Origin of the sequence: Streptomyces caelestis (assembly GCF_001279005.1) — a bacterium.
Classification (GTDB): domain Bacteria; phylum Actinomycetota; class Actinomycetes; order Streptomycetales; family Streptomycetaceae; genus Streptomyces; species Streptomyces heliomycini.
This window is the reverse complement of sequence record NZ_LGCN01000029.1, coordinates 112,723-167,680: the sequence shown is the minus strand read 5'-3', so window position 1 is coordinate 167,680 and position 54,958 is coordinate 112,723. Positions and strand designations below refer to the sequence as shown.

Genomic DNA, 54,958 nt, shown 5'->3' with positions numbered 1-54,958 from the left:
TGCGGCCGGCCGGGGAGCACGCGCCGGAGTGGCCGGACGCCGACTTCGGTCCCGAGCACGCGTCGGGGCGGTCCGGGTCGGACTCCGTGCCCGGTCAGGAGGCGTACGGCGGGACGCCGGCGCACGGCACGCCCGTGCGGCCGGCCGGGGAGCACGCGCCGGAGTGGCCGGACGCCGACTTCGCGCCCGAGCAGCCGTCCGACGCGGCCGGGCACGCCGGGACCCCGTCGGCCGGCGTGCCCCAGCCGTTCGCCGCCGAGGGGCACGCGGAGCCGCGGTGGCAGCCCGAGGCGGAGACCGCCGAGGACGCCCCGACCGAACCCCCCGAGCACCCGCACCCCGACGGCCAGGACGCCCCGGAGCCCGTTTCCGAGGCCGCCGAGGCCGCCGACGCCCCGGCGGACGCCCACGGGGCTCCCGAGGCCGCCGAGGGCCCGCTGGAGCCCTCCGAGGCCCCCGTCGAGCCGGCCCCGGACGCGGAACCGGCGACGGGACCCGCCGACGCCGGCCCCCCGGACACCGACCCGGCGCCCGACGCTCCGGACAGCCCGGACGCCCCGGACAGCCCGGACGCCCCGGACGGCCGGGGCGAACCGGGCGCGGCGCACGGGGCGGACGACGCGCCGCCCCCGCACGACGACCACCCCCTCGCCTCCTACGCGCTCCGCGTCAACGGCACCGACCGGCCCGTCACCGACGCCTGGATCGGCGAGTCGCTGCTCTACGTGCTGCGCGAGCGGCTCGGTCTCGCCGGCGCCAAGGACGGCTGCTCCCAGGGCGAGTGCGGGGCCTGCAACGTGCAGGTCGACGGCCGGCTGGTGGCGTCCTGCCTGGTCCCGGCCGTCACCGCGGCCGGCAGCGAGGTCCGTACCGTCGAAGGACTGGCGCAGGACGGCCGGCCCTCCGACGTACAGCGGGCGCTCGCGCGGTGCGGCGCCGTGCAGTGCGGCTTCTGCGTGCCGGGCATGGCGATGACCGTGCACGACCTCCTGGAGGGCAACCCCGCGCCCACCGAGCTGGAGACCCGCCAGGCCCTGTGCGGCAACCTCTGCCGCTGCTCCGGCTACCGGGGCGTGGTGAACGCCGTCAAGGAGGTCGTCGCCGAACGCGAGGCGCACGCCGCGTCCGACGGGGACGACTCCGACGGCGAGGCGGACCCGCCCCGCATCCCGCACCAGGCGGGCCCCGGCGCCGGCGGCGTCAACCCCGCGGCGTTCGGCGCCCCCGGCTCCGACGAACAGCCCCATGACCAGCCCCACGGCCCGGACGGAGGCCAGGCGTGACCAACGAAGCAGCCACCGCGCAGGCCGTGGAGGTCGCCCCCGAGCCGGAACCGCTCCCGCACGGCCTCGGCGTCTCCCTCCCGGCCGCCGACGCCCGCGCCAAGACCGAGGGCACCTTCCCGTACGCCGCCGACCTGTGGGCCGAGGGCCTGCTGTGGGCGGCCGTGCTGCGCTCGCCGCACCCGCACGCGCGCATCGTGTCCATCGACACCACGCACGCGCGGGAGATGCCCGGCGTCCGCGCGGTGGTCACGCACGAGGACGTCCCCGGCGACCCGGTGCACGGCCGCGGCACGGCCGACCGCCCGGTCTTCGCCTCCGAGGTCGTGCGCCACCACGGCGAGCCCATCGCGGCCGTCGCCGCCGACCACCCGGACACCGCGCGGATGGCCGCCGCCGCCGTCATCGTCGAGTACGAGGTGCTCGACCCGGTGACCGACCCCGAGCAGGCGTTCGAGGCCGAACCGCTGCACCCCGACGGCAACCTGATCCGGCACATCCCGCTGCGTCACGGCGACCCCGACGCGGTCGGCGACGTCGTCGTCGACGGCCTGTACCGCATCGGCCGCCAGGACCCCGCCCCCATCGGCGCCGAGGCCGGCCTCGCCGTGCCCCGCCCGGACGGCGGGGTCGAGCTGTACCTGGCCTCCACCGACCCGCACGGCGACCGGGACACCGCCGCCGCCGTCCTCGGCCTGACACCCGAACGGGTGAAGGTCGTCGTCACCGGCGTGCCCGGCGCCACCGCCGACCGCGAGGACCGCGGCTTCCAGCTCCCGCTCGGCCTGTTGGCGCTGCGGACCGGCTGCCCGGTGAAGCTCGCCGCCACGCGCGAGGAGTCCTTCCTCGGCCACGCCCACCGCCACCCCACCCTGCTGCGCTACCGCCACCACGCCGACGCCGAGGGCAGACTGGTGAAGGTCGAGGCGCAGATCCTGCTCGACGCGGGCGCCTACGCCGACACCTCCTCCGAGGCCCTGGCCGCCGCCGTCGCCTTCGCCTGCGGCCCGTACGTCGTCCCCCACGCCTTCATCGAGGGCTGGGCCGTGCGCACCAACAACCCGCCCTCCGGCCACGTGCGCGGCGAGGGCGCGATGCAGGTCTGCGCCGCCTACGAGGCGCAGATGGACAAACTGGCCAAGAAGCTCGGCGCCGACCCGGCGGAGCTGCGCCTGCGCAACGTGCTGGCCACCGGCGACGTGCTGCCCACCGGTCAGACGGTGACCTGCCCGGCCCCGGTCGCGGAACTCCTGGAGGCGGTGCGGGACTTCCCGCTGCCGCCGCTGCCCAAGGACACCCCCGAGGACGAGTGGCTGCTGCCCGGCGGCCCCGAGGGCGCGGGCGAGCCGGGCGCGGTGCGCCGCGGCGTGGGCTACGGCCTCGGCATGGTGCACATGCTCGGCGCGGAGGGCGCGGACGAGGTGTCCACGGCCACCGTGCGGGTCCAGGACGGCGTGGCGACCGTGCTGTGCGCGGCGGTGGAGAGCGGCCAGGGCTTCTCCACCCTGGCCCGGCAGATCGTCCAGGAGGTCCTCGGCGTCGACGAGGTGCACGTGGCGCCCGTCGACACCGACCAGCCCACGGCCGGCGCGGGCTGCCGGGGCCGGCACACATGGGTGTCGGGCGGTGCGGTGGAGCGCGCGGCGAAGATGGTCCGCACCCAGCTCCTCCAGCCCCTCGCGCACAAGTTCGGCATGTCCACCGAGCTGCTCCAGATCACCGACGGGAAGATCACCTCGTACGACGGCGTGCTGTCCACGACCGTCGCCGAGGAACTGGACGGCAAGGAGCTGTGGGCCACCGCCCAGTGCCGTCCGCATCCGACGGAGCCGCTGGACGGGTCCGGCCAGGGCGACGCCTTCGTCGGCATGGCCTTCTGCGCGATCCGCGCGGTGGTCGACGTCGACATCGAGATCGGCTCGGTGCGGGTCGTGGAGCTGGCGGTCGCCCAGGACGTGGGCCGGGTGCTGAACCCGGTGCAGCTGGCCGCCCGGATCGAGGCGGGCGTGACCCAGGGCCTGGGCGCCGCGCTCACCGAGAACCTGCGCACGCCGCGCGGGCTGGTCCGCCACCCCGACCTGACCGGGTACGCCCTCCCGACGGCGCTGGACGCCCCGGACATCCACATCGTGAAGCTGGTCGAGGAGCGGGACGTGGTCGCGCCGTTCGGCGCGAAGGCGGTCAGCGCGGTGCCGGTGGTGACCTCGCCGGCGGCGATCGCCTCCGCCGTACGGGCCGCCACGGGCCGCCCGGTGAACCGCCTGCCGATCCGTCCGCAGGCCGCGGTGGTGACCGGGGGCTGAGACCCGCGGCGGGCCGGTCCCCGCGGGAAGGCAACGAACGGGGGCGCCGGAGCGTCTTGAGTGGTGGGCGCTTCGGTTCGCCGCCCCGGTCCGGGGGCGTTGTCAGTGGTGCCGCGTAGTGTTCCGAGCAGTGGGGGACGGCTGCCGGATCCGGGAGGGCCCGGTCCGTCCTGCCCGGGCGGGGCGTTCGCGAACCCGGGGCCGAGCACACGTATCGCGGGGGAATCATGAGCACGACCGACACCGTCGCCACAGCGGCGATCACGCTGACCGACGCCGACCTCTGTCCCCGCCTCACGCACGTGTCCACGCGCGGCTGGCCGACCGGCCCCGGACTGCCCGCCGACAGCGGCCTGTTCGGCTTCGCGGAGCCGGCGCGGCAGGGCGGCTCGCGCACGATGGGCGACGCGACGGGCGGCCCCGGCGGCCGGCTCCCCGCGGAGCCGCGGGAGCAGTCGGTCATCGGCGGACTGCTGGACCCGGCCGGTCCGCGGACGGAGTCGGTGCTGCTCGACGGGGCGACCGGTGAGGTGTCCACGACGTTCTTCTTCCACGACCGCCCCGACCCGATGGACCGCCGCCCGCTCGCCCCGTCCCTGCCGACGCTGGTGCGGTTCGCGGCGGCGACGGACGAACTGGCGGGACTGCGCGGCCAGTTCGCCGCGTACGCGGGCCGGTACGGCGCCAAGGCGGTCGCGGAGGCCTCCCGGCAGTTGCTGGCGGCCCTCGAGGAGGGCGGGGACGGCGAGCCGGCGCCGTTCCGGAGGATGGCCGCGCTGATCAGGCCGCTGGCCCTGGCGGCGGGCCCCGGCACGGCCTCGGGCCTCGCCCTGGACCTCCCCGTCCGCCTGCTGGACGACGAGTTCGGCCGGGGCGGCGTGGTCCGCTTCGAGGAGGTCGACTTCCCCGCCACGCTGACGCACGGGCCGACCCGCCGCTTCCTGCGCGAGACGGGCCTGCCGGAGGACGGCTTCCTCTTCCAGCTGGACACCGACCTGCCGCTGCACACCCTCGCGGAGTACTACGCCGACGCACGCGAGCTCCCCGACGCCCTCCTCCCCGCCCGCGCTGGCCACCTGATACGCCTGGGGTACCTGATCGAGGGCAACAGCCTGGTCGTCGACGGAGCCACCGGCGCGGTGCTCAACTGGAGCGAACCGGACGGCGTCCTCCACCCGCTGAACACGGACGTCTCCACCCTCGCCTTCACCCTCTGGCTGCTCCACCGCGAACACGCCGTCGACGAGGCGTCGGGCCACGCGCTGACCAGCGACGCCTACGACCAGCTGGCGCTGACGATGATCCAGGCCCTGTCCTCCCTCGACCCGACGGGCACCACCACCGACGCCGACTGGCACTACTGGACGGAGCTCTTCCAGGACGAGGCGGGCGGAGTGCTTTAGCGCTCCGCCGGGGGTGCGGCGGTCGGGTTCGGCGGCCGGCTGCGGCGCCGCTGTGGCTGGTCGCGCCCACGCGGCGGAGCCGCACATCGATACAGCCCCGCGCCCCTTCGGAGCGCTGACGAGGCGGGCGGGGCGCTCCGGAGAGCACCCCGCCCTGTGCGGAGGCCGTGGCGGGAATCGAACCCGCGTCATTCGATGTGCGATCGAACCCCTGGGCCACTCGGGCACACGGCCGTGTCGGGGGCGGAGCGCCGTGTGGCGTCCCGCTGTTCCGAACCGGTGTGACGACCGTACGGCGGGCCTCGAGCGGTGCTCAAGGAGACGGCCGGGGACGCAACACGACCGCCACACGCCGTTCATGAACGGCGGCCCCGGTCCTACGACCAAGGTCCCGGTGCCGGTCCCGACCCCCGACAGGGGTCAAACCGTGCCGTGGCCCTTACTCTGACGGTCATGACCGCCCCGAACCCGCGTGACACCGATGTCGCCGAGCCCGCCGACGCCCCTCCGCCGCCCACCGCCCCCGACGAGACCGTGCTCAGCGGCTCCTACCGTGCGCTGAGCATCGGCGTCGTCTCCGTGGTGCTGCTGATCGCCTTCGAGGCGACGGCGGTCGGTACGGCGATGCCGGTGGCGGCGCGGGAGCTGGACGGGGTGCCGCTGTACGCGTTCGCGTTCTCGGGGTACTTCACGACCAGCCTGTTCGGCATGGTGCTGTCCGGCCAGTGGTCCGACCGGCGGGGCCCGCTCGCGCCGCTGACCTGGGGCATCGCCTCCTTCGCGGCCGGGCTGCTGCTCGCCGGGACGGCCGGGGCGATGTGGCTGTTCATCCTGGGGCGGGCCGTGCAGGGACTCGGCGGCGGCCTGGTGATCGTCGCGCTGTACGTCATCGTCGGGCGGGCCTACCCCGAGCGGCTGCGGCCGGCGATCATGGCGGCGTTCGCGGCGAGCTGGGTGGTGCCGTCGATCGTCGGCCCGCTGGCCTCCGGCGCGGTGACGGAGCACCTCGGCTGGCGCTGGGTGTTCCTCGGCATACCGGTGCTCGTGGTGTTCCCGCTGGCGCTCGCGCTGCCCCGGATACGGCGCCTGGCGTCCGGCCCGGTGAACGGGGACGCGCCCGCCTCCTTCGACGGCCGCCGCATCCGTCTGGCCCTGGCGATCTCCTTCGGCGCCGGCCTGCTCCAGTACGCCGCCCAGGACCTGCGCTGGGTCTCCCTGCTGCCGGGCGCGCTGGGCGTCGCCCTGCTGATCCCGGCCGTGCTCGGCCTGCTCCCGCGCGGCACGTACCGCGCGGCGCGCGGACTGCCCTCGGTCGTCCTGCTGCGCGGAGTCGCGGCCGGCTCCTTCATCGCGGCGGAGTCCTTCGTCCCGCTGATGCTGGTCACCCAGCGCGGCCTCAGCCCGACCCTCGCCGGCTTCTCCCTCGCGGCGGGCGGCGGCACCTGGGCGCTGGGCTCCTGGTTCCAGTCCCGGCCCCGCCTGGAGCCGTACCGGGAGCGCCTGATGATCCTCGGCATGGTCCTGGTCGCGGCGGCGATCGCGGCGGCCCCGTCCGTGCTGATCGACGCCGTGCCCGCCTGGACGGTGGCGGTCGCCTGGGCCTTCGGCTGCTTCGGCATGGGCCTGGTGATCTCCTCCACCAGCGTGCTGCTGCTCCAGCTCTCCGCCCCCGAGGAGGCCGGCACCAACTCCGCCGCCCTCCAGATCTCCGACGGCCTCTCCAACGTCCTCCTCCTCGCCGCGGGCGGCGCCGCCTTCGCGGCCCTCGGCGGCGGCACGGTCAGTCACGCGGCGACGGAGGCCACCGGCTCGCACCCGGCCGCCTTCGCCGCGGTGTTCCTGCCGATGGCGGCGGTGGCGCTGGCGGGGGCGTGGGTGGCGGCGCGGGTGCGGGCGGAACCGGCATGACACCGAGTGGTACCACGTAGTACCGTCGAGGCATGGCTGGACTGAACCTGCGGTTTACCGACGAAGAGCTCGACGCCCTGCGTGAGCGCGCCGCTGCGGAAGGACGCAGTATGCAGGCCTTCGCGCACGATGCAGTGGTCGCAGCCATAAACGAACATTCACGGTTGTTCAACGAGGCGGCCGACCATGTGCTGAAGGCCAGTGCGGAGCTGAACCGGAGGCTCGCCTGATGCACTACCTCACCTTGCCCGAGCTGCTGAACCTCGCGAAGCGGCTCGGGGAGGACGCGGTGCGCGACTACGGGTTGCTGGACTCGGCCCTGGCGCGTCCGCAGTCGAGCGTGTTCGGCCAGGATGCGTATCCGGACGTGTGGCAGAAAGCCGCAGCCCTGATGGAGTCCCTCGCCCGCAATCATGCCCTTGTCGACGGCAACAAGCGCCTCGCCTGGTACGCGACCTGGGTCTTCCTCCACATGAACGGGCATTCGCTCGATCCGGAATTCGACGTGGACGAGGCCGAGCGGTTCGTGCTGGACGTCTGCCAGGGCGCACTGGACGTTCCCAAGATCGCGTCCGGGCTGCCCCGCTTCGCGCGCTGACTGTGACCTCGGTCCCACCCTCGGGCGGGACGGCCGCGTAGCGGCGTTCGCGTCGCCGGCGCATCGGTAGGGTGGCCCGGTCGTCATCCGCACCGCGCCGCTCGACCACCCCACGGAGATCGTGACTACCACCGCCGGCACCGCCTCGCACCACCTGTCCCCGGCCTTTCCCGGACGTGCCCCCTGGGGCACCGCCGGCAAGCTGCGCGCCTGGCAGCAGGGGGCGATGGAGAAGTACATCCAGACGCAGCCCCGGGACTTCCTGGCGGTGGCCACGCCCGGCGCCGGCAAGACGACGTTCGCGCTGACGCTGGCGTCCTGGCTGCTGCACCACCACGTCGTGCAGCAGGTGACCGTCGTCGCGCCCACCGAGCACCTGAAGAAGCAGTGGGCGGAGGCCGCCGCACGGATAGGCATCAAGCTCGACCCGGAGTACAGCGCGGGACCGCTCGGCAAGGAGTACGACGGCGTCGCCGTGACGTACGCCGGTGTCGGGGTGCGCCCCATGCTGCACCGCAACCGCGTCGAGCAGCGCAAGACCCTCGTCATCCTCGACGAGATCCACCACGCCGGCGACTCCAAGTCCTGGGGCGAGGCCTGCCTGGAGGCGTTCGAGCCGGCCACGCGGCGGCTCGCGCTCACCGGCACGCCGTTCCGCTCCGACACCAACCCCATCCCCTTCGTGGTGTACGAGGAGGGCGACGACGGGATCCGGCGGTCGTCCGCCGACTACACGTACGGGTACGGCTCCGCCCTCGCCGACGGTGTCGTGCGGCCCGTCATCTTCATGTCGTACAGCGGCAACATGCGCTGGCGCACCAAGGCCGGCGACGAGATCGAGGCCCGCCTCGGCGAGCCGATGACCAAGGACGCCGTCAGCCAGGCCTGGCGCACCGCGCTGGACCCGCGCGGCGAGTGGATGCCGGCCGTGCTGCGCGCCGCCGACCAGCGCCTCACCGAGGTCCGCAAGGCCATCCCGGACGCCGGCGCCCTCGTCATCGCCGCCGACCAGGAGTCCGCGCGGGCGTACGCCAAGCTGATTCGCGAGATCACCGGCCACAAGGCCACCCTCGTGCTGTCCGACGACACCGGCGCGTCGAAGAACATCGACGAGTTCAGCGGGAACACCGACCGCTGGATGGTCGCCGTCCGCATGGTGTCCGAAGGCGTCGACGTCCCGCGCCTCGCGGTCGGCGTGTACGCCACCACCATCTCCACCCCGCTGTTCTTCGCCCAGGCCGTGGGCCGTTTCGTACGGTCCCGGCGGCGCGGCGAGACCGCGTCCGTCTTCCTGCCGACCATCCCGGACCTGCTCGGCTTCGCCAACGAGATGGAGCGCGAACGCGACCACGTCCTCGACAAGCCCAAGAAGGAGGGCGAGGAGGACCCGTACGCCGAGTCCGAGAAGGAGATGGAGGAGGCGAACCGGGAGCAGGACGAGGACACCGGCGAGCAGGACATGCTGCCCTTCGAGGCGCTGGAGTCCGACGCCGTCTTCGACCGGGTGATGTACAACGGCGCCGAGTTCGGCATGCAGGCCCACCCCGGCAGCGAGGAGGAGCAGGACTACCTCGGCATCCCCGGCCTCCTCGAACCCGACCAGGTGCAGCTGCTGCTGCAGAAGCGGCAGGCCCGGCAGATCGCGCACAGCCGCAAGAAGCCGGACACCGAGGCCGACCTGCTGGAACTGCCCGCCGAGCGGCGTCCCGTGGTCTCCCACAAGGAGATGATGGAGCTGCGCAAGCGGCTCAACAACCTCGTCGGCGCGTACGTCCACCAGAGCGGCAAACCGCACGGCGTCATCCACACCGAGCTGCGCCGGGTCTGCGGCGGCCCGCCCTCGGCCGAGGCCACCGCGGGACAGCTGCGCCAGCGGATCGAGAAGGTGCAGGAGTGGGCCACGCGCATGCGGTGACGCCGTGTGCGCGTATGGGGGCAAACGGAGCGACTTCCCCGGGAGAGTGCCCGGATTCTGGACGGAGCCTTCCGCTGACCGAACCGGCTCGCTACTGTCCCCGCAACGCACACGCCCCGTGGCAGCGCCGCCGCGGAGCGCAGCCGTGAAGCGACTGTGCCCGGGTCAGGACCGGGCCGCCGGCCGATCGGCGGCCTCTCGAGCGCGTGACCGACGGGACTCGGTGACGCACCTGCCGCGAGGGGGCCGCCGACCTCACCACTAAGGAGTGGGCGTCGTGACCGCGGAGACCTCTCAGACGCTCGACAGGGGACTGCGTGTCCTCAAGCTGCTGGCCGATACGGACCACGGGCTGACCGTCACCGAGCTTTCCCACAAGTTGGGCGTGAACCGGACTGTTGTCTACCGGTTGCTCGCCACGCTGGAGCAGCACGCTCTCGTACGCCGTGATCTGGGCGGACGGGCCCGGGTCGGGCTGGGCGTGCTGAGGCTGGGCCGGCAGGTGCACCCGCTGGTGCGGGAGGCGGCGATGCCGGCGCTGCGGTCGCTGGCGGAGGACATCGGCGCGACCGCGCACCTGACGCTGGTGGACGGGGCGGAGGCGCTGGCGGTGGCCGTGGTGGAGCCGTCGTGGACGGACTACCACGTGGCGTACCGGGCGGGGTTCCGGCACCCGCTGGAGCGGGGGGCCGCGGGGAAGGCGATCCTGTCGGCCCGGCAGCCGCGGGCGGAGGATCCCGGATACACGCTGACGCACGGGGAGCTGGAGGCGGGCGCGTGCGGGGCGGCCGCGCCGCTGCTCGGGGTGACCGGGGTCGAGGGCAGCGTGGGTGTGGTCATGCTGGCGGAGGTCGTGCCCGAGCGAGTGGGGACGAGGGTGATGGACGCGGCCCGCGAGGTCGCGGAGGCACTCCGCTGAGCCACCCGTCCCGCGGGCGGCGGTACGTCGGACGGCGCGACTGCCCGCGGCGGCGGCAGGTTAGATTGGCTCCGTGCTCTCCCGCCTCACGCGTCCCCAAGCCCTCGCCGTCCTGGCGGCGCCCATAGCGGCCCTGCTGGCCACCGCGGGCTTCGCCCCGCTCCCCTTCTCCGTGGCGCAGCCCGGGCTGACCGCGAACGTGCTCGGCGAGAACAAGGGCGCCCAGGTCATCACGATCACCGGCGCACCGGTCCGCGAGACCAGTGGGCAGCTGCGGATGACCACCATCGAGGCGACCTCCCCGGACACCCGCGTCAACCTCCCGGACGTCGTCGGCAGCTGGTTCGACACGGACCGGGCGGTCATGCCCCGTGACTCCGTCTACCCCAGCGGGGACAGCGTCAAGGAGATCGAGCAGTACAACCGCGAGCAGATGCGGGAGTCCCAGGACGAGGCCACCCGGGCCGCCCTGGGATACCTCGACCGCGAGGACGACGGCATCGAGGTCACCCTCGAGCTCGCCGACGTCGGCGGCCCCAGCGCCGGCCTGCTCTTCTCCCTCGGCATCGTCGACAAGCTGAACGGCGACGGCAGCGGCGGCGACCTGACCGGCGGCCGGGTCGTCGCCGGCACGGGCACGATCGACGCGGCCGGCGCCGTCGGCGCGGTCGGCGGCGTGCCCCTGAAGACGCAGGCGGCCAAGCGGGACGGCGCCACCGTCTTCCTGGTGCCGAAGGACGAGTGCTCCGACGCCCGGGCCGAACTCCCCGAGGGCCTGCGCCTGATCCCGGTCACCACCCTCGGGGGCGCCGTCGACGCGCTGGTCGCCCTGGAGAAGGGCACCGGGAAAGTCCCCAGCTGCTAGCCCTCCTTGACGAACCCTTCCGCCACCATCCAGTCCAGCGCCACCTGGTGCGGGTCCTCCCCGTCGACGTCCACCTTCGCGTTGAGGTCCCGCGCCACGGTGTTGTCCAGCCTCGCCGTCACCGGGGCGAGCACCTCCGCGATGGCCGGCCACTCCTCGAAGGTGTCGGAGTTGACGGTCGGCGCCGCGTTGTAGTTCGGGAAGAACTTCTTGTCGTCCTCCATCACCACCAGGTTCATGGACTTGATGCGCCCGTCGGTGGTGAAGACCTCGCCGTACGTGCAGGCGCCCTTGGCCGTCTGGGTGTAGATGATCCCGGTGTCCATCTGCGTGACGTCGCGCGCCGGGATGTCCATGCCGTACGCCTTCTCCATGCCCGGCAGCCCGTCCGCGCGGTTGGCGAACTCGCCCTCCACGCACAGCGTCACCGCCCCCGGGTCGGACTTCGCCAGCTCCGCCACCTCGGAGAGGGTCCGGGTGCGGTACTTCTCGTGGTTCGCCCGGTTCATGGCGAGGGCGTAGGTGTTGTTCAGCTCCGACGGCTCCAGCCAGACCACCCCGTTGCGCACATCGGCGTCCCGCACCGCCTTCCACTGCTCGCGCGCGTCGGGGATCGGCGTGCTGTTGCCCTGGTACGTGATCCACGCCGTGCCCGTGTACTCGAACCCGGCGTCCGCGTCGCCGTTGACGACCGCCTCCCGGGAGCCGACCGAGCCCTGGATGCCGGTCCGGTCGACGACCTGCGCGCCGGCCGCCTGGAAGGCGATGCCCATGATCGCGCCGAGGATGAGCTGCTCGGTGAACTGCTTCGAGGTGACGGTGAGCTCCGCGCCCTCCAGCGGCTTCCCCTTGCCGATCGAGCCCGGTTCCACGTCGTCGACCATGGGGGAGCCGCTGGTCAGCCCGCAGCCCGAGGCCGCCGCCAGCAGCACCCCGGCCAGGAGCAGGCGGACACGTCTCACGGGCCCGCCTCCAGACCCCGCGGCCGCAGCAGCAGCTCCGCCAGGGAGGCCAGCCAGTCCACCAGCAGCGCGAGGGCGACGGTGAGGACCGAGCCCACCACCAGCACCGGCATCCGCTGGCTGGTGATCCCGGTGGTGATCAGCACGCCCAGCCCTCCGCCGCCGCCGAAGGTCGCCAGCGTCGCCGTGCCGACGTTCAGGACGAGCGCCGTCCGCACGCCCGCCAGGATGAGAGGGACGGCCAGCGGCAGCTCCACCCGGCCGAGCACGCCCAGCGGGGACATGCCGATGCCGCGCGCCGCCTCCAGCAGCGTCGGGTCGTTGGCCCTCAGGCCCGCGATGGTGTTGGCCAGCACCGGCAGCACGGCGTAGGCGATGATGCCGATCAGGGCCGCCCTGCGGCCGATGCCCAGCCAGATCACCAGCAGCGCCAGCAGACCGATCGCCGGGGTGGCCTGGCCCATGTTGGCCAGCGCCATCGCCACCGGGGTGGCCCTGCGGAACATGCGGCGGGTCAGCAGGATGCCCAGCGGGATCGCGATGATCAGCACGAAGAACGTCGAGATGACGGTGAGCTCGATGTGCTGCCACAGCGCCTTGGACACCTGTCCGTTCGACAGCGCGTTCCGGGTGAGCGCGTCGAGGTCCGCCTGCTCGAACCACAGCCAGGTCGCCAGCAGCAGGGCGATCAGCACCGCCGGCCGGAACGTCAGCTTCTGCCAGGTCACCCGGGGCGGCTTCGCGGCCGGGGGCGGGGGAGAGGCCTCCGCCCCGTCCGGCCGCCCGCCGCCCTCCTCCCGGAGCGCGCGCCCCTCCACCCCCTGCCCGCCCTCGGGCCGCCTCCCGGGAGAGCCGGAAGCGCCGGAAGCGCCGGAAGCGCCGGAAGAGCCGGGAGCGCCGGGAGAGCCGGAGAACCCGGAGGAGCCGGAAGGCCCGGAGGAGCCGGAGGGCCCGGAGGGGTCGGAAGGTCCGGAAGAGCCGGAGGCGGAGGCCCTCACGCCTTCGCCTCCCCGCCGAAGCCCTCCTGCTCCGCGTGCGTCTGCGCGGACCGCTGCTCCTGGAGATCGTGCTGGGCGTCCATCGCCTCCAGCCGGTCCGCCTCCAGCAGTTCGTGCACGGAGTTCATCAGCGTCTCCACGTCCACCACGCCCTCGTACGCACCGCGCCGCCCGGTGACGGGAACCCGGCCGGTGTTGTCGGTCAGCACCGCCTCCAACGCGTCCCGCAGGGTCGCGTCCCGGGTCACCGTGTCGTGCACCAGCGTGCCCGCGCGGGCCAGCGACCCCTTGGCGCGCATCATGTCGCCGCGCCGCAGCCACTTGTAGGGGCGCCCCCGCTTGTCGAGCACCAGGACCTCGTTGACGCCGCCCGAGCGGAGCCGCTCGAAGATGTGCTGGAGCGGGTCGTCGACGGTCACCGTCGGATAGTCGGTGATCCCCACGTCCCGCACCCGGGTGAGATTGAGCCGCTTCAGCGCGGCCCCGGCGCCCACGAAGCCCGACACGAAGTCATCGGCGGGGTTGGTGAGGATCGCCTCCGGGGTGTCGAACTGGGCGATGTGGGAGCGTTCGCGCAGCACCGCGATCCGGTCGCCGATCTTGATCGCCTCGTCGAAGTCGTGGGTGACGAAGACGATCGTCTTGTGCAGCTCCCGCTGGAGCCGGATCAGCTCGTCCTGGAGGTGGTCCCGGGTGATCGGGTCGACCGCGCCGAACGGCTCGTCCATCAACAGCACCGGCGGATCCGCCGCCAGCGCCCGCGCCACCCCGACCCGCTGCTGCTGACCGCCGGACAGCTGACGCGGATAGCGGCCGTGGAACTCGCCGGGGTCCAGACCGACCAGGTCCAGCATCTCCTCCACCCGCGCCCGCACCCGGGCCGCCGGCCAGCGCAGCATCTTCGGCACCAGCGCGATGTTCTGCGCCACCGTCATGTGCGGGAACAGCCCGCTCGCCTGGATCGCGTACCCGATCGTGCGGCGCAGCCGCACCGGGTCCATGTCGGTGACGTCCTCGCCGCCGATGCGGATCCGGCCGGCCGTCGGCTCGATCAGCCGGTTGATCATCTTCAGGAGGGTGGACTTCCCGCACCCCGACGGCCCGACGAGAATCACCGTCTCGCCCGCCCGGACGTCCATGCTGACGTCGTCGACCGCCGGCAGGGCGCTGCCCGGGTACCGCTTGGTCAGGCCCTCCAGCTCGATGGCCGCCCCGGCCGAACCGGACTCCGTCCCGGGTGTCCCGGCGTCAGGCACGGATCCCCCCGGGAATGGTCAGCCGTCCGATCAGCACGTACGCGGCGTCGAACAGCAGGGCGAGGACGATGATCCCGAGGGTGCCCGCGAGCACCTGGTTCAGCGCGTTCTCGCTGCCCAGCGAGGCGATCCCGCGGAAGATCAGGTTGCCGAGGCCGGGACCGGAGGCGTACGCGGCGATGGCCGCGATGCCCATCAGCATCTGGGTGGAGACCCGGATCCCGGTCAGGATCGGCGGCCAGGCCAGCGGCAGCTCCACCCGCGCCAGCCGGGCCGTACGCGACATGCCGATCCCCTCGGCCGCGTCCACCAGCGACGGATCGACCCCGCGCAGCCCCACGATCGCGTTCCGCACGATCGGCAGCAGCCCGTACAGCGTCAGCGCGATCACCGTCGGCGGCACCCCGAGCCCCACGACCGGGATCAGCAGACCGATCATGGCCAGCGCCGGGATGGTCAGCAGGGTGGCGGTGGCGGTCGTGGCCAGGTTGCCCGCCCACTCGCTGCGGTAGGTGACCACCCCGATCAGCACACCGAGCAGGGTCGCCATCACCATGCACTGGAAGACGACACTGGCGTGCTGGTAGGCGTCGGCGAGCACTTGCTGATGGCGGTTGGCCAGGTACTCCCAGAAGTTCACGTCCGCTCACCCCAGCTCGGCCAGGTCGGGTCACTCGCCGAGCGCGGCCTGCTCCACCAGCGGGATGATCCGCAGCGGAACGGGGTTCTCCATGACGATCGCCGTGGACGCCCGGACGATGCCATCAAAACCGACGACGCGGTCGATCACCCGCTGGAGATCGGCGTTGGAACGCGCCACCAGCCGGCACATCATGTCCCCGGTACCGGTCGTGGTGTGCAGCTCCAGCACCTCCGGCACCGTCGCCAAGTGGGCCCGCACGTCGGCTCCTTGGCCCTGCCGGATCTGCAGCGTGGCGAACGCCGTGACCGGGTAGCCGAGGGCCGCCGGATCCACCTCGGGACCGAATCCGCGGATGACTCCGTTCGACTGAAGCCGGTCCAGCCGGGCCTGCACGGTGCCGCGCGCCACCCCGAGCCGCCGCGACATCTCCAGCACCCCGATCCGCGGCTCCCGCGCCAGCAGCACGATGATCCGCCCGTCCAGATGATCGATCGCCATACCGGCCTCCCCGATGGTCATCCTGTACAGAAAGCCCGACGGAGCGGGCGTACGGCTGAACACATTGCCCAGTGAACGGGCGAACTATTGCGCACCTTGCAGGGCTGCACCACCCTGCCCCTATGACGCAGACCACACACCACGCTCCCGACACCGCCCGGCAGGCCGACCCCTTCCCGGTCAAGGGAATGGACGCGGTCGTCTTCGCCGTGGGCAACGCCAAGCAGGCGGCGCACTACTACTCCACCGCCTTCGGCATGAAGCTGGTCGCCTACTCCGGACCGGAGAACGGCAGCCGCGAGACCGCCGCCTACGTCCTCGAGAGCGGCTCGGCCCGCTTCGTGTTCACCTCGGTGATCAAGCAGTCCACCGAGTGGGGCGCCTTCCTCGCCGACCACGTGGCCGCGCACGGCGACGGCGTCGTCGACCTCGCCATCGAGGTCCCGGACGCGCGCGCCGCGTACGCCTACGCCGTCGAGCACGGCGCCCGCCCGGTCGCCGAGCCGTACGAGCTGAAGGACGAGCACGGCACCGTCGTCCTGGCCGCGATCGCCACGTACGGCAGGACCCGCCACACCCTGGTCGAGCGCACCGGCTACGACGGCCCCTACCTGCCCGGGTACGTCGCCGCCGACCCGATCGTCGAGCCGCCGGCCCAGCGCTTCTTCCAGGCCGTCGACCACTGCGTCGGCAACGTCGAGCTCGGCCGGATGAACGAGTGGGTGGAGTTCTACAACAAGGTCATGGGCTTCACGAACATGAAGGAGTTCGTGGGCGACGACATCGCCACCGAGTACAGCGCGCTGATGTCGAAGGTGGTCGCCGACGGCACGCTCAAGGTCAAGTTCCCGATCAACGAGCCCGCCGTCGCCAAGAAGAAGTCCCAGATCGACGAGTACCTGGAGTTCTACGGCGGCGCGGGCGTGCAGCACATCGCGCTGAACACCAACGACATCGTGGAGACGGTCCGCCGGATGCGCGCGTCCGGCGTGCAGTTCCTGGACACCCCCGACTCGTACTACGACACCCTCGGCGAGTGGGCCGGGGAGACGCGGGTGCCGGTGGAGACGCTGCGCGAGCTGAAGATCCTCGTCGACCGCGACGAGGACGGCTACCTGCTGCAGATCTTCACCAAGCCGGTCCAGGACCGCCCGACGGTCTTCTTCGAACTCATCGAACGCCACGGCTCCATGGGCTTCGGCAAGGGCAACTTCAAGGCCCTCTTCGAAGCCATCGAACGCGAACAGGCCAAGCGCGGCAACCTGTAACACACCCCCGCAACGCGTCCACCCGTGCCGCCGGGGCGGCACGGGTGGACGCGCGGCACACCGCCGACGCCGGGCCGCGCGACACCCCCGCCCCGCACCGACGCGCCGTTCAGGAAAGCCCGGGCCCCGCCCGGAGGGAAGGCTCACCCAGGCGGGCCAGTGCCGCCTTCGTCTGCGGCACCCGCACCGGCGAGAACCACGGGTTGATCCGGAGGGCCTCCTGCAGGTGCCGCCGAGCCGCCCCGTACCGCTCCAGCGACCGCTCGATCATCCCCCGGTGGAACACGTACAGCGCACTCCGCACCCCGCCCCCCTCCGTCCCCTCGGTCGCCCGCACGGCGAAGGGCAGCGCCTCCTCGTGCTCGCCCGCCCGGTGCAGCGCCCACCCCAGCGCGTCCGCCACCGCGGTGGACGGCTGCCGCTCCCACAGCCCCCGGAGCCGCCGCACGGCACCGGCCGCGTTCCCGTGGTCCGCCTCGAACCGCCCCAGCACCAGCCCTTCGTCGCCCCCGTGCGCCGCGGCCAGCCGAACCCGCTCCCGCACCACCCCGTACTGCACCTCCGCGGCCCGCTCCAGCCCCAGCGACTCGTACAGCTCCCCCAGCTCCAGCGCGTACTCCGGCCGGGGCTGCCTCGCCAGCGCCGCCCGGTACGCGCTCAGCGCCTCCGTCGTCCGCCCCAGCGCCGCCAGCGCCCTGCCCTGTCCCGCCTGCGCCGCCCACTGGTCGGGGTCGATCCGCACCGCCTCCCGGAAGTACCGCAGCGCGTCCTGGCGGTCGCCGCGCTCCCAGGCGAGCTGCCCGGCCCGCTCCAGGTACGCCGCCCGCTCGGCCGGCTCCCCGGCGGCCGACGCCGCGTCCGCCAGCTTCGCCGCCGCGTCCTCCCGCCAGCCCCGGTCCCGGTACACGGCCGCCGCCCGCGCCATCACGGCGGGCCCGGAGCGCAGGTCCGTCAGCTTCTCCAGCAGCTTCCCCGTCTCCTCGTCGTCCCCGAGCCCGGCGGACGCCTCGATCAGCGGCGGATACGTCGTCCACCGCTCCGGCTCCAGCCTCCGCGCCGCCTCGCCCCACTTCCGCGCCCCGGCGAAGTCCCGCCGCGCGTTCGCCAGCGCGGCCATTCCCCGCAGCGCCGGGGCGTTCCCCTTCGCCCGCACCTTCAGCGAGGTGCGCAGCGCCTTCTCGGCCCGCGGCCAGTACGCCGGGTCCGCCAGCCGCAGCCCCTGCTCCACCCGGGCCGCCCCGAGCACCGCCCAGGCCTCCGCGTCCCCCGGACGCCCGCGCACCCGCCGCTCGCGCTCCTCGACCAGCGCCTCCAGGTCGGGCAGCGCGGCCGGCACCCCGCCGGTGACCGCCGCCAGCGCCCGCGCCCCCGGAGCCGGATCGGGCGGCGCCCGGTGCCCCCAGAGCAACAGCACCGGCACCGCGCCCAGCACCGCGCATCCGGCGACCGAGGCGAGCAGCGCCCGGCGGCGGACCCGCCGCCGGGGCTCGTGGGGCTTGTCGTCCGTGGCGCACACCGTCATGGCGTACACGGTGCGTCACACCCCATGTCCATACGATGATCACACTCCGGCGTGACGCGGCTGCCGTACACGGGGTTCACACCGATGGCCCCCGATGCCACGCTGTGATCATGAGCCGTATCGAAGCGCGACGCGATGAAGACACGGTGGCGGCCGGCCCCCTCGTCGACCGGCTGCTCGGCGGCCTGCCCCCCGAGGCCGTCCTCACCGACCCCGACGTCACGGCCTCCTACGCCCACGACATGGCGAGCTTCTGCCCGGCCGGCCGCCCCGCGGTGGTGGTCCTGCCGCGCACGGTCGACCAGGTCCGGCACGTCATGCGCACCGCCACCGAACTGCGCGTCCCCGTCGTCCCGCAGGGCGCCCGCACCGGTCTGTCCGGCGCCGCCAACGCCACCGACGGCTGCGTCGTGCTCTCCCTGACGAAGATGGACCGCATCCTGGAGATCAGCCCGGTCGACCGGATCGCCGTCGTCGAACCCGGCGTCGTCAACGCCGCGCTCTCCCGCGCGGTCGGCGAGCACGGCCTGTACTACCCGCCCGACCCCTCCAGCTGGGAGACGTGCACCATCGGCGGCAACATCGGCACCGCGTCGGGCGGGCTGTGCTGCGTGAAGTACGGGGTGACGGCCGACTACGTCCTCGGCCTCGACGTGGTCCTCGCCGACGGCCGCCTGATGTCCACCGGCCGCCGCACCGCCAAGGGCGTCGCCGGGTACGACCTGACCCGCCTGTTCGTCGGCTCCGAGGGCTCCCTCGGCATCGTCGTCCGCGCGGTCCTCGCCCTGCGGCCCAAGCCGCCCGGGCAGCTGGTGCTGGCCGCCGAGTTCTCCTCCTCCGCCGCCGCCTGCGACGCGGTGTGCCGCGTCATGGCCGGCGGCCACGTCCCCTCCCTCCTCGAACTCATGGACCGTACGACCGTCAAGGCCGTCAACGACATGGCCCGCATGGGCCTTCCGGAGTCCACCGAGGCCCTGCTGCTGGCCGCCTTCGACACCACCGACCCGGCCGCCGACCTCGCCGCCGTCGGCGCGCTGTGCGAGGAGGCGGGCGCCACCCGGGTCGTGCCGGCCGAGGACGCCGCCGAGTCCGAACTGCTGCTCCAGGCACGGCGGATGTCCCTGGTCGCGCTCGAAGCGGTCAAGGGCACGACGATGATCGACGACGTGTGCGTGCCCCGCTCGAAGCTCGGCGAGTTCGTCGACGGCGTCGAGCGGATCTCCGAGAAGCACCGGCTCACCATCGGCGTCGTCTCCCACGCCGGCGACGGCAACACCCACCCGACGGTCTGCTTCGACGCCACGGACCCCGAGGAGTCCCGGCGGGCCCGCGAGTCCTTCGACGAGATCATGGCGCTCGGCCTGGAACTCGGCGGCACCATCACCGGCGAACACGGGGTCGGCGTGCTGAAGAAGGAGTGGCTGGCGCGCGAGATCGGCCCCGTGGGACTGGAGATGCAGCGGGCCGTCAAGCAGGTCTTCGACCCGCTGGGCATTCTCAACCCGAGCAAGCTTTTCTGAACGAGAAGGCGCCCGAAAGGAGTGGGGTCCGGCCGGACGGGCGGTCAGGTCCCCGCTCGTCTGGTAGATGTGGTTCCCCCCGACCCACCCCATCGAGCAGATACGGGACGACGGAATGAGTGCCCCAACCCCGGCCCCCGGCGACGACAGGCCCCGCGAAGGGTACTACCCGGACCCGTCCATTCCCGGATACGTCCGGTACTGGAACGGCGCCTCCTGGGTGCCCGGCACGAGCCGCCCGGCGCCCAAGGACGGCGAGCCGCCCGCGCCACCGCCCGGCGCGGGCCCGGCGCGGCCCTCCGTCGAGGAGACCGGACCGCACTTCTTCGACGAGGACCCGGTCGGGGAGCCGTTCCCGGACGGGTCCCCCCACAGCAGCCGGCCCGAGCCCGCCTCGGCGTGGGGCGCCGACCGCTCCCACCAGACGGGCTTCGGCGGCGACCCCGACCGCAAGGTGTCCTGGGGCGCCGACCCGAGGACACCGCACACGGCCTCGCCGTCCGCACCATCCGTACCCGCCGCGTCCTCCGCGCCGGAGACCGGGTCCGCGGGCGCGGGCGTCCCGGACGGGCAGGCCGCGGCCGGCTCGGGCGACACCTTCGTGTTCCGCGGGCAGGCGAAGCCGCGACGGGGGACCGGGGCCCCCGACGGGGAGCCCGCGGACGAGGGCACGATGACGTTCCGCGCCGTCACCCCGCGCACGGGACAGGGCCCCGTGGGACAGCAGAAGGGCCCCGCCGCCCCCGGACGGCCCGGGTTCGGGGCAGGGAAGGCCGCGGCCGACCGTGCCGCCGCCGCTGCCGCCACGGCGCCGTCCGGACCCCGGCAGGCCACCGCCCCGGCCGTGCCCCCGCAGACCGCGGGCGCGGCGGGGACGGGCCACGTGGCGGGCGCGGTTCCCCAGCCCGCCGCTGCCGTCTCCGCGCCCCTGACGAGCGGCGCCGGCGGGGGCCAGTCCTCCTGGGCGCAGCAGGTGCACCGGCTGGCCGGCGGCGAGGAGCCGCCCGTCGCGCCCTGGAAGCCGCCGGTCGAGGACGTGTTCCAGGCCGCCGCCCGGCGCCAGGCCGCGGCCCGTCCCGCCGCGCTCGGCAGACGGCTGGCCGCCCGGCTGCTGGACACCGTCGTCCTCGGCGCCGTCACCGCCGTGGCCGCCGTGCCGCTCGGCATCGAGGCCGTGGACCACATCGACGCGAAGATCGACGCGGCCAGGCTGTCCGGCGAGACCGTCACCGTCTGGCTGCTCGACGGCACCACCTCCGTCCACCTCGGCATCGTCCTCGCCGTCCTCCTCCTCGCCGGTGTCCTCCTCGAGGTGCTGCCGACCGCCAAGTGGGGCCGCACCCTGGGCAAGAAGCTGCTGGGCGTCGAGGTGCGGGACATCGAGGGGCACGAGGCGCCGTCCTTCGGCGCGGCCCTGCGCCGCTGGCTGGTCTACAGCGTGCCCGGACTGCTCGTCGTCGGGGTCGTCGGCGTCCTGTGGTGCCTGTTCGACAAGCCCTGGCGCCAGTGCTGGCACGACAAGGCCGCGCACACGTTCGTCGCCGCCGGCTGAGCCCGCGTCACCCGTACCGCCGCTACTCCGGACGGCCGCTCGCCGGATGCGGGGCCGGAGGGTTCACGATCGACTCGGGGGCATGACCACCGAACCGCCCCCCGGCCCCGGTCAGCAGCCGCCGGACGACGACCCGTTCAAGAAGCACCCCCCGCCGGGCGGCCCCGAGACCCCGGGGCCGGGCTCCCCGTACGACACCCCCGGCGGCCCGCCCCCGCCCCCCGAAGGCGGTGGCGGGCCCTACGGCGGTGGTGGCGGTGGTCCCTACGGCGGCGGAGGTCCCTACGGAGGCGCTTCCGGCCCTTCCGACCCCCTCGCCGGCATGCCCCCGCTCGCCGACAGCGGCAGGCGCACGCTGGCCCGCATCATCGACATGATCCTCGTCGGCATCGTCGTCTGGCTGTTCACCTGGCCGTTCGGGATCAGCGAGTACAGCGTCGACGGCGACCGCGTCAACGTCGGCAACTCCTTCGGGCAGTCCCTCGTCGCCGCGGTCCTCTACATCGCCTACGACACCTTCCTGACCGCCCGAGGCGGCCAGACCCTGGGCAAGAAGTGGCTGCGCATGCGGGTGGCCGACCTCGCCGACGGCTCCACCCCCTCCGTGCAGACCGCGTTCGTCCGCGCCCTCGTGCTGTGGCTGCCGTTCGCGTTCTGCTGCGCCTGCCTGTGGACCGCGATCGCGGGCGGCTGGAGCTTCTTCGACCGGCCCTACAAGCAGGGCCTGCACGACAAGGCGGCCAAGACCGTGGTGGTCGGCACCGGATGAGACGGCCGCCGCTCAGGACGCCGCCCGCTCAGGACATCGCCCGTTCAGGACGCCGCGCGCTCCCGCACCGGCTCGCGGGCCGGAGGGGCGGCGGCCCGTACCGGCTCCGGGGCCACGGACCGCTCCGCCCCGGCGGGCCGTCCCACCGCGACGGGGCGCCGGGGCGCCGGGCGCGGCACCGTCATGGCCACCAGCAGTCCGAGGGCGAGCGCCGAGACGGCGACGAACGTGACGTCCACGGCCGAACTCGCGCCGGACAACAGCAGCATGGCGAGCGTCGACAAGATCACGGTGCATGAACCGTAGGCGAGCTGAGCGACAGTCGGACGGGGCATGGCCATCGTGTCCTCGGGAGTCGGGGGCTGTCCGCCTGGCTTTCCACCGGTTCGGGTCGGTTTTGCCAGACGACTCTCACCGCGAGCGTGCCCGAGGGGAACGGACGGTAAGCGTGACCTGACCGACAGGGCCGGTGCACAGGGGGCGCACGGATTCATGGCGTCCCTCACCGGGACGGTTGTGCGCGCCCGCAGGTTTCGCACGGATGTGTCCGGTAAGCGAACCCGGACTCCGCATAGTGCCATTGATCTGTTCAAGTCAAGGTCTATTTTTTCTGGCGAACCTCTAGTCAAATGTCGTCACTTGACTACACGCGTTGATCACGTGCGTGCGGGACCTTCCACAGACGGAACCTCCTTCGGCCGCGCGCACGCACGCGGGAGGGGATCTCAAGTGACCAGTAGAACCTGGACGTCCAGAGCGGCCGCGATAGGCGTGGCACTCGCGGCGGTCACCGCCACCTGCTCTGCGTTCACCGTGGCCCAGGCCGACTCGGCTGACAAGGCCGACCGTGCCGGCGCCGTGGACCGGCACGACCCGGCGGCGCACAACCACGTCGAGCACGACCTCGAGGGGCCGCTCTCCAAGACGCAGGAGGCCCAGCGCGAGGAAGCCCTCAACCAGGTCATATCCGGTAAGGCATCGGTCAAGAACCGTGATGGTTCGAAGGTCGTCCAGCTCAAGAGCAAGAAGGGCGACAGCAAGTACGTAGAGCTCGGCCGCGAGAAGACCGACAAGATCTTCACGATCCTGGTCGAGTTCGGCGACAAGGTCGACAGCCGCTACGGCGGCGAGGCCGGCCCGCTGCACAACCGGATAGCCAAGCCGGACCGCAAGAAGGACAACTCCACGGCCTGGCAGGAGGACTACGACCAGCAGCACTTCGAGGACCTGTACTTCGGGTCCGGCAAGGGCGTCGACTCGGTCAAGACCTACTACGAGAAGCAGTCCTCCGGCCGCTACTCGGTCGAGGGCGAGGTCTCCGACTGGGTCAAGGTCCCGTACAACGAGGCCCGTTACGGCAACAACGCCTGCGGCGACACCAACTGCCCCAGCGTCTGGAACGTCGTCAGCGACGGCCTGAACGCCTACGTCGCCCAGCAGAAGGCGGCCGGCCGCACCGACGCCCAGATCAAGGCGGACGTGGCCCGGTTCGACGAGTGGGACCGCTACGACTTCGACGGCGACGGCGACTTCAACGAGCCCGACGGCTACATCGACCACTTCCAGATCGTGCACGCCGGCGAGGACGAGTCCGCGGGCGGCGGCGCCCAGGGCACCGACGCGATCTGGGCCCACCGCTGGTACGCCTTCGGCACCGACGCCGGCGCCACCGGCCCCGAGCAGAACAAGCTCGGCGGCACCCAGATCGGCGACACCGGCATCTGGGTCGGCGACTACACCGTCCAGCCGGAGAACGGCGGACTGGGCGTCTTCGCCCACGAGTACGGTCACGACCTCGGTCTGCCGGACCTCTACGACACCGCGGGCGGCGAGAACTCCACCGGCTTCTGGACGCTGATGTCCTCCGGTTCCTGGCTCGGCACCGGGAAGAAGGAGATCGGCGACCTGCCCGGCGACATGACCGCCTGGGACAAGCTCCAGCTCGGCTGGCTGAACTACGACACCGCCAAGGCGGGCGTCAACTCCTGGCACAAGCTGGGCGTCGCCGAGTACAACACCAAGAACAAGCAGGCGCTGGTCGTCACGCTGCCGAAGAAGGCCGTGACCACCGAGGTCATCCAGCCGTCCGAGGGCCGGACCCAGTGGTGGAGCGGCAGCGGTGACGACCTCAGGAACACGCTGTCCCGTTCGGTCGACCTGACCGGCACGTCGTCCGCCGAGCTCACCTTCGACGGCTGGTACGACATCGAGGCCAACTACGACTACCTCTACACCGAGGTGTCCACCGACGGCGGCGCCAACTGGACCGCGGTCGACGGCACGGTCGACGGCCTGCCGATCCCGCGCGACGGCAGCGACAAGCCCGCCCTGCACGGCACGATCGACGGCTACAAGAAGTTCGCGTACTCCCTGGACGCCTACGCCGGCCAGAAGGTCGACCTGCGCTTCCGCTACCAGACCGACGGCGGCGTGGCCCAGAAGGGCTTCACGGCCGACGCGATCGCGGTGACGGCCGACGGCGCCACGGTCTTCTCGGACGACGTCGAGACCGCCGACGCCGCCTGGAAGGCCACCGGCTTCTCCCGCATCGGCGCGTCCTTCACCAAGGAGTACGCGCAGTACTACATCGCCGAGAACCGCCAGTACGTGTCGTACGACAAGACCCTCGAGGTCGGCCCGTACAACTTCGGCTTCACGGCCCGCCCGGACTGGGTCGAGCACTACGCGTACCAGAACGGCCTGCTGATCTGGAAGTGGGACACCTCCCAGGCGGACAACAACACCAGCCAGCACCCGGGCACCGGTCTGGTCCTCCCGGTCGACTCGCACCCGACCGCGCTGAAGTGGTCCGACGGCACGCTGATGCGCAACCGCATCCAGACCTACGACGCGACGTTCAGCAAGTACCGCACCGACGGCATGACGCTGCACAAGGCGGACGTGGCGACGTGGATCCCGTCGTCGAAGGGCGTGTCGGTCTTCAACGACCGCACGAACACCTACTACGACGAGGCGAACAAGACCGGCGGCGTCAAGATCACTGACACCAACACGAAGATCAAGATCCTCAAGGAGGCCAAGAACGGCTCGACGATCGAGCTCGAGGTCGGCCCCGCAGGTAGGTAAATAGCATCTTCGCAGGTCAACACATGATCGGCGGCGACCCCCTGGCGGGTCACCGCCGATCCGTGTTTAGGTGCCTCCTGTGACTCGCTTATTGACACCGGCTGACACGGGGGTATGACCGCATGGCCGCAGGAGGTTTCTGCAAGCTGCCGAACGGCACGGTGGTGGTGGCGCTGAACCTGCCCAGCCCCGCCGCCGACGCACCGGCCGGAGTCCGCGTCCTCGTCCACGCCCAGAACCGCGCACGAGCCCTGACCAGGCTCCGCAACCTGGGCCTGCGGGCGATCTACCTCCGGGGCAACGCCGCCCCGCCCACCCCCGACGAGGTCACGGCGGTCCTCCACCACCCCGACGGCCTCATATGGCGCACCAACCCCGACACCACCGCCCTGACGGTGGAACTCTGGCGCCCCATAAGAGCCCTCCTCGGACCCCCTACGAGGGCGTGACCGCGGGCAATCACACCTGCTGCCTCCGCCGCTGCGGGCAGTCGCGCCTCCCCCCCCGCCCGAGCGCAGCCGAGGGCGGGGAAGGGTGCCCCCGGCGCGGGGCTACTGCACGACCGGCTTCCCCGACAGCTCCACCCCCGCCGAGCGCAGCTCCTCCAGCGCACGCTCGGTGGTCTCCGCCGCCACCCCCGCGGTGAGATCGAGCAGCACCTGGGTGCGGAACCCCTCCCGCGCCGCGTCCAGCGCGGTCGCCCGCACGCAGTGGTCCGTGGCGATCCCCACCACGTCCACCTCCTCGACCTCCCGCTCCCGCAGCCACTCCGCCAGCGGCGTCCCGTTCTCGTCGGCCCCCTCGAACCCGCTGTAGGCCGCCGAGTACGCCCCCTTGTCGAACACGGCGTCGACCGCGCCCGACGTCACCGCGGGGGCGAAGTTCGGGTGGAACCCGACGCCCTCCGTCCCGGCGACGCAGTGCGCGGGCCAGGACCGTACGTAGTCGGGGTTGTCGGCGAAGTGCCCGCCGGGCGCGATGTGGTGGTCGCGGGTGGCCACCACGTGCCGGTAGCCGCCGGCCGAGGCGGCCTGGCCGATCAGCTCGGTGATGGCGGCGGCCACGTCCGCGCCACCGGCCACGGCGAGGCTGCCCCCCTCACAGAAGTCGTTCTGCACGTCGACGACGATCAGTGCGCGGCGCATGGTCGGTGTCCTTCGACTATGGGGTCGGATGAGGGGTGGGCCCGGCCGGGTGAACCTCCGAGCCTAGGCAATGACGGACGACGCGGACAGGGGCGCGGCAGGGCGGGCGGAAGCCCCCGCCCGCGCACCGGGAGCCCTCGCCCGCGTACGAGGGGGCACGTTCTCAGCTACCCGACGGCCCGTGCGCGTACTCCGTCGGGAGGACGGGTTCCCCGCGGGAGAGCTGGGTGGCGGACAGCGGCAGGCCCGCGCGGGCCGCCGCGTGCCGGTCGCGGACCACGTCCAGCGGCTCCCGGGCGACCACCTCGCCGCCCTCGACCAGCTTCACCAGGAGCTGCCGGTCGGCCAGGTCGCCCGGCACCTCGCCGGTGCCGATCACCTCGGCCTCGGCGACGCCGTGCCCGTCCAGCCGCCGCGCGGCCCACTTGCGGCCGCCGACGGAGGTCTTGCCGCCGGTGGACTTCTTCGCCACCGGCACCAGCGGCGCCTTCGGGTCGGCTGACTCCGCGCGGGCGACCAGCTTGTACACCATGGAGGCCGTCGGGTGCCCCGAGCCGGTCACCAGCTGGGTGCCCACCCCGTACGCGTCCACGGGCGCCGCCGCCAGCGAGGCGATGGCGTACTCGTCCAGGTCCGAGGTCACGACGATCTTCGTGCCGGTGGCGCCCAGCTCGTCCAGCTGCTGCCGCACCCGGTGCGCCACCAGCAGCAGGTCCCCGGAGTCGATGCGCACGGCGCCCAGTTCCGGCCCGGCGACCTCCACGGCCGTACGGACCGCCTCGGCCACGTCGTAGGTGTCCACCAGCAGCGTGGTGCCGCTGCCGAGGGAGTCCACCTGGGCCCGGAAGGCGTCCCGCTCGCTGTCGTGCAGCAGGGTGAAGGCGTGGGCGGAGGTGCCCACGGTGGGGATGTTGTAGCGGAAGCCGGCCGCCAGGTCGGAGGTGGTGGCGAAGCCGCCGACGTACGCGGCCCGGGCGGCGGCCACCGCCGACAGTTCGTGGGTGCGCCGGGCGCCCATCTCGATCAGCGGCCGGTCCCCGGCGGCGGACGACATCCGGGAGGCCGCGGCGGCGATCGCCGAGTCGTGGTTGAGGATCGACAGGATCACCGTCTCGAGCAGCACGCACTCCGCGAAGCTGCCCTCCACCCGCATGATCGGCGAGCCCGGGAAGTACACCTCGCCCTCGGGGTAGCCCCAGATGTCACCGGAGAAGCGGTAGCCGGCCAGCCAGTCCAGGGTCTCCTCGTCGACGATGTCCCTCTCGCGCAGGAACCGCAGGACACCCGGGTCGAAACGGAAGTTCTCCACCGCGTCCAGCACCCGCCCGGTGCCGGCCACCACGCCGTAGCGGCGGCCGTCGGGCAGGCGCCGGGTGAAGACCTCGAACACGCTGCGCCGCCCGGCCGTGCCGGCCTTCAGCGCGGCCCGCAGCATCGTCAGCTCGTACTGGTCAGTGAAGAGCGCCGTCGACGGGACATCCACCGGCAGCCCAAGGTCCGCTGTGTTCATGCCGAGGATGCTACCCCCATTTCGTCAGTTTGACGATTTCAGTCCGCGCACCGGAACAGCGGGCCGGTTTGTGCGACCACCCCCCTGCGGTGGCAGCATGGGCTGTGTGACGTCACCCGCACCCCTGGAGATCGAACGCACCGAGTCGGCGGAGGAGGTCTTCGCCGTACCCGAGCCCGACGTCCCGTGGGTCACCATCGTCCACAACGACCCGGTCAACCTCATGAGCTACGTGACGTACGTCTTCCAGTCGTACTTCGGCTACAGCAAGGACAAGGCCACCAAGCTCATGCTCGACGTCCACCACAAGGGCCGGGCGGTCGTCTCCAGCGGTTCCCGTGAGGAGATGGAGCGCGACGTCCAGGCCATGCACGGCTACGGACTGTGGGCCACCCTCCAGCACGACCGGAAGTGACCGAGCCGGACATGACCCGCCCCCGCCCGCAGGACCGGAAGTAGCGAATCGCCGCCATGCCAGGAACCTTCGAACCGCTCCCCGGCGGCGGCGCGGCCGTCGCCCTCGACGACGTCGAGATCTCCATCATCCGGTCGCTGGCCGTGCAGTTGATGGAGCTCATCGGCCCCGGCCCCGCCGAGGACGCCTCCGCCGACCCGTTCGCCGGCCTCTTCGACGAGGGGCCGAGCGAGCCCCCCTCCGACCCCGTGCTGCGCCGCCTCTTCCCGGACGCCTACGTGGACCCCGAGGGCGCCCCGCGGGCCGAGGAGGCCGAGGAGCAGCGGGCCCACTCCGCGGAGTTCCGCCGCTACACCGAGAACGACCTGCGGGCCGGCAAGCGCGACAACGCCCTCGCGGTGATCCGCTCCCTGGACGGGCTCCTCCCGGCCGGCGAGGACGCCGCGGTGCTGGAACTGTCGCCGGACGAGTCCCGCCAGTGGCTCGGCGCCCTCAACGACCTGCGCCTGGCGATCGGCTCCCGGCTGGAGATCAGCGACGAGGACGACGGCGACCTCCTCTTCCACCTCCCCGCCGAGGACCCGCGCAAGCCGATGGTGATGGCGTACCTGTGGCTCGGCGGACTCCAGGAGGCCCTGGTCGCCACCCTCATGCCGTGAAGCCATGACGTGCATGCCGTGAATCCGTACGGAAAGTCCGGAGAAGTCCGCTGACGTGTTCGCTCAGCGGACACTCAAATCCGGGTAAGGATCACGTCAAAGAGCCCGCCGTCTATGGGCTCTTCAGGTGCCTTTCGTCCACTTATATCTGTGGAGCGCGCCACACACCGCCCGTGTGATCAGTATGGCGGCCGTGATAGATCTTCACGTCCGCCCGGCGAACACCACCCGTATGTTCCGCCGGGTGCGCCACCGAGCCGGCGACCGCCGGCCAGGCACGGGCGGACTCCCAGAGCCCGCCCAGCTCCATCAGTCCGGGGGGATCGAGACCCGATCCGCGGCCGACAGCGGCCCGGGTCGGCATGGAGAAAGGCGCACCACACATGGCCTCACCGCAGGTCGACACGGAGTCCGTCCCCGGAGAGGGGTACGAGCGCGGTCTCAACAGCCGCCAGGTCCAGATGATCGCGATCGGCGGCGCCATCGGCGTCGGGCTCTTCCTGGGAGCCGGGGCGAACATCGCCAAGGCCGGCCCCAGCCTGATCGTCATGTACGCCCTCGCCGGCGTCATCATCTTCTTCATCATGCGGGCCCTCGGCGAGCTCCTGCTCTACCGCCCCGTCTCGGGCTCGTTCGCCGAGTACTCGCGCGAGTTCCTCGGCCCGTTCTTCGGCTACTTCACCGGCTGGACCTACTGGCTGATGTGGGTGGTCACCGGCATGGCCGAGCTGACCGCCGCCGCCATCTACATCAACTTCTGGTTCCCGGCGATCCCGCAGTGGACGTCGGCCCTGGTCTTCCTGGTCATCCTGTTCGGCGCCAACCTGATCTCGGTGAAGCTGTTCGGCGAGATCGAGTTCTGGTTCTCCATGGTCAAGGTCACCGCCATCATCGGCATGATCGTGATCGGCCTCGGCGTGCTCACCCTCGGCTTCAGCCAGGCCGGCGACACCGCCGCCGTCTCCAACCTGTGGGCCTTCGACGGCTTCTTCCCCAAGGGCATCGGCTCGTCCCTGATGACCCTGCAGGGCGTCATGTTCGCCTACCTCGCCGTCGAACTCGTCGGCGTCACCGCCGGCGAGTCCGAGAACCCCGAGAAGACCCTCCCCCGGGCGATCAACACCCTGCCCTGGCGCATCGCCCTGTTCTACGTCGGCGCGCTCACCGTCATCCTGTGCGTGGTCAAGTGGACCGAGTTCTCCGACGGGGTCAGCCCCTTCGTGAAGGCGTTCGCGGTCATCGGCATCCCGGCCGGCGCCGGCATCGTCAACTTCGTCGTCCTCACCGCCGCCCTGTCCTCCTGCAACTCCGGCATGTACTCCACCGGCCGCATGCTGCGCAACCTCGCCGACAACGGCGAGGCCCCGCAGGTCTTCAAGCGGCTGTCGTCCACCAAGACCCCGGCGCTCGGCATCGCCACCTCCGTGTTCTTCATGGGCATCGGCGTCGTCCTGAACTACACCGTCCCGGAGAAGGCCTTCGGCTACGTCACCTCCGTCGCCACCGCCGCCGGCATCTGGACGTGGCTGATGATCCTCGTCAGCCACGTCCTCTACCGCCGCCGGGTCGTCACGGGCCGGCTGCCCGCCTCGTCCTTCCCGGCGCCCGGCGGCTCGGTCTGCTCCTACATCGCCATCGCGTTCCTGCTCTTCGTCACCGTCCTCATCGCGATCGACGCGGACGCCAGGATCTGCCTGTACGTGATGGCCGGCTGGGCCGCCGCCCTCGGCATCGGCTGGGCGGTCCTCAAGAGCCGCAACCCGCAGGTCACCCGGCGCGACGAAGGCCGGTTCGAGAAGGTGGGCTGACCTCCGCCCGGGCCGCCGGGCCGCGGGGTGCACGCGTGGCGCACCCCGCGCCCCTGCGCTCCAGGCGTCCGGCATACGGGCCGCTCCGTACCACCCCTCGGTACGCAACGGCCCGTCTGCTTATCCTGAGCCCCATGCTGACCATCACCCAGGCCCTGTACGACCGGATCGTCGCCCACGCCCGCGAGGACCACCCCGACGAGGCGTGCGGCGTGGTGGCGGGCCCGGTGGGCGCCGGCCGCCCCGAGCGCTTCATCCCCATGCTGAACGCGGCCCGCTCGCCCACCTTCTACGAGTTCGACTCCCAGGACCTGCTGAAGCTCTACCGGGAGATGGACGACCGGGACGAGGAGCCGGTGGTCATCTACCACTCCCACACCGCCACCGAGGCCTACCCCTCCCGCACCGACATCTCCTACGCCAACGAGCCCGGCGCCCACTACGTCCTGGTCTCCACCGCCGACACCGACGGCGCCGGCGACTTCCAGTTCCGCTCCTTCCGCATCGTGGAGGGCGAGGTCACCGAGGAGCAGGTCGAGGTCGTCGAGGCCTACTGACCCGGCGCACAGGACCCGGTCCCGCATCGCGGAAGGAAGGTGTCCGAAGCATGAGATCACATTCCAAGGACCGGTCCGGGAATCGATACGATGCCCCCATGGTTCTCCATGACGTGAGCGAAACAGCGCCGGGCGCCCTGCTCGTGGCGCGGCTGCACGTCGACCTGTGCAGGCTGAACAGCGCCATCTGTTGATCCTCCGCCTCCGCCGTGGGCCGTGAGCCGCGGCGAACCGCCGCGCGCCCCCGCACACCCTCTCGCACCACGACAGACACTTCCGACAGGAGCCCTCAGCCATGGCCATCGAGGTCCGCATCCCGACCATCCTCCGCCAGTACACCGACGGTCAGAAGGCGGTGGAGGGCACCGGGGACACCCTCGCCGAGCTCCTCAACGACCTCGAGACCCGGCACCCGGGCATCCACGCCCGCATCGTGGACGGCGAGCAGCTGCGCCGCTTCGTCAACGTCTACCTCAACGACGAGGACGTCCGCTTCCTGGACGGCATCAACACCAAGCTGTCCGACGGCGACAACGTCACGATCCTGCCGGCCGTCGCCGGCGGTATGGCCTGACCGGCGATGCGGTACGACTCCCCGCTGGCCGCGGTGGGCAACACCCCCCTGGTGCGCCTGCCGCGGCTGTCGCCGTCCGCCGACGTCCGGATCTGGGCGAAGCTCGAGGACCGCAACCCCACCGGCTCGATCAAGGACCGCCCCGCCCTGTTCATGATCGAACAGGCGGAGAAGGACGGCCGCCTCACCCCGGGCTGCACCATCCTCGAGCCGACCAGCGGCAACACCGGCATCTCGCTGGCCATGGCCGCCAAGCTCAAGGGCTACCGCATGGTGTGCGTGATGCCCGAGAACACCTCGCAGGAACGCCGTGACCTGCTCGGCATGTGGGGCGCGGAGATCATCTCCTCCCCGGCCGCCGGCGGCTCCAACACCGCCGTGCGCGTCGCCAAGGAACTCTCCGCCGAGCACCCCGACTGGGTGATGCTCTACCAGTACGGCAACCCGGACAACGCCGGCGCCCACTACGCGACCACCGGCCCCGAGATCCTCGCCGACCTGCCGTCCCTCACCCACTTCGTGGCCGGCCTCGGCACCACCGGCACCCTCATGGGCGTCGGACGCTACCTGCGCGAGCACAAGCCCGACGTCAGGATCGTCGCCGCCGAACCGCGCTACGACGACCTCGTCTACGGGCTGCGCAACCTCGACGAGGGCTTCGTCCCCGAGCTGTACGACGCCTCCGTGCTCACCACCCGCTTCTCCGTCGGCTCCGCCGACGCCGTCACCCGCACCCGCGAACTCCTCCAGCAGGAGGGCATCTTCGCCGGCGTCTCCACCGGCGCCGCCCTGCACGCGGCGATCGGCGTGGCGAACAAGGCGCTCAAGGCCGGCGAGAGCGCCGACGTCGTCTTCGTCGTCGCCGACGGCGGCTGGAAGTACCTGTCGACCGGCGTCTACACCGCCGCGACGACGGAAGAAGCCATCGACACCCTCCAGGGACAGCTCTGGGCGTGACGCACCACGCGCGACGAGGGGGCCGGAGACGCTGCTCTCCGGCCCCTCACGCGTTCCCGGAGCCGTCCCGCCCGCCGCCCCGCCGCCTCCGGGACCGGTGCCCCCGCCCCCACCCGTCGACGAGCGCGGCGACGAGCGCGAGCAGTACCACCGCGGCGAGCGCGAGCCACCAGGCCGTGTCCATGCCCCGACCGTACCGGCGCACACCACCGCCGCGCGCCCCTCCCGGCCACGGCACGCCCCCCTTCCAGCCGAACCGGTGACACCACAGGTGAGTTCGCCCACAACGGCCCCTGGCGGAGGAGCGACCACAGGTTTCGCGCCTTACGCTCGACGCACCGCACGACCCCCGTCTCTCCACACCGCCAGCGGAGGTTTCTGCTTCATGAAGCTCACCGTCGTCGGCTGCTCGGGGTCGTTCCCGTCCGCGGAATCGGCCTGCTCGAGCTACCTCGTCGAGGCCGACGGCTTCCGGCTGCTCCTCGACATGGGCAACGGCGCCCTGGGCGAGCTGCAGCGCCACTGCGGTCTCTACGACCTCGACGCGATCTTCCTCAGCCACCTGCACGCCGACCACTGCATCGACATGTGCGCCTACTTCGTGGCGCGCTACTACCGGCACGACGGCGGCCGCTGCGCCCCCCTGCCGGTCTACGGACCCGAGGGCACCGAGCACCGGCTCACCACCGCCTACGCCGACACCCCCTCGGCCTCCTCCATGAGCGAGGTCTTCGACTTCCACACGGTCAAGCCGTCCACCTTCGAGATCGGCCCGTTCCTCGTCCACACCGAGCGCGTCGCGCACCCGGTCGAGGCGTACGGCATCCGCATCGAACACGGCGGCAGGACACTGACGTACTCCGGCGACACGGGCGTGAGCCCCGCGCTCGACGACCTCGCCCGCGACGCCGACCTCTTCCTGTGCGAGGCCGCCTTCACGCACGGCAAGGAGAACATCCCCGACCTGCACCTCAACGGCCGCGAGGCGGGTGAGACGGCGGCCCGGGCCGGCGCCCGCCGCCTGATCCTCACCCACATCCCCCCGTGGACCGACCCCCGGATCAACCTCGCCGACGCCCGCACGGTCTACGACGGCCCGGTGGGCCTGGCGGCGCCCGGGGCGACGTACGAGATCTGAGGCGGGGACCATCGGCCCGGTCCGGCCGCCCCGGTACGTCCGCACGGCGCGTGCGCGACGAGGCGCGGACAGCGCGAGGGCCCGGCCGATCCGGCCGGGCCCTCGCGTGGGTCAGCGGGTTACTTCGCCTCCGCCTTCCGCAGTTCCGCCAGTTCCTCGTCCGACTCCCGGCCGGGCGTCGGCAGGTCGAACCTGGTGATGGCGAAGCGGAAGACCGCGTAGTAGACCGCCGCGAAGCACAGGCCCACCAGGGCCAGGCCCCACGGGTTGCTGGCGATGCCGAGGTTGAGGAAGAAGTCGACCGCGCCGGCGGAGAAGCCGAAGCCGTCCTTCATGCCCAGGGCCCACGTCAGCGCCATGGACACACCGGTCAGCACCGCGTGGATGGCGTAGAGCACCGGCGCGATGAACATGAAGGTGAACTCGATCGGCTCGGTGACGCCGGTCACGAACGAGGTGAGCGCGAGGGAGAACATCATGCCGCCGACGACCTTGCGGCGCTCGGGCCGGGCGCAGTGCACGATGGCCAGACAGGCTGCCGGCAGGGCGAACATCATGATCGGGAAGAAGCCGGTCATGAACTGGCCGGCGGTCGGGTCGCCGGCCAGGAAGCGCGCGATGTCACCGCTCTTGCCCTCGTACTCGCCCGCCTGGAACCACGGGAAGGAGTTCAGCAGGTGGTGCATGCCGATCGGGATGAGAGCGCGGTTGGCCACACCGAAGATGCCGGCGCCGACGGCGCCCGAGCCCACCAGCCACTCGCCGAAGTTGTGCAGGAGAGTGCCGAGGACCGGCCAGATGTAACCGAAGACGACGCCGATCACCAGACCGGCGAAGGCCGACAGGATCGGCACCAGGCGGCGGCCGCCGAAGAAACCGGCCCAGTCCGGGAGCTTCGTGCGGTAGAAGCGCTGGTAGAGCAGCGCCACCACGATGCCCATCACCACACCGCCGAGGACCTTGGCGTCCACCGGCGCGTCCACCATCACGACCTTGCCGTCGACGACCGTGGCCACCTGGGGGAGGTTCTCGTCGGTGAAGGTGGCCAGCACGTTCTTGAAGACCAGGTAGCCGACGACCGCCGCGAGAGCGGTCGAACCGTCCGACTTCTTCGCGAAGCCGATCGCGATGCCCACGGCGAACAGCAGCGCCATGTTGTCGAGGATCGCGTTGCCGCCGGCCGCCATGAAGCCGGCGATCTTGGTGATGAAGGCGGGGAACGACTCGCGTCCCAGCATGTCCTCGTTGCCGAGGCGCACCAGCAGCGCCGCCGCGGGCAGCACCGCGACCGGCAGCATGAGGCTGCGGCCGATGCGCTGCAGGACGGCCATCGCGCCGGCGCCCTTCTTCTTGTCGGCGGTTGCCGTGCTCGCCGTGGTCATCGTCTTCCTCCAGTGGGCAAGGCGCCGCCAGGGGACACAATGAGGACGGCGGCGTCCCGAACGCGCGGCGGGTGGTCCGCGCGCAGGTCTACACCACTCAGTGGTGTAGACCTGTTGTAGCACGATGAAGGGCGCACAAGGAACCCGCGATTCCCGCTACCGCCGGGCCACGCACCGTACCCGCCCGGCCCCCGGCGGAGCCCGCCGACGAGCGCGCCGAAAAGCCCCCGGACCACACGGTCCGAGGGCTCGAACAGCCACCCACCACCCTAAGAGGTCACGCCTTCGACGCGTCCTCCACCTCCTCCTCCGGCTCCCGCCCCGGAGTCCCCAGACCGAACCGCGTGATCGCGAACCGGAACACCACGTAGTACACCACCGCGAAGCACAACCCGATCGGAACGATCGCCCACGGCCGCGTCGCCAGATTCCAGTTGATCACGTAGTCGATGAGCCCCGCCGAGAAGCTGAACCCGTCCTTCACCCCCAGACCCCACGTCACCGCCATCGACACCCCCGTCAGCACCGCGTGGACCGCGTACAGCGCCGGCGCGACGAACAGGAACGAGTACTCCAGCGGCTCGGTGATGCCGGTCACGAACGACGTCAGCCCCACCGACAGCATCAACCCGCCCACCTCCTTGCGCCGGTGCGGCCTCGCGCAGTGCGTGATCGCCAGCCCGGCGGCCGGCAACGCGAACATCATGATCGGGAAGAAACCCGTGGTGAACTGACCCGCGGTCGGATCACCCGCCAGGAACATGTTGACGTCACCGTGCACCACCGTCCCGTCCGGCTTGGTGTAACCGCCGAACTGGAACCACATCGGCACGTTCAGGAACTGGTGCAGGCCGATCACCAGCAACGCCCGGTTGGCCACACCGAACACGCCCGACCCCCACGCGCCCAGACCGCTCAGCCAGTCGCTGAAACCCTCCAGCCCCTCACCGACCGGCGGCCACACCCACAGACACAGCGCCGCGAACACGATCGCCACGAACGCCATGACGATCGGCACCAGCCGCCGCCCGTTGAAGAACCCCAGCCAGTCCACCAGCTTCGTCCGGTGGAATCGCTGCCAGAAGTACGCCGCCGTCAACCCGATCACGATGCCCCCGAACACCCCCGGATTCTGGTACGTGAACGCCGTCACCGACCCGTCGGCCACCCGGCAGCCCACCATCGGCACCGCCCTCGACCCCTCCGGACAGTCCTCCGGGAACTGACGCAGCACGTTGTAGTAGACGAGGAACCCCGCCACCGCCGCCAACGCCGTCGACCCGTCCGCCTTCTTCGCCATCCCGATGGCCACACCCACACAGAACAGCAGCGGCAACCCCAGCGAACCGTCCAGCAGCGCACCCCCCGCGCCCACCATCACCCGGGAGACGTCCGTCCAGCCCAGACCCTCGTCCCCGAACACATCCGGCTGCCCCAGCCGGTTCAGGATGCCCGCCGCCGGCAGCACCGCGATCGGCAACTGCAGACTCCGCCCCATCTTCTGCAAACCCTGGAACAAACGGTTCCAGCGCTCACGCCCGACAGGGACCCCGCCCCCGGCCCCGGCGGCACTCCCGGCACTCATCCGGTCCCCTCCCTGAAGGACGGTCTGGCGAAGCGGCGACGGCGGGTTTGGCGGCAGTCCACCCGGTGGTGTAGACCAGTCGGGCAAGGCGGTCCCACCCTCGTGACGCCATCCTTCGGCACCCACGACAGGACCGCTCGCAAAGATGGGCCAACTGTGGGTTACTGCGACAAAGCGGTTCGGATCAGGGAGAACGGACATGGCCACCAAGGCTGAGAAGATCGTTGCCGGGCTCGGCGGCATCGACAACATCGAAGAGGTCGAAGGCTGCATCACCCGCCTCCGCACCGAAGTCGTCGACCCCGCCAAGGTCGACGAAACCGCCCTCAAGGCCGCCGGCGCCCACGGCGTCGTCAAGATGGGCAGCGCCATCCAGGTCGTCATCGGCACCGACGCCGACCCCCTCGCCGCCGAAATCGAAGACATGATGTGAGCCGCAGCCACACACCAGGAGCCCCTTCCCCTCACGGGAGGGGCTCCTTCCACATGTGGCGCTTCCGCACACACCGCTGACGTTAGGCTCGACGCCATGTCTCGAATCGACGGCCGCACCCCCGAACAACTCCGCCCGGTCACCATCGAACGCGGCTGGAGCAAGCACGCCGAAGGCTCCGTCCTCGTCTCCTTCGGCGACACCAAAGTCCTCTGCACCGCCTCCGTCACCGAAGGCGTCCCCCGCTGGCGCAAAGGCAGCGGCGAGGGCTGGGTCACCGCCGAATACGCGATGCTGCCCCGCGCCACGAACACCCGCGGCGACCGCGAATCCGTCCGCGGCCGCATCGGCGGCCGCACCCACGAGATCAGCCGCCTCATCGGCCGCTCCCTGCGCGCCGTCATCGACTACAAAGCCCTCGGCGAGAACACCATCGTCCTCGACTGCGACGTCCTCCAGGCCGACGGCGGCACCCGCACCGCCGCCATCACCGGCTCCTACGTCGCCCTCGCCGACGCCGTCGCCTGGGCCCAGGGCAGGAAACTCGTCAAGCCCGGCCGCAAACCCCTCACCGGCACCGTCAGCGCCGTCTCCGTCGGCATCGTCGCCGGCGTCCCCCTCCTCGACCTCCGCTACGAGGAAGACGTCAAAGCCGACACCGACATGAACGTCGTCTGCACCGGCGACGGCCGCTTCGTCGAAGTCCAGGGCACCGCCGAAGCCGAACCCTTCGCCCGCGACGAACTCAACACCCTCCTCGACCTCGCCGTCACCGGCTGCACCGAACTCGCCGCCGCCCAGCGCGCCGCACTCGACACCGTCCTCGAAAAGTAAAGGACACCCCAAGACACGTGGCCGACGCGGGCAACCGCGCCGGCCACCACCGCGTCTGAAGGAGTACGGGCGCACGGATCGACCCCGGGCGCCCGGCCAACGACCAGGGCCGCCCACCGGCCCGACCAAGGGGAGGGACCACTCCATGGCCGCGAGCCGCCGACGCCGCACCGCAACCGTCGCCACCACCCTGGCGGCCGTCGCGCTGACCGCCGGACTCACCACCGGCTGCGCCGCCGTCGACAAGGCACTGGACTGCGTCCAGACCGCCGACGCCATCGCCGACAGCGTCACCGACATGCAACAGGCCGTCGAGAACGCCGGCAACGACGTCACCCAACTCGAGGAATCCCTCGCCGCCATAGACAAGAACCTCACCGACATCGGCGACAAGACCGACAACGCCGACGTCGGCAAGGCCGTCGACGACCTCGAAAAGGCCGTCCAGAACGTCCGCACCTCCATCGAGAACGGCGACGAGACCCCCGACATCAGCCCCGTCACCGACGCGGCCGGCGAACTCACCAAGGTCTGCACACCGTGACCGGCGGCCGGACAGGGCCGGGATACTGGACCCCATGACCCGCCTGATCCTCGCCACCCGCAACGCCGGAAAGATCACCGAACTGCGCGCGATCCTCGCCGACGAGGGCCTGTCCCACGACCTCGTCGGCGCCGACGCCTACCCCGACGTCCCCGACGTCAAGGAAACCGGCGTCACCTTCGCCGAGAACGCCCTCCTCAAGGCCCACACCCTCGCCCGGGCCACCGGCCTCCCCGCCGTCGCCGACGACTCCGGCCTCTGCGTCGACGTCCTGAACGGCGCCCCCGGCATCTTCTCCGCCCGCTGGGCGGGCCGCCACGGCGACGACAAGGCCAACCTGGACCTCCTCCTCGCCCAGCTCGCCGACATCGCCGACGAACACCGGGGCGCCTACTTCGCCTGCGCGGCGGCCCTGGCACTCCCCGACGGCACGGAGCGCGTGGTCGAGGGCCACCTGATGGGCACCCTCCGCCACACCCCGGCGGGCGCCGGCGGCTTCGGCTACGACCCGATCCTCCAGCCGGAGGGCGAGACGCGCACGTGCGCGGAACTGACGCCGGAGGAGAAGAACGCGATCAGCCACCGCGGCAAGGCGTTCCGGGCCCTGGCACCGGTGGTGCGGGAGCTGCTGGGCTGAGAGGCATCTATACCAACGGCCTGCGCATCCTCCGTGGATTCGCAGGCCGTTCGTGTGCGGCGGAAGGGATTCGAACCCTCAAGCCCGATCAGGGGCCACAGATCCTAAGTCTGCTGCGTCGCCGTTGCGCCACCGCCGCTGGCGCCTGCCATCGTACCGGGAGCGTGCGCTGCCTTGTGCCCCCCTGTGGCGGTCACTGGTCGCCGTGTGACGGTCGGGGCACGGCAGCCGCAGCGGGCGCGAACGGCCCGTACCGGGAGTCCGGTACGGGCCGTTCCGTGGGCAGGGCGAACTCAGACGCCCAGGTCCTTGATGATCTTGGCGACGTGGCCCGTCGCGCGGACGTTGTAGAGGGCGCGTTCGACCTTGCCCTCCTCGTCGACGACGATCGTGGAGCGGATGACGCCCAGGTAGGTCCTGCCGTAGTTCTTCTTCTCGCCGAAGGCGCCGTACGCGTCGAGGACCTTCTTGTCGGGGTCGGCGAGGAGGGTGACCTTCAGGGACTCGGCCTCGCGGAACCTGGCGAGCTTCTCCGGCTTGTCCGGCGAGATGCCGATGACGTCGTAGCCCGCGCCGGCCAGCAGCTCCAGGTTGTCGGTGAAGTCGCAGGCCTGCTTGGTGCAGCCGGGGGTGAGGGCGGCCGGGTAGAAGTAGACGATGACCTTGCGGCCCTTGTGGTCGGCCAGGGACACCTCGTTGCCGTCGGCGTCGGGCAGGGTGAAGGCGGGGGCCTCGTCCCCGGGCTGGAGGCGGTCGCTCATCGTCTCTGGTCTCCTCGTGCGTGCGCGCTGCGTGGATCGGGTGCCGGGATCGAGGGTAACCGGGGGTCCTGACCGTGCGCGGCGGCGTGGAGCTGACAGACTGTCCGGCACAGGTACACGGTCATCAGTGGATTTCGGAGGCGGCACGGTGGCGGACACGGCGGACACCAGGACCCCGGCGCAGATCGAGGCGGACATCGAGCGCCGTCGTGCGGTGCTGGCCGAGACCCTGGACGAGATCGGTGTGCGGGTGCATCCGAAGACGATCGTGGGGGATGCCAAGGCCCGGGTCGTCTCGAACGTGGATCACACGCTGGGGCGGGCGTACGTCCGGGTGAACGGTGTGGTGAGCCAGGTCAAGGCGCAGTTCGTGGACGAGGAGGGCGCGCCTCGGCTGGAGCGGGTGGTTCCGGTGGCGGTGCTGGTGGTGGGGGTCGTGGGGCTGCTGGCCCTGGGGTCCCGTCGGCGCGGGCGCTGACCGTGCACCCGCCCGTCTTGGTTCGCGGCGATTGCAGGTAGGTTTCAGGACGTGAGCGCCAAGAGACACGAGCAGGGTTCCCAGGACGACAAGCTGCCCATCCGGATGTTGCACGATCGTGTGCTCGTGCGGCAGGAGACCGGTGAGGGCGAGCGGCGTTCGGGGGGTGGCATTCTGATTCCCGCGACGGCGGCGGTGGGTCGTCGGCTGGCCTGGGCCCAGGTGGTCGCGGTGGGGCAGAACGTGCGGACCGTGGAGCCGGGTGACCGGGTGTTGTTCGATCCGGAGGACCGGGCGGAGGTCGAGGTGCGGGGGACGGCGTACGTGTTGATGCGGGAGCGTGATCTGCACGCCGTGGCCGCGGACCGTTTCGAGGGTTCCGAGGATTCGACCGGGTTGTACCTGTAGTTCGTTGGTCGGGAAGGGCTGGTGACGGTGGTCACCGGCCCTTTTCCTGCTTTCGGGCTAGGGTGGTGGGACCAATGAGGGCCCCGACGAGACGCGCCGTACCGGGGTGAAGGCAAAGACGACGCACCCCCGTTTCCGTTCGTGTCCCGGAGGTGCCTGTCATGGCCTGGGTTCTGCTCGTCGTCGCCGGTCTGCTGGAGGTCGGCTGGTCGGTGGGGATGAAGTACACCGATGGTTTCACCCGGTTGGTTCCGAGTCTGCTCACGGGTGCGGGCATCGTGACGAGCATGCTGTTGCTGTCGTACGCGGCGCGTACGCTGCCGATCGGTACGGCGTACGGCGTGTGGGTGGGGATCGGTGCGGCCGGGGCGGCGGTGCTGGGCATGCTGGTGCTGGGTGAGCCGGTGACAGCGGCGCGGATCTTCTTCATCTGTCTGTTGCTGGTGGCCGTGGTGGGGTTGAAGGCGACGTCCGGGCACTGAGCGGCGGGTGTTCTTTCAGTTCCATCGGCCGTTTTGGGTGAGGGCGCCGGTGAGGCCGTCGGGGACGGGGGAGTCGTCCCCGTTGGTGTCGCCGTCGTCGGTGTCGTCGGTGGTCGTCGCGCCGTCGTCGCCGGTGTCGCCGCCGGTGGTTGCGCCGCCGGTCTGTTCCCGGGGTGGTTCCGGTTGGTCCTGGCCGGCGGGCTCGTCGCCCGTCCCCGTCCCTGTTCCCGTCTCGTCGGGTGCCCGGCTGCTGCCGCCGCCGTCGCCGGCGTCGTCGGGGGTGTTGGTCGAGGAGGGGTCGGTGCTGGAGTCGCCGGGGGGTGGCTGGGTCTTCCAGGCGCCGGGCTGGAGGCGGAGGGTGAAGGCCGTGGCCGGTGTGTCCTTGAGGGCTTCGCGGGTGTACTGGCCCCAGATCTCGGCGGGGGCGCCGCCGCCGTTGACACGGGGCAGGCCCATGGCGCCGTAGAGGGGTTTGTGGCCGGCGGTGACGGGGTCCTGGCCCATGACGGCGACGACGGTGGCGAGGTCGGGGGTGTAGCCGGCGAACCAGGCGGCGGTGTCCTCCTCGGCGGTGCCGGTCTTGCCGGCGGCGGGGCGGCCGGCGGTCTGGGCGGCGGTGGCGGTGCCGCTCTCGACGACGCCGCGCAGGACGGAGGTGGTGGTGTCGGCCGCCTGGCGGGTGACGGCCTGGCGGGTGTGGCGTTCGGGCAGGTCGACGTCGCGTCCGTTCCGGGTGATCTTCTCGACCAGGGTGGGGGTGCTGTGTTTGCCGTGGTTGGCGAGGGTGGCGTAGGCCTCGGCCATGTCGAGGACGCTGGCGCTGGCGACGCCGAGGGCGATGGAGGGTCCGGCGTTGTCGAGGCTGGGGGTGTCCGGGGACAGGCCGAGGTCGATGGCGGTCCGGCGGACCTTGTCGGGGCCGACGTCGGCGGCCATCTGGGCGTACACGGCGTTGACGGATTTGTCGGTGGCCTCGCGGACGGTGATGTCGCCGTAGTCGCGGTGGTCCTCGTTCTCGGGGGCGTAGCGGTCGCCGGGCCAGCCCTGGACGGGGCGTTCGCTGGTGCCGTCGTAGACGGTGTTGGGGGTGATGGGGTGGCCGTCCTGGGTGCGGGAGCCGTGTTCGACGGCGGCGGCGAAGACGAACGGTTTGAAGCTGGAGCCGACCTGGAAGTCCCGGCGGGTGGCGTTGGGGGTGTACTGCTTGACGTAGTCGATGCCGTTGTAGAGGGCGACGACCTTGCCGGTCTTCACGTCGATGGAGGCGCCGCCGGCGCGGACGTAGGTGTCGACCTCGCGGTTCTGCTGGTCGAGCCGGTCCATGAGTTTGTCGTTGACGGCGTCGACGAAGGCGTCCTGCTTGTCCTTGTGCAGGGTGGTGGTGATGCGGTAGCCGCCGGTGTCGAGGGCGGCCTCGTCGACGACGTCGTTCTCGATCAGGTGGTCCTTGACGATGTTCACGATGTAGCCGCGCTGGCCGGACATGCTGGTGGAGACGGTGGTCCGCTGGGGCGCGGGGAAGGTCAGGCCGGCGCGTTCGGAGACGCTGAGCCAGCCTTCGTCGACCATGCCGTCGAGGACGTAGTTCCAGCGGCGTTCGACGGTGTCGCGGTTCTCGGGGTGGAGGACGACGTCGTACTGGCTGGGGGCGTTGACGAGGGCGGCGAGGTAGGCGGCGCGGCCGGCGTCGAGTTCGGAGGCGTCGATGCCGTAGTAGGCGTGGGCGGCGGCCTGGATGCCGTAGGCGCCGCGGCCGAAGAAGCTGGTGTTGAGGTAGCCCTCGAGGATCTGGTCCTTGGTCTGTTCGCGGTCGAGTTTGATGGCGATGAAGAACTCCTTCACCTTGCGGGTGATGGTCTGTTCCTGGCGGAGGTAGTAGTTCTTCACGTACTGCTGGGTGATGGTGGAGCCGGACTGTTTGCCCTTGCCGGTGAGGGTGTTCCAGGCGCCGCGGACCATGGCCTGGGGGTCGATGGCGGACTCGGTGTAGAAGTCGCGGTCCTCGGCGGCGAGGACGGCGTGCTGGGCGTCCTTCGAGATCTGGGAGAGGGTGACGTTCTCCCGGTTGACCTCGCCGTCGCGGGCGATGACGGAGCCGTCGGCGTAGAGGTAGACGTTGGCCTGCTGGGTGGCGAGGGCGTTGGCGGCGGGGATCCGGACGAGGTGGTAGCCGAGGAGGAAGCCGCCGACGACGAGTGCGGCGGTGGCGAGGAGGCCGGCGAGGAGCATCCGCCAGGTGGGGAGCAGTCGGCGCCATCCGGTGCGTGCGGGTCTTTTCGGGGCGGCGGCCGCCGGGGGTTTTCTCGGTGCCCGGCCCGCGGGGGGCTGCTGCGGCTGCGGCTCGTCGCTCATGTCGTGCACGGACTCCTGTTTCGCCTGGTTCGTTCCACTGCGCCGTGGTGTGCGCCTCTTATTCAAGACTGTCCCATCCTGTGACGCGTCCCCGCCGACGCCGCGCGTGGCGCGCGCACGCGGCGTGTCACACACCTGGCCCCAACGAAAACGCGTGGCGCGGGGTGCGGCGGGCGCACTAGGCTCCTGCGCTTTCGGTGCCGGTGGCGGGAGGGGGCGGGGGCGTGGGTTCGGCGCGGTTGTACCTGGCCGTGGCGGTGGGGGGTTTCCGGCGGTACGCGTCGTACCGGGTGGCGACGGCGGCCGGGGTGTTCACCAACACGGTGTTCGGGCTGATCCTCGTGTACACGTATCTGGCGCTGTGGGAGGAGCGGCCGGGGCTGGGCGGGTACGACCAGGCGCAGGCGGTCACGTACGTGTGGCTGGGGCAGTGTCTCTACGCGACGCTGGCGATCCAGGGCGGCGGTGCGGAGAAGGACCTGATGGAGCGCATCGGCACCGGTGGGATCGCGGTCGACCTGTACCGGCCGGTGGATCTGCAGCTGTGGTGGCTGGCGGGGGACGTGGGGCGGGCGGGGTTCCAGCTGCTGGGGCGGGGGGTGGTGCCGTTCGTGTTCGGTTCGCTGTTGTTCCCGATGGCACTGCCGGCGGAGGCGGCCGCGTGGGCGGCGTTCGCGGTGACGCTGCTGCTGGCGGCGGTGGTGAGTTTCGGGATCCGCTATCTGGCGGCGTTGAGCGTGTTCTGGCTGATGGACGGCAGGGGGATCGGCCAGGTGCTGATGATCACGGGGGTGTTCTTCTCGGGCATGGTGCTGCCGTTGAACGCCTTCCCGGACGGGCTCGGCGACGTGGTGCGGGTGCTGCCGTGGGCGGCGCAGCTGCAGGTGCCGGCGGATGTGCTGATGGGGGAGGCGGACGTGTGGGGGGCGTTCGCGTTCCAGGCGGCGTGGGCGGTGGCGCTGCTGGCGGCGGGGCGGCTGCTGCAGTCGGCGGCGACGCGGCGGGTGGTGGTGCAGGGTGGGTGAGCGCGGTGTGTTCGTGGAGGGGGTGCGGGCCTACGGGCTGATCGCGGGGATGTGGGTGCGGTCGGGCATGACCTACCGCGCGTCCTTCGCGTTCACGGTGGTCGGGAACCTGCTGGTGACCGGGCTGGACTTCGTGGGGATCCTGCTGATGTTCTCGCAGGTGGACTCGTTGGGCGGCTGGTCGCTGCCGGAGATCGCCCTGTTGTACGGGTTGTCGGCGACGTCGTTCGGGATCGCCGATCTGGTGCTGGGCTCGTTGGACGTGCTGGGCGGGCGGATGCGGGACGGCTCGTTCGACGTCCTGCTGGTGCGTCCGGCGCCGGTGCTGGCGCAGGTCGGCGCGGACCGTTTCGCGTTGCGCCGGCTGGGCCGGGTCACGCAGGGCGTGGTGGTGCTGGGGTGGGCGCTGGCCGCGGTCGACGTCGACTGGAGTGCGGTGAAGGTGCTGCTGGTGCCGGTGGTGGTGGTCAGCGGCGCGGCGATCTTCTCGGCGGTGTTCGTGGCGGGCGCGGCGTTCCAGGTCTTCGCGCAGGACGCGGCCGAGGTGCAGAACGCGTTCACGTACGGCGGGAACACGCTGTTGCAGTATCCGCCGAGCGTGTTCGGGAAGGATCTCGTGCGCGGGGTGACGTTCATGCTGCCGCTCGCCTTCGTCAACTGGGTGCCGGCCGCGTACGTGCTGGAGCGGCCGTACCCGATCGGGCTGCCGGGGTGGGCGGCGTTCGCGTCGCCGCTGGTGGCGGTGGGGTGCTGTGCGCTGGCGGGGCTGGCGTGGCGGACGGGTCTCAGGTCGTACCGGAGCACGGGGAGCTAGCGGGTGAGGGACGCTTTCATCGAACTCGACGGCGTGGAGAAGGTCTTCGACGTGTGGAGGAAGACCGGATTCATGAAGCGGGAGCGGCACCGGGTGCGGGCGGTCGACTCGCTCTCGTTCACGGTGGCGCGGGGCGAGATGGTCGGCTACATCGGTCCGAACGGCGCCGGGAAGTCGACGACGATCAAGATGCTGACGGGGATCCTCACGCCGAGCGGCGGCCGGCTACGGGTCGCCGGCGTCGACCCGTCCCGCGAGCGGATGCGGCTGGCGCACCGGATCGGGGTGGTGTTCGGGCAGCGCACGACGCTGTGGTGGGACCTGCCGCTGATCGACTCGTACCGGCTGATGCACCGCATGTACCGCATCCCGGCCGCACGCTACCGGGAGAACCTGGAGCGGCTGACCGAACTCCTCGACCTGGGCGGGCTGCTGGACGTCCCGGTGCGCCAGCTCTCGCTCGGCCAGCGGATGCGCGGGGACATCGCGGCGGCGCTGCTGCACGACCCGGAGGTGCTCTACCTCGACGAGCCGACGATCGGTCTGGACGTCGTCTCCAGGACCAGGGTGCGGGACTTCCTGCGGCGGTTGAACGCCGAGCGGGCCACGACGGTGCTGCTGACCACGCACGACCTGCGGGACATCGAGCAGTTGTGCTCGCGGGTGATGGTGATCGACCACGGCCGGCTGGTGTACGACGGTGCGCTCGCCGGGCTGCACGAGGCGGGGGAGAGCGAGCGGACGCTGGTGGTGGACCTGGAGCGGGAGCTGCCGCCGATCGAGGCGCCCGCGCCCGCGCGGGTGGTGCGGGTGGAGGGGCCGCGGCAGTGGCTGGCGTTCCCGGCGTCGGCGTCGGCGGCCGAGCTGGTGGCGAAGGTCGCGGCCCGGTACCCGCTGGTGGACCTGTCGGTGCGGGAACCGGACATCGAGGCGGTGATCGCGAGGATGCTGGGTCCCTCGGGGGGCGCCCCCGAACCCCCGCAGGAGCGGGCCGGGCGGACCCCGTCGTAGCCGGGCGGGCCCTCTCGTAGCCGTGCGGCGGGGACAACTCGTAGGCTGCTGACTATGACCGACGACGCAGCCGTGCCGGACCTCCGCGCCTCCGACGCCGACCGTGAACGGGTCGCCGAGATCCTGCGGGACGCCCTCGCGGAGGGCCGTCTCGACATGGAGGAGTTCGAGGAGCGGCTGGACACGGCGTACCGGGCCCGCACCTACGGGGAGCTGGCGCCGATCACCCGCGACCTGCCGGACCCGGGGACGGCCGGGCCGGCCGTGTCCCTGACCAAGGAGCCGGAGCGGTCCGGTGGCTGGCGGGACAGGATCGTCGGCGGCGACGACACGGGGACGTCGTCGTGGGCCGTGGCGGTGATGTCGGGCTTCCAGCGCCGGGGCCGCTGGACGGCGCCGCGCCGCTTCAACTGCCTCGCCTTCTGGGGCGGCGGCGAGATCGACCTGCGGGAGGCGTACTTCGCGGACCGCGAGGTCGTCATCAACGCGGTCGCGATCATGGGCGGGGTGGAGGTCATCGTCCCGCCCGGCGTCGAGGTCGTCGTGCGCGGCATCGGCGTCATGGGCGGCTTCGACCACCGCGAGGAGGGCGTGCCGGGCGAGCCGGGCGCCCCGCGCGTGATCGTCACCGGCTTCGCCTTCTGGGGCGGCGTCGGCGTCGACCGCAAACTCCCCCGGGCGGAGAAGCAGCGCCTGCGCGAGGAACGCCGCAGGGAGAAACTGGAACGCAAGGAGCAACGCCGCCGCGAACTGGAGGGCTCGGACGACCGCTGAGCCACCCCAGCCCTTCGGGCCGACCCAGCGCTTGGGTCAATTCAGCCCCTCCGGCGTTCGAGGAGCGGGGGTCCGGGGGCAGCGCCCCCGGGTACGGGACGGGTAGGGGCGGAGGGGGCGAAACAAGCACCCCCGAACCCCCTACAACCGCGCCGGAGCCCCACCCCTCAGATCATCCAGATCGAACTCCTCCGCCATCCGGGCGTACCCCCGGTCACTGGGGTGCAGATGGTCCCCGGAGTCGTACTCCGCCCGGAGCCGGCGCGGATCGTACGGATCCCGAAGCGCCTCGTCGAAGTCGACGACCGCGTCGAACACCCGCCCCGCCCGGACCTCCGAGTTGACCGCCCGCCGCACACCCTCCCGCGCGTCCGTGTACCCGCGGTGCCCGCCGAACGGCATGAGCGTCGCCCCCACGACCTTCAGCCCTCGCGCATGAGCCCGCTCGACCAGCTCGCTCAGCCCCGCCACGATCGTGTCCGGATCGGCGGTTCCCGGATGCCGCAGGATGTCGTTGACCCCGAGCGCGACGACCACGACCTCGACGTTCGTCCGCCCCAGCACGTCCCGCTCGAACCGGTTCAGCCCGCTGGGGTTCTCGGCGGGCCGCCCCAGCCCGTCGGTGAGGACCCGGTTCCCGCTGATCCCCTCGTTGACGACGCTGTACCGCGGCACGTCCCGCCCGGCCCCGACCGCCGACCGCAGCCGGTCGGACAGCACGTCCGGCCATCGGTGGTTCGCCCCGGTCGTCGAGGTGACGCCGTCGGTCAGCGAGTCCCCGAGGACGACGACCGTGCCGTCCGCCTCGTTGCTCAGCACGTCCAGCGCGGTCACGTACCGCCAGGCCCTGCTCCGTCCGGTGTACGCCGTCCCCGTCGCGTCCCGGGTGTGCTCGCCGTCGGCGACGTACGAGATCTGGCGCGCGTGCGGGTGGTGGGTGACCGGCCCGGACGCGGTGGGGGAGTACGTCGTGATCAGCACGTCCCCGTCGTGCGGGACGGCGACGCGCACCGCGTCGCTCACCACCTGCTCGCCCGCCGGGACGACGACCGCCGGGTTCCCGGCGAAGGTCAGCGGCCGCACGGTCTCCGGGAGCGCCGCCGCCGTGTCCGGGCCGGCCGACACGGCGATGGAGGCGCGCGTGACGGTCAGCGGCGACTGGCCGTAGAGGTTGGACAGCGTGACGCGGGCACTCGTACCGCCGGCGCCGGTGTGGACGACGTTGCGCACCGAGCGGTCCATGAGGCCCGTCATCTCGGTGCCGGGCTCGCCCGCGACCGGGGAGGCGGCCCAGGAGGTGACCCAGGTGCCGGTGGAGACGGGCGCGGCCGGGTTGTTCCGCTCGCCGCGGCCACCGGCGAGGGCGCCGCGCTCCCGCACGCCGCCGTCGGCCCCGACACCGACGTATATGGCGGCGGAGACCGCCAGGACCGCGGCGACGACCGCGGCGAGCAGGGCACGCTGCTGGGCGGGAGGCGTCACCGCGCCCCCGTCACGACCCCGGGTCATGCTGTTCTTTTCTCCTCGGGAGACGGGAGCCCGAGGCTCCGATCCGATGAACCCATGATGATCCATGGGAAGGGAAGACCGATCAGGGGGACCCTTGGGTGATCCCCCGGGACAAACCCCCTCCGGACAGACGCCGGGAACTCCTGTCACGTTCCAGTAGTCGGTCAGGAAGGGACAATGTGTGAGGGATCACCGAACGGGTGGAGCGGATGGAACGGACCGAAACGGCAGAAACGTCAGGAACGGCGGGAACCGCGGAAAGCGACGGCCGGGACGCCGAAGGGCGGCATGCCCGCCCCGGCGCCTTCACCAACCGCGCCATGAACACGTTCAGCCCCGCGGACGAGGAGAAGCGGCGCGGGGTGCGCCGGATGAAGCTCACCGCCACCGGACTGCTGCTGTTCGTCGCCGTCGTCTACGTCCTCGCCAAATGGGCCTCCCACCAGGGCGCCGGCCCTTGGGCGGGCTATGTCGCCGCCGCGGCCGAGGCCGGCATGGTCGGCGCGCTCGCCGACTGGTTCGCCGTCACCGCGCTCTTCCGCCACCCCCTGGGCCTGCCCATCCCGCACACCGCGATCATCCCCACCAAGAAGGACCAGCTCGGCGTCTCCCTCGGTGAGTTCGTCGGGGAGAACTTCCTCTCCGAGGCCGTCGTGCGGCAGCGGCTGCGCGCCGTCGGCATCGGCAGCCGGCTCGGCGCCTGGCTCGCCGTCCCCGAGCACGCCGACCGGGTGACCGCCGAGCTGTCGGCGGCCCTGCGCGGCGCCCTGACCGTGCTGCGCGACTCCGACGTCCAGGCGGTGGTCGGCGAGGCCATCACCCGCCGCGCCGAGGCCCAGGAGATCGCGCCCGGCATGGGCAAGATGCTGGAGCGGATCGTCGCCGACGGCGGCCACAAACGGGCCGTGGACGTCATCGTCACCCGCGCGCACGACTGGCTGGTGCTGCACAACGACACCGTGATGGACGCCGTCCACGGCGGCGCGCCCGGCTGGACCCCCAAGTTCGTGGACCGCAAGGTCGGCGAGCGCGTCTACAAGGAGCTGCTGCGCTTCGTCACCGAGATGCGCGACATGCCGACCCACCCCGCGCGCGGCGCCCTGGACCGCTTCCTCACCGACTTCGCCTCCGACCTCCAGTCCGACGGCGACACCCGTGCCCGCGTCGAACGCCTCAAGAACGAGATCATCGGCCGCAACGAGGTGCAGGACCTGATCGCCTCCGTGTGGACGTCCGTACGGTCCATGATCGTATCGGCGGCGGAGGACGAGCGCAGCGAACTGCGCCTGCGCGTGCGCGCCTCGCTGCTCTCCCTGGGCGCCCGCATGTCGCTCGACCCCAAGGTGCAGGGCAAGGTCGACGGCTGGCTGGAGAGCGCCGCGGTCTACGTGGTCACCACCTACCGCAAGGAGATCACCTCCCTGATCACGGACACGGTGGCGAGCTGGGACGCCGAGCACACCACGAAGAAGATCGAGGCCAACATCGGCCGGGACCTCCAGTTCATCCGCATCAACGGCACGGTGGTCGGCTCGCTCGCCGGTCTCCTGATCTACACGGTGTCACGGGTCCTGGGGGCGTAGCGCGTCTGAGGCGCTGCGGGCCCGTCGTGGCCGGTCGCGCAGTTCCCCGCGCCCCTGGGAAGCGACCCCACCGCGGGTTCCCCAGTCCCCTTGCCTTCCCTGCCCACGGTGACCGCGACGCCTTCAGGGGCGCGGGGAACTGCGCGAGCAACCCCCACGCGCCCGCAGCGGCACGACGGCCACAGCCCTTCCGGCGCCGGCCGGCCCACGGCGACCGCGACGCCCGCCCTCAGGGGCGCGGGGAACTGCGCGAGCAACCCCCACGCACCCGCAGCGACCCCACGCACCCACCCCGAGAAGCCCCCAGGCCCCCGCCCGCCTCTCACGCCAGGGCGTGAAAATCCCCACCTGGGGGCATACGGAGGTTCGCTTCGCCAGGGAGGGAGCCCATGACCACCGCGCAGTCCGAGACCGGACGCACCATCACCACCAGCATCCCCGCCCGCCTGGACCGCCTCCCGTGGTCCCGCTGGCACTGGTCCGTCGTCCTCGGCCTCGGCACCGTATGGATCCTCGACGGCCTGGAGGTCACGGTCGTCGGCAACATCGCCGCCCGCCTCTCCGAACCCGGCAGCGGGCTGCCCATCACCTCCGGCGAGGTCACCGGCATCGCCGCCGCCCTCTACGTGGCCGGCGCCTGCGCGGGCGCCCTGTTCTGGGGCCGTCTGACCGACATCTGGGGCCGCAAGAAGCTCTTCATGATCACCCTCGCGGTGTACCTCGGCGCCACCGCCCTCACCGCGGTCGCCTTCGACACCTGGTGGTTCTTCCTCTTCCGCTTCTTCACCGGCTTCGGCATCGGCGGCGAGTACGCGGCCATCAACTCCGCGGTCGACGAGCTGATCCCGGCGAAGTACCGGGGCCGCGTCGACCTGATGATCAACGGCAGCTTCTGGCTGGGCGCGGTCGGCGGCTCCTTGCTGTCGATCCTGGCGCTGAACACCGACATCTTCCCGGCGAACGTCGGCTGGCGCCTGACCTTCGCCCTCGGCGCCGTCCTCTCCCTGGTCATCCTCCTCGTACGCCGTCACGTCCCCGAGAGCCCGCGCTGGCTGCTGATCCACGGCCGCGACGAGGAGGCGGAACGCATCGTCGGCGACATCGAGCGCCGGGTCGAGGCCGAACGCAAGGAGCGGTTGCCCCGCGCCGAGGGCGAGCTGACCATCCACCAGCGCGAGAACGTCACGTTCACCGAGATCGCCCGCACCGTCTTCGCCAAGTACCGCAAGCGCTCCGTCCTCGGCTTCTCCCTCTTCATCGGCCAGGCGTTCCTCTACAACGCCATCACCTTCGGCTTCGGCGCGATCCTGACCACGTTCTTCGACGTCCCGTCCGGCAACACCGGCTACTACTTCGCCGTGATCGCGGTCGGCAACTTCATGGGCCCGCTGCTGCTCGGCAAGCTGTTCGACACGGTGGGCCGCCGGGTGATGATCTCCGGCACCTACCTGCTCTCGGGCGTCCTGCTGTTCGGCACCGCCTGGCTCTTCGACCGGGGTTCGCTGAGCGCGACGACCCTCACCGCCTGCTGGTGCGTGGTCCTGTTCTTCGCCTCGGCCGGCGCGAGCAGCGCGTACCTGACGGTCTCCGAGGTCTTCCCCATGGAGACCCGCGCGATGTCCATCGCCTTCTTCTACGCCCTCGGCACCGCCGCCGGCGGCATCAGCGGCCCCCTGCTGTTCGCGAAGCTCACGGAGACGGGCGTGGTCGGCGACACGGTCCTCGCCTTCCAGATCGGCGCCGGCCTGATGTGCGCGGCGGGCCTGGTCGCGGCCTTCCTCGCGGTGAACGCGGAACGCCGCTCCCTGGAGGACATCGCCGAGCCGCTCGCCGCCGCCGCGTCGAAGGCGAAGGCGAAGGACCCGTCCCGTACGGGCCCGGGCGCGGACGGTTCGAAACCGGCGACGGCGTGATGGAGTCGGGCCTCACGCGGCGCGCGAACCCGCCCGCCCGACCGACAGGAGCCGCACGACGATGACCGTTCGCCGGATCGTGCCCGACATCCAGGTCGCCTCCGAGGAGGCGCTGGACACCAGCCGGACCTTCTACGGCCTCCTGGGCTTCGAGGAGGTCATGGACATGGGCTGGGTGACCACCCTGGCCTCCCCCGCCAACCCCACCGCCCAGATCAGCTTCTTCACCGAGGAGCGCACGGCGCCGGTGGTCCCCGACCTCAGCGTGGAGGTGGAGGACGTCGACGCGGTGTACGAGCGGGTACGGGCTTCGGGCGCGGAGATCGTCCGCGAGCCGAGGGACGAGGAGTGGGGCGTACGCCGCTTCTTCACCCGCGACCCGAACGGCCGCGTGGTGAACGTGCTGACGCACCGCTCCTGACGGGACGGCCCGTGGCCGGACCGGCGCCGCCTCAGCCCCGCCGGTCCGCCACCGCCCACGAGGCGAGCGCCACGGCCCCCGCCGCCCCGAACACGGCGGGCCAGGCGCCCACCTTCTTCGCCAGCGGGTGCGACCCGGCGAACGCGGCGACGTACGCCACCGACAGCGCCCCCGCCGCCCCGCTCCCGGCCCGCTCCCGCCACTGCCGCGCGGCGGCGGCCCCGGCGGCGGCCAGCACCACCCCGCCCAGCTGCCGCTTCCGGGTCCAGCGGGCCACGCCGTACCCCCCGACGAGTCCGCTCGCGGCCACCACCGAACTGGGAACCTTCGCCATGCCTGCTGCCTCCTGCCGCCGCGCCGGCCCGGCGGGCCGGGGTCGTCCGGACTCCGAGGCTAGCCGCTCCGCGGGGCCACCCGACGCCCAGGCGTCTCAGCGGGCCGTACGACACAACCTGAGTCCAGGCTTGTCAACTTTCCTCCTCCGAGTTATATAAGAAGGGCAAGACCGTAAGGGCATCGCACCGATGACATCCACGGAAGGAGATGACCGTGATGCTCATGCGTACCGACCCGTTCCGCGAATTCGACCGACTCGCGCAGCAGGTCTTCGGCGCCACCCCCTCCGGCCGCCCCTCGGCCATGCCGATGGACGCCTACCGGGCGGGGGACGACTTCATCGTCCACTTCGACCTCCCCGGCATCGACCCCGAGACGATCGAGCTCGACGTCGAGCGCAACGTCCTCAACGTGCGCGCCGAGCGCCGCTCCCCGGCGCCCGAGGGCGCGGAGACCGTGGTCGCCGAGCGCCCCACCGGCACCTTCACCCGCCAGCTGTTCCTGGGCGAGACCCTGGACACGGAGCGCATCGACGCGTCGTACGAGTCCGGTGTCCTGACCCTGCGCATCCCGGTCGCCGAACAGGCCAAGCCGCGCCGCATCCAGATCACCGGCGGCGACAGCCGCAAGCAGATCGGCGGCTGACCCCCGCGCACCCCGCTCACCCCGCGCGTCCCGCGGACCCGACGGTCCGCGGGACGCGCCCCCGCGCACATCCGGCCCGCAGGGCGGCACATGCCCGGGAAGAACCGGGGCATGGGAGAACCGGAGACCGGGGCACTGGAGAACCGGAGAAGGAGAGAAGTACCGGATGACCACGCTGACACCGCAGAAGCCCGCGACCCCCAAGCCGGCCGGAGGCGTCCCGGCTGCGGCCGCAGCGCCCCGGGACGACAGCTGGCACCAACTGGTCGACGCGGTACGGGAGTCGGGCCAGTACCCGACGCGGTCGCAGGCGGAGAGCGTCACCCGTGTGGTCCTCTCCGCCCTCGGCGGTCACGTCGTCGGCGACGAGCGCGTCGACCTGGCCCGTGCCCTGCCCGAGGAGGCGGCCATAGTGGTCGCCTCGCAGATCCCGGTGACCCGCGCGCTGACCGCCGCGGAGTTCGTCGACTCGGTGGCCGCCCGCATCGAGGGCGCGACCCCGGCGACCGCCCGCTGGGACGTCAGCTCGGTCCTGAGCGTCCTGCCCCGCCTGGTCGGCGACGCCCTGGTGACCCGCGTCCTGGCCCAGCTGCCGCCGGGCTACGCCCTGCTCTTCGGCCGCGCGGAGCTGTCCCCGGCGTGACGGCCGGGCGGCGCCCGCCCACCTCGCCCGCGACCCGGCCCCGGACCCGTGTCCGGGGCCGGCGCACGTCCGGATCCCGCCGCCGCCCGTCAAATGGTTCGACGCGGCCCCTCCCCACCCGCCATCCTGCGTGCCGGAAGTCACACCATCCGCCCGTCCCGGAGGACCGTTGAACCCCGTCATCCGCCACATCACCTTCGACTGCACCGGCGACCCCTACGACCTCGCCACGTTCTGGAGCGCGATGCTGGGCAACCCGCTCGCCGACGACGACAAGCCCGGCGACCCGGAGGCCCTGATCGTGGACCCGTCCGGCGGGCCCGGCCTGCTCTTCGTGCGCGTGCCCGAGGGCAAGA

The 54,958-nt window shown here is 71.9% G+C and carries 55 protein-coding genes, 2 tRNA genes, 1 pseudogene and 1 riboswitch (1 of these 59 cut by a window edge); of the genes and pseudogenes, 40 read left to right on the top strand and 18 right to left on the bottom strand.

From position 1 onward, the window contains the following. The 3 genes from ADK41_RS04305 to ADK41_RS04295 all read left to right on the top strand — a co-directional run. Positions 1 to 1,283 (top strand): 2Fe-2S iron-sulfur cluster-binding protein (locus tag ADK41_RS04305; RefSeq protein ID WP_234318735.1); only part of this gene is annotated, 1,283 nt, incomplete at its 5' end. Then, positions 1,280 to 3,586: a xanthine dehydrogenase family protein molybdopterin-binding subunit gene (locus ADK41_RS04300; protein ID WP_030825486.1), complete on the top strand. Its 2,307-nt coding sequence runs from the start codon at positions 1,280 to 1,282 to the stop codon at positions 3,584 to 3,586. The genes ADK41_RS04305 and ADK41_RS04300, both read left to right, overlap by 4 nt. 227 nt (positions 3,587 to 3,813) lie before the next feature. Continuing rightward, entirely contained in the window at positions 3,814 to 4,989 is a 1,176-nt protein-coding gene (locus ADK41_RS04295; protein WP_030825484.1) for an SUKH-4 family immunity protein, read from the top strand. Positions 4,990 to 5,151: 162 nt separating this feature from the next. Here the strand turns inward: ADK41_RS04295 and ADK41_RS04290 are convergent. Next, a tRNA-Cys gene (locus tag ADK41_RS04290) sits at positions 5,152 to 5,223 on the bottom strand. A 219-nt stretch (positions 5,224 to 5,442) separates the two neighbouring features. On the opposite strand from ADK41_RS04290, the gene ADK41_RS04285 reads away from it, so the two are divergent. From ADK41_RS04285 to ADK41_RS04260, 6 genes are all read left to right on the top strand, one after another. Next, positions 5,443 to 6,897, top strand: a complete 1,455-nt coding sequence (locus ADK41_RS04285; protein WP_030825482.1) for an MFS transporter — start codon at positions 5,443 to 5,445, stop codon at positions 6,895 to 6,897. Between the two features lie 32 nt (positions 6,898 to 6,929). Beyond that, positions 6,930 to 7,127 (top strand): hypothetical protein, encoded by a 198-nt coding sequence (locus ADK41_RS04280; protein ID WP_030825481.1) that lies wholly within the window; start codon positions 6,930 to 6,932, stop codon positions 7,125 to 7,127. Further along, positions 7,127 to 7,495 carry a type II toxin-antitoxin system death-on-curing family toxin gene (locus tag ADK41_RS04275; protein ID WP_030825479.1) on the top strand — a complete coding sequence of 123 codons (369 nt, stop codon included), beginning with the start codon at positions 7,127 to 7,129 and terminating at the stop codon, positions 7,493 to 7,495. The genes ADK41_RS04280 and ADK41_RS04275 overlap by 1 nt, the downstream gene beginning before the upstream one ends. A 121-nt stretch (positions 7,496 to 7,616) precedes the next feature. After that, positions 7,617 to 9,410 carry a DEAD/DEAH box helicase gene (locus tag ADK41_RS04270; RefSeq protein ID WP_030825476.1) on the top strand — a complete coding sequence of 598 codons (1,794 nt, stop codon included), beginning with the start codon at positions 7,617 to 7,619 and terminating at the stop codon, positions 9,408 to 9,410. A 277-nt stretch (positions 9,411 to 9,687) separates the two neighbouring features. Then, complete coding sequence (locus ADK41_RS04265; RefSeq protein WP_030825473.1) at positions 9,688 to 10,329, top strand: IclR family transcriptional regulator; 642 nt, start codon at positions 9,688 to 9,690, stop codon at positions 10,327 to 10,329. A gap of 73 nt (positions 10,330 to 10,402) precedes the next feature. Next, positions 10,403 to 11,194 carry a S16 family serine protease gene (locus ADK41_RS04260; RefSeq protein ID WP_030825470.1) on the top strand — a complete coding sequence of 264 codons (792 nt, stop codon included), beginning with the start codon at positions 10,403 to 10,405 and terminating at the stop codon, positions 11,192 to 11,194. Here ADK41_RS04260 and ADK41_RS04255 read toward each other — a convergent pair. The 5 genes from ADK41_RS04255 to ADK41_RS04235 form a co-directional block, all read right to left on the bottom strand. Then, positions 11,191 to 12,156: a glycine betaine ABC transporter substrate-binding protein gene (locus ADK41_RS04255; protein ID WP_030825467.1), complete on the bottom strand. Its 966-nt coding sequence runs from the start codon at positions 12,154 to 12,156 to the stop codon at positions 11,191 to 11,193. The genes ADK41_RS04260 and ADK41_RS04255 overlap by 4 nt on opposite strands. Beyond that, on the bottom strand, positions 12,153 to 12,974 hold the full coding sequence (locus ADK41_RS04250) for an ABC transporter permease (RefSeq protein ID WP_037804056.1): 822 nt from the start codon (positions 12,972 to 12,974) through the stop codon (positions 12,153 to 12,155). The genes ADK41_RS04255 and ADK41_RS04250 overlap by 4 nt, the downstream gene beginning before the upstream one ends. Before the next feature lie 176 nt (positions 12,975 to 13,150). Then, the gene (locus ADK41_RS04245; RefSeq protein WP_030825461.1) at positions 13,151 to 14,410 is read right to left on the bottom strand and encodes a betaine/proline/choline family ABC transporter ATP-binding protein; all 1,260 of its coding nucleotides are present in this window, start codon (positions 14,408 to 14,410) and stop codon (positions 13,151 to 13,153) included. Further along, entirely contained in the window at positions 14,403 to 15,050 is a 648-nt protein-coding gene (locus tag ADK41_RS04240) for an ABC transporter permease (RefSeq protein WP_030825458.1), read from the bottom strand. The genes ADK41_RS04245 and ADK41_RS04240 overlap by 8 nt, the downstream gene beginning before the upstream one ends. A 30-nt stretch (positions 15,051 to 15,080) precedes the next feature. Further along, positions 15,081 to 15,551, bottom strand: coding sequence for an Lrp/AsnC family transcriptional regulator (locus ADK41_RS04235; protein WP_030825456.1), 471 nt, complete (start codon positions 15,549 to 15,551; stop codon positions 15,081 to 15,083). A 122-nt stretch (positions 15,552 to 15,673) separates the two neighbouring features. Between ADK41_RS04235 and hppD the strand changes: the two genes are divergently transcribed. Next, entirely contained in the window at positions 15,674 to 16,819 is a 1,146-nt protein-coding gene (gene hppD / locus ADK41_RS04230; RefSeq protein ID WP_030825453.1) for a 4-hydroxyphenylpyruvate dioxygenase, read from the top strand. 109 nt (positions 16,820 to 16,928) lie between these two features. On the opposite strand, the gene ADK41_RS04225 is transcribed toward hppD, so the two are convergent. After that, complete coding sequence (locus tag ADK41_RS04225) at positions 16,929 to 18,341, bottom strand: tetratricopeptide repeat protein (RefSeq protein ID WP_030825450.1); 1,413 nt, start codon at positions 18,339 to 18,341, stop codon at positions 16,929 to 16,931. A gap of 104 nt (positions 18,342 to 18,445) precedes the next feature. Between ADK41_RS04225 and ADK41_RS04220 the strand changes: the two genes are divergently transcribed. From ADK41_RS04220 to ADK41_RS04210, 3 genes are all read left to right on the top strand, one after another. Beyond that, entirely contained in the window at positions 18,446 to 19,861 is a 1,416-nt protein-coding gene (locus ADK41_RS04220) for an FAD-binding oxidoreductase (protein ID WP_030825448.1), read from the top strand. A 115-nt stretch (positions 19,862 to 19,976) separates the two neighbouring features. Next, on the top strand, positions 19,977 to 21,413 hold the full coding sequence (locus ADK41_RS04215) for an RDD family protein (RefSeq protein WP_030825445.1): 1,437 nt from the start codon (positions 19,977 to 19,979) through the stop codon (positions 21,411 to 21,413). Positions 21,414 to 21,495: 82 nt separating this feature from the next. Next, the gene (locus tag ADK41_RS04210; protein WP_030825442.1) at positions 21,496 to 22,182 is read left to right on the top strand and encodes an RDD family protein; all 687 of its coding nucleotides are present in this window, start codon (positions 21,496 to 21,498) and stop codon (positions 22,180 to 22,182) included. 44 nt (positions 22,183 to 22,226) lie between these two features. On the opposite strand, the gene ADK41_RS04205 is transcribed toward ADK41_RS04210, so the two are convergent. After that, entirely contained in the window at positions 22,227 to 22,523 is a 297-nt protein-coding gene (locus ADK41_RS04205) for a hypothetical protein (RefSeq protein ID WP_030825439.1), read from the bottom strand. A 388-nt stretch (positions 22,524 to 22,911) separates the two neighbouring features. On the opposite strand from ADK41_RS04205, the gene ADK41_RS04200 reads away from it, so the two are divergent. Further along, positions 22,912 to 25,269, top strand: coding sequence for an immune inhibitor A domain-containing protein (locus tag ADK41_RS04200; protein ID WP_030825437.1), 2,358 nt, complete (start codon positions 22,912 to 22,914; stop codon positions 25,267 to 25,269). Between the two features lie 122 nt (positions 25,270 to 25,391). Beyond that, a complete protein-coding gene (locus ADK41_RS04195; protein ID WP_030825435.1) occupies positions 25,392 to 25,718 on the top strand; it encodes a hypothetical protein in 327 nt (108 codons plus the stop codon). A 102-nt stretch (positions 25,719 to 25,820) separates the two neighbouring features. Here ADK41_RS04195 and ADK41_RS04190 read toward each other — a convergent pair whose 3' ends face one another. Together ADK41_RS04190 and ADK41_RS04185 are read right to left on the bottom strand one after the other, a co-directional pair. Beyond that, positions 25,821 to 26,414, bottom strand: a complete 594-nt coding sequence (locus tag ADK41_RS04190; RefSeq protein WP_030825432.1) for an isochorismatase family protein — start codon at positions 26,412 to 26,414, stop codon at positions 25,821 to 25,823. Positions 26,415 to 26,577: 163 nt separating this feature from the next. Next, positions 26,578 to 27,924 (bottom strand): nicotinate phosphoribosyltransferase, encoded by a 1,347-nt coding sequence (locus tag ADK41_RS04185; RefSeq protein WP_030825429.1) that lies wholly within the window; start codon positions 27,922 to 27,924, stop codon positions 26,578 to 26,580. 97 nt (positions 27,925 to 28,021) lie between these two features. Here ADK41_RS04185 and clpS point away from each other — a divergent pair, with 97 nt between their 5' ends. From clpS to ADK41_RS04155, 7 genes are all read left to right on the top strand, one after another. After that, complete coding sequence (gene clpS, locus ADK41_RS04180) at positions 28,022 to 28,339, top strand: ATP-dependent Clp protease adapter ClpS (RefSeq protein ID WP_030825426.1); 318 nt, start codon at positions 28,022 to 28,024, stop codon at positions 28,337 to 28,339. Between the two features lie 56 nt (positions 28,340 to 28,395). After that, positions 28,396 to 28,998 (top strand): DUF2017 domain-containing protein, encoded by a 603-nt coding sequence (locus ADK41_RS04175; RefSeq protein WP_030825423.1) that lies wholly within the window; start codon positions 28,396 to 28,398, stop codon positions 28,996 to 28,998. 383 nt (positions 28,999 to 29,381) lie between these two features. After that, complete coding sequence (locus ADK41_RS04170) at positions 29,382 to 30,806, top strand: amino acid permease (protein ID WP_030825420.1); 1,425 nt, start codon at positions 29,382 to 29,384, stop codon at positions 30,804 to 30,806. Positions 30,807 to 30,940: 134 nt separating this feature from the next. Beyond that, positions 30,941 to 31,363, top strand: coding sequence for a Mov34/MPN/PAD-1 family protein (locus ADK41_RS04165; protein WP_030825417.1), 423 nt, complete (start codon positions 30,941 to 30,943; stop codon positions 31,361 to 31,363). Positions 31,364 to 31,461: 98 nt separating this feature from the next. Then, a complete protein-coding gene (locus tag ADK41_RS44030) occupies positions 31,462 to 31,557 on the top strand; it encodes a putative leader peptide (protein ID WP_324604888.1) in 96 nt (31 codons plus the stop codon). 101 nt (positions 31,558 to 31,658) lie between these two features. Further along, complete coding sequence (locus tag ADK41_RS04160) at positions 31,659 to 31,937, top strand: MoaD/ThiS family protein (RefSeq protein WP_030825414.1); 279 nt, start codon at positions 31,659 to 31,661, stop codon at positions 31,935 to 31,937. 6 nt (positions 31,938 to 31,943) lie between these two features. Then, positions 31,944 to 32,894: a PLP-dependent cysteine synthase family protein gene (locus ADK41_RS04155; RefSeq protein ID WP_030825411.1), complete on the top strand. Its 951-nt coding sequence runs from the start codon at positions 31,944 to 31,946 to the stop codon at positions 32,892 to 32,894. A gap of 79 nt (positions 32,895 to 32,973) precedes the next feature. Here the strand turns inward: ADK41_RS04155 and ADK41_RS41985 are convergent. Then, a pseudogene (locus ADK41_RS41985) lies at positions 32,974 to 33,078 on the bottom strand (type II toxin-antitoxin system PemK/MazF family toxin); the annotation flags it as partial. A gap of 201 nt (positions 33,079 to 33,279) precedes the next feature. On the opposite strand from ADK41_RS41985, the gene ADK41_RS04150 reads away from it, so the two are divergent. Then, positions 33,280 to 34,032 carry an MBL fold metallo-hydrolase gene (locus ADK41_RS04150; protein WP_030825408.1) on the top strand — a complete coding sequence of 251 codons (753 nt, stop codon included), beginning with the start codon at positions 33,280 to 33,282 and terminating at the stop codon, positions 34,030 to 34,032. Positions 34,033 to 34,151: 119 nt separating this feature from the next. On the opposite strand, the gene ADK41_RS04145 is transcribed toward ADK41_RS04150, so the two are convergent. Then, positions 34,152 to 35,414, bottom strand: coding sequence for a PTS transporter subunit EIIC (locus ADK41_RS04145; protein ID WP_030825405.1), 1,263 nt, complete (start codon positions 35,412 to 35,414; stop codon positions 34,152 to 34,154). 277 nt (positions 35,415 to 35,691) lie between these two features. Next, complete coding sequence (locus ADK41_RS04140; protein WP_030825402.1) at positions 35,692 to 36,999, bottom strand: PTS transporter subunit EIIC; 1,308 nt, start codon at positions 36,997 to 36,999, stop codon at positions 35,692 to 35,694. Between the two features lie 199 nt (positions 37,000 to 37,198). Here ADK41_RS04140 and ADK41_RS04135 point away from each other — a divergent pair, with 199 nt between their 5' ends. The 4 genes from ADK41_RS04135 (at position 37,199) to rdgB (ending at position 39,447) form a co-directional block, all read left to right on the top strand. Further along, the gene (locus ADK41_RS04135) at positions 37,199 to 37,432 is read left to right on the top strand and encodes a glucose PTS transporter subunit EIIB (RefSeq protein ID WP_030825399.1); all 234 of its coding nucleotides are present in this window, start codon (positions 37,199 to 37,201) and stop codon (positions 37,430 to 37,432) included. A gap of 96 nt (positions 37,433 to 37,528) precedes the next feature. Next, the gene (gene rph, locus ADK41_RS04130; RefSeq protein WP_030825396.1) at positions 37,529 to 38,266 is read left to right on the top strand and encodes a ribonuclease PH; all 738 of its coding nucleotides are present in this window, start codon (positions 37,529 to 37,531) and stop codon (positions 38,264 to 38,266) included. A 145-nt stretch (positions 38,267 to 38,411) separates the two neighbouring features. Further along, entirely contained in the window at positions 38,412 to 38,810 is a 399-nt protein-coding gene (locus ADK41_RS04125) for a hypothetical protein (protein ID WP_030825393.1), read from the top strand. Positions 38,811 to 38,844: 34 nt separating this feature from the next. Beyond that, on the top strand, positions 38,845 to 39,447 hold the full coding sequence (gene rdgB, locus ADK41_RS04120) for an RdgB/HAM1 family non-canonical purine NTP pyrophosphatase (RefSeq protein WP_030825390.1): 603 nt from the start codon (positions 38,845 to 38,847) through the stop codon (positions 39,445 to 39,447). 55 nt (positions 39,448 to 39,502) lie between these two features. On the opposite strand, the gene ADK41_RS04115 is transcribed toward rdgB, so the two are convergent. After that, a tRNA-Leu gene (locus tag ADK41_RS04115) sits at positions 39,503 to 39,586 on the bottom strand. A 154-nt stretch (positions 39,587 to 39,740) separates the two neighbouring features. After that, on the bottom strand, positions 39,741 to 40,208 hold the full coding sequence (gene bcp, locus ADK41_RS04110; RefSeq protein ID WP_030825388.1) for a thioredoxin-dependent thiol peroxidase: 468 nt from the start codon (positions 40,206 to 40,208) through the stop codon (positions 39,741 to 39,743). Positions 40,209 to 40,356: 148 nt separating this feature from the next. On the opposite strand from bcp, the gene ADK41_RS04105 reads away from it, so the two are divergent. From ADK41_RS04105 to ADK41_RS04095, 3 genes are all read left to right on the top strand, one after another. Next, the gene (locus tag ADK41_RS04105) at positions 40,357 to 40,686 is read left to right on the top strand and encodes a DUF3618 domain-containing protein (protein ID WP_030825385.1); all 330 of its coding nucleotides are present in this window, start codon (positions 40,357 to 40,359) and stop codon (positions 40,684 to 40,686) included. A gap of 105 nt (positions 40,687 to 40,791) precedes the next feature. Further along, positions 40,792 to 41,094 carry a GroES family chaperonin gene (locus ADK41_RS04100; protein ID WP_380955277.1) on the top strand — a complete coding sequence of 101 codons (303 nt, stop codon included), beginning with the start codon at positions 40,792 to 40,794 and terminating at the stop codon, positions 41,092 to 41,094. A 66-nt stretch (positions 41,095 to 41,160) separates the two neighbouring features. Beyond that, positions 41,161 to 41,222: riboswitch (guanidine-III (ykkC-III) riboswitch) on the top strand. Positions 41,223 to 41,255: 33 nt separating this feature from the next. Further along, positions 41,256 to 41,576, top strand: coding sequence for a DMT family transporter (locus tag ADK41_RS04095; RefSeq protein WP_030825380.1), 321 nt, complete (start codon positions 41,256 to 41,258; stop codon positions 41,574 to 41,576). 15 nt (positions 41,577 to 41,591) lie between these two features. On the opposite strand, the gene ADK41_RS04090 is transcribed toward ADK41_RS04095, so the two are convergent. Continuing rightward, complete coding sequence (locus ADK41_RS04090) at positions 41,592 to 43,928, bottom strand: transglycosylase domain-containing protein (protein WP_030825377.1); 2,337 nt, start codon at positions 43,926 to 43,928, stop codon at positions 41,592 to 41,594. Positions 43,929 to 44,152: 224 nt separating this feature from the next. Between ADK41_RS04090 and ADK41_RS04085 the strand changes: the two genes are divergently transcribed. Genes ADK41_RS04085 through ADK41_RS04070 form a run of 4 tightly spaced genes read left to right on the top strand, consistent with a single transcriptional unit; the run spans position 44,153 to position 47,552 of the window. Then, complete coding sequence (locus tag ADK41_RS04085) at positions 44,153 to 44,953, top strand: ABC transporter permease (RefSeq protein ID WP_053670205.1); 801 nt, start codon at positions 44,153 to 44,155, stop codon at positions 44,951 to 44,953. 49 nt (positions 44,954 to 45,002) lie between these two features. Continuing rightward, positions 45,003 to 45,767: an ABC transporter permease gene (locus ADK41_RS04080; protein WP_106979448.1), complete on the top strand. Its 765-nt coding sequence runs from the start codon at positions 45,003 to 45,005 to the stop codon at positions 45,765 to 45,767. A gap of 3 nt (positions 45,768 to 45,770) precedes the next feature. Next, entirely contained in the window at positions 45,771 to 46,778 is a 1,008-nt protein-coding gene (locus tag ADK41_RS04075) for an ABC transporter ATP-binding protein (RefSeq protein WP_037804045.1), read from the top strand. A gap of 54 nt (positions 46,779 to 46,832) precedes the next feature. After that, entirely contained in the window at positions 46,833 to 47,552 is a 720-nt protein-coding gene (locus ADK41_RS04070; protein ID WP_030825365.1) for a DUF1707 SHOCT-like domain-containing protein, read from the top strand. 141 nt (positions 47,553 to 47,693) lie between these two features. On the opposite strand, the gene ADK41_RS04065 is transcribed toward ADK41_RS04070, so the two are convergent. Further along, entirely contained in the window at positions 47,694 to 49,061 is a 1,368-nt protein-coding gene (locus tag ADK41_RS04065; RefSeq protein WP_030825363.1) for an SGNH/GDSL hydrolase family protein, read from the bottom strand. Between the two features lie 209 nt (positions 49,062 to 49,270). Here ADK41_RS04065 and ADK41_RS04060 point away from each other — a divergent pair, with 209 nt between their 5' ends. The 3 genes from ADK41_RS04060 to ADK41_RS04050 all read left to right on the top strand — a co-directional run bounded on the left by ADK41_RS04060 (position 49,271) and on the right by ADK41_RS04050 (position 52,978). Continuing rightward, positions 49,271 to 50,644, top strand: a complete 1,374-nt coding sequence (locus ADK41_RS04060; RefSeq protein WP_030825360.1) for a DUF445 domain-containing protein — start codon at positions 49,271 to 49,273, stop codon at positions 50,642 to 50,644. 389 nt (positions 50,645 to 51,033) lie between these two features. Then, on the top strand, positions 51,034 to 52,557 hold the full coding sequence (locus tag ADK41_RS04055; protein WP_030825356.1) for an MFS transporter: 1,524 nt from the start codon (positions 51,034 to 51,036) through the stop codon (positions 52,555 to 52,557). A gap of 61 nt (positions 52,558 to 52,618) precedes the next feature. Continuing rightward, on the top strand, positions 52,619 to 52,978 hold the full coding sequence (locus ADK41_RS04050; protein WP_030825353.1) for a VOC family protein: 360 nt from the start codon (positions 52,619 to 52,621) through the stop codon (positions 52,976 to 52,978). Positions 52,979 to 53,009: 31 nt separating this feature from the next. On the opposite strand, the gene ADK41_RS04045 is transcribed toward ADK41_RS04050, so the two are convergent. Next, complete coding sequence (locus tag ADK41_RS04045; protein WP_030825350.1) at positions 53,010 to 53,312, bottom strand: hypothetical protein; 303 nt, start codon at positions 53,310 to 53,312, stop codon at positions 53,010 to 53,012. Positions 53,313 to 53,530: 218 nt separating this feature from the next. Between ADK41_RS04045 and ADK41_RS04040 the strand changes: the two genes are divergently transcribed. The 3 genes from ADK41_RS04040 to ADK41_RS04030 form a co-directional block, all read left to right on the top strand. Then, positions 53,531 to 53,959 (top strand): Hsp20/alpha crystallin family protein, encoded by a 429-nt coding sequence (locus ADK41_RS04040; protein WP_030825347.1) that lies wholly within the window; start codon positions 53,531 to 53,533, stop codon positions 53,957 to 53,959. Between the two features lie 166 nt (positions 53,960 to 54,125). Next, on the top strand, positions 54,126 to 54,602 hold the full coding sequence (locus ADK41_RS04035; RefSeq protein ID WP_030825344.1) for a DUF2267 domain-containing protein: 477 nt from the start codon (positions 54,126 to 54,128) through the stop codon (positions 54,600 to 54,602). 169 nt (positions 54,603 to 54,771) lie between these two features. Then, positions 54,772 to 54,958: the 5' end (the start) of a VOC family protein gene (locus ADK41_RS04030; RefSeq protein ID WP_030825341.1), read on the top strand. The gene runs 188 nt beyond the window's last position; the window shows 187 of its 375 coding nt (coding positions 1–187); it begins with the start codon at positions 54,772 to 54,774; the stop codon falls past the right edge of the window.

Excerpts from the sequence above, each read along its gene's own strand:
- ADK41_RS04295 (WP_030825484.1), top strand. The coding sequence starts at position 3,814 with ATGAGCACGACCGACACCGTCGCCACAGCGGCGATCACGCTGACCGAC.
- ADK41_RS04285 (WP_030825482.1), top strand. The coding sequence starts at position 5,443 with ATGACCGCCCCGAACCCGCGTGACACCGATGTCGCCGAGCCCGCCGAC.
- ADK41_RS04280 (WP_030825481.1), top strand. The coding sequence starts at position 6,930 with ATGGCTGGACTGAACCTGCGGTTTACCGACGAAGAGCTCGACGCCCTG.
- ADK41_RS04275 (WP_030825479.1), top strand. The coding sequence starts at position 7,127 with ATGCACTACCTCACCTTGCCCGAGCTGCTGAACCTCGCGAAGCGGCTC.
- ADK41_RS04235 (WP_030825456.1), bottom strand. The coding sequence starts at position 15,551 with ATGGCGATCGATCATCTGGACGGGCGGATCATCGTGCTGCTGGCGCGG.
- hppD (WP_030825453.1), top strand. The coding sequence starts at position 15,674 with ATGACGCAGACCACACACCACGCTCCCGACACCGCCCGGCAGGCCGAC.
- ADK41_RS04225 (WP_030825450.1), bottom strand. The coding sequence starts at position 18,341 with ATGACGGTGTGCGCCACGGACGACAAGCCCCACGAGCCCCGGCGGCGG.
- ADK41_RS04215 (WP_030825445.1), top strand. The coding sequence starts at position 19,977 with ATGAGTGCCCCAACCCCGGCCCCCGGCGACGACAGGCCCCGCGAAGGG.
- ADK41_RS04210 (WP_030825442.1), top strand. The coding sequence starts at position 21,496 with ATGACCACCGAACCGCCCCCCGGCCCCGGTCAGCAGCCGCCGGACGAC.
- ADK41_RS04205 (WP_030825439.1), bottom strand. The coding sequence starts at position 22,523 with ATGGCCATGCCCCGTCCGACTGTCGCTCAGCTCGCCTACGGTTCATGC.
- ADK41_RS04195 (WP_030825435.1), top strand. The coding sequence starts at position 25,392 with ATGGCCGCAGGAGGTTTCTGCAAGCTGCCGAACGGCACGGTGGTGGTG.
- ADK41_RS04190 (WP_030825432.1), bottom strand. The coding sequence starts at position 26,414 with ATGCGCCGCGCACTGATCGTCGTCGACGTGCAGAACGACTTCTGTGAG.
- ADK41_RS04185 (WP_030825429.1), bottom strand. The coding sequence starts at position 27,924 with ATGAACACAGCGGACCTTGGGCTGCCGGTGGATGTCCCGTCGACGGCG.
- clpS (WP_030825426.1), top strand. The coding sequence starts at position 28,022 with ATGGGCTGTGTGACGTCACCCGCACCCCTGGAGATCGAACGCACCGAG.
- ADK41_RS04175 (WP_030825423.1), top strand. The coding sequence starts at position 28,396 with ATGCCAGGAACCTTCGAACCGCTCCCCGGCGGCGGCGCGGCCGTCGCC.
- ADK41_RS04170 (WP_030825420.1), top strand. The coding sequence starts at position 29,382 with ATGGCCTCACCGCAGGTCGACACGGAGTCCGTCCCCGGAGAGGGGTAC.
- ADK41_RS04165 (WP_030825417.1), top strand. The coding sequence starts at position 30,941 with ATGCTGACCATCACCCAGGCCCTGTACGACCGGATCGTCGCCCACGCC.
- ADK41_RS44030 (WP_324604888.1), top strand. The coding sequence starts at position 31,462 with ATGGTTCTCCATGACGTGAGCGAAACAGCGCCGGGCGCCCTGCTCGTG.
- ADK41_RS04160 (WP_030825414.1), top strand. The coding sequence starts at position 31,659 with ATGGCCATCGAGGTCCGCATCCCGACCATCCTCCGCCAGTACACCGAC.
- ADK41_RS04155 (WP_030825411.1), top strand. The coding sequence starts at position 31,944 with ATGCGGTACGACTCCCCGCTGGCCGCGGTGGGCAACACCCCCCTGGTG.
- ADK41_RS04150 (WP_030825408.1), top strand. The coding sequence starts at position 33,280 with ATGAAGCTCACCGTCGTCGGCTGCTCGGGGTCGTTCCCGTCCGCGGAA.
- ADK41_RS04145 (WP_030825405.1), bottom strand. The coding sequence starts at position 35,414 with ATGACCACGGCGAGCACGGCAACCGCCGACAAGAAGAAGGGCGCCGGC.
- ADK41_RS04140 (WP_030825402.1), bottom strand. The coding sequence starts at position 36,999 with ATGAGTGCCGGGAGTGCCGCCGGGGCCGGGGGCGGGGTCCCTGTCGGG.
- ADK41_RS04135 (WP_030825399.1), top strand. The coding sequence starts at position 37,199 with ATGGCCACCAAGGCTGAGAAGATCGTTGCCGGGCTCGGCGGCATCGAC.
- rph (WP_030825396.1), top strand. The coding sequence starts at position 37,529 with ATGTCTCGAATCGACGGCCGCACCCCCGAACAACTCCGCCCGGTCACC.
- ADK41_RS04125 (WP_030825393.1), top strand. The coding sequence starts at position 38,412 with ATGGCCGCGAGCCGCCGACGCCGCACCGCAACCGTCGCCACCACCCTG.
- rdgB (WP_030825390.1), top strand. The coding sequence starts at position 38,845 with ATGACCCGCCTGATCCTCGCCACCCGCAACGCCGGAAAGATCACCGAA.
- bcp (WP_030825388.1), bottom strand. The coding sequence starts at position 40,208 with ATGAGCGACCGCCTCCAGCCCGGGGACGAGGCCCCCGCCTTCACCCTG.
- ADK41_RS04100 (WP_380955277.1), top strand. The coding sequence starts at position 40,792 with ATGTTGCACGATCGTGTGCTCGTGCGGCAGGAGACCGGTGAGGGCGAG.
- ADK41_RS04095 (WP_030825380.1), top strand. The coding sequence starts at position 41,256 with ATGGCCTGGGTTCTGCTCGTCGTCGCCGGTCTGCTGGAGGTCGGCTGG.
- ADK41_RS04090 (WP_030825377.1), bottom strand. The coding sequence starts at position 43,928 with ATGAGCGACGAGCCGCAGCCGCAGCAGCCCCCCGCGGGCCGGGCACCG.
- ADK41_RS04080 (WP_106979448.1), top strand. The coding sequence starts at position 45,003 with ATGTGGGTGCGGTCGGGCATGACCTACCGCGCGTCCTTCGCGTTCACG.
- ADK41_RS04070 (WP_030825365.1), top strand. The coding sequence starts at position 46,833 with ATGACCGACGACGCAGCCGTGCCGGACCTCCGCGCCTCCGACGCCGAC.
- ADK41_RS04065 (WP_030825363.1), bottom strand. The coding sequence starts at position 49,061 with ATGACCCGGGGTCGTGACGGGGGCGCGGTGACGCCTCCCGCCCAGCAG.
- ADK41_RS04060 (WP_030825360.1), top strand. The coding sequence starts at position 49,271 with ATGGAACGGACCGAAACGGCAGAAACGTCAGGAACGGCGGGAACCGCG.
- ADK41_RS04055 (WP_030825356.1), top strand. The coding sequence starts at position 51,034 with ATGACCACCGCGCAGTCCGAGACCGGACGCACCATCACCACCAGCATC.
- ADK41_RS04050 (WP_030825353.1), top strand. The coding sequence starts at position 52,619 with ATGACCGTTCGCCGGATCGTGCCCGACATCCAGGTCGCCTCCGAGGAG.
- ADK41_RS04045 (WP_030825350.1), bottom strand. The coding sequence starts at position 53,312 with ATGGCGAAGGTTCCCAGTTCGGTGGTGGCCGCGAGCGGACTCGTCGGG.
- ADK41_RS04040 (WP_030825347.1), top strand. The coding sequence starts at position 53,531 with ATGCTCATGCGTACCGACCCGTTCCGCGAATTCGACCGACTCGCGCAG.
- ADK41_RS04035 (WP_030825344.1), top strand. The coding sequence starts at position 54,126 with ATGACCACGCTGACACCGCAGAAGCCCGCGACCCCCAAGCCGGCCGGA.